Below are 57671 nucleotides of genomic sequence, written 5' to 3'. Positions count from 1 at the left end.
CGCCGCCGCTCCCGGGGAGGAAGATCTGCACCGGCTGTGGTCGGCCGCCTTCGGCCTCGGCCCGGCGCGCCACGCCCATCTCGCCCACGCCGACCCGGAACTGATCCCCGCGGTGCTGCCGTGGTCCCAGGCACCGCCGGTCGAGGTGTCGGCGCTGCTGCGCACCAGTGGACGGACCGAGCGGTTCACCCGTACGGCCAAGGTGCGCGATATCGCCGCGGTCAAGGCGGCGCGGGCCGAGCGGGCCCGCGCCGAGCGCGCGGAACTCGCCCTGGCCTGGCGGGGTCTGGCGACGGACGGGCCCGTGCGGCTGTCCTCCTTCGGCGAGCTGGACCCGGTGGTCTTCGAGCGGCTGCTCGACCTGCTGGGCCGCGCCCTGTCCGCCGGTCCGGACACCACCGGGCTGCGGCGCGCGACCACCGGGGACGGCCGGGTGGAGATCACGCTCGCCCCGCCGCCCGACCACCGCACCGCCGTGCTGCGCACCGCGCAGGGCGCGCTGGCCGGGCCGGACTACCTCGTCTCCATCACCGCGCCGGACGGGGTCGGCGCGTTCCCGGCCGTACCGGACCCCACGCGAGGGGAGGCGGCGGGATGAGCACACTCGCCAACCAACTGGCGGCCGCCGAACGAGCGGAAGTGGCCCGGGGCATCCGGCTGCTGCTCGCCCGTCCGCTGCTCACCGAGGCGGCCGACCCGGCGGGCTTCGAGCTGGTGCGGCGCCGCCGTGAACCGCTGGCCAAATGGTTCGACTACACCTGCGGCTGGAGCCTGGTGGTCGAGCCCCGGCGCGGATACGCACGCCTCGCCAAGACCCGCGCCCACGCCGATGCCTCCCGTCCCGCCCGCAGGGCGCGTGCCGGCCGGGCCCCGTTCGACCGCCGGCGGTACGTCCTGCTGTGTGTGACGGCGGCCGAGCTGCTGTCCATGCCGATGACGACCATCGGCCTGCTCGCCGACCGCGTCGTCCAGGCGACGGCCGCCGATCAGGCACTGCCCGCCTTCGACCCGGTGCACCGGCCGGAGCGGATGGCGTTCGTGGACGTCCTGAAGCTGCTGGAGTCGTACGGTGTGCTCCGCGCGGTGGACGGTGCCACGGAGACATACGTCGAGTCGGCGGAGGCCAAGGTCCTCTACGGCGTGGACACCACCCTGCTGATGCGGCTGCCCGCCGCCCCCGTCGGTGCCTCCGGGCTGGCCGTACCCCCGGACGAGGTGCCCGCCCGCTTCGAGGACCTCCTCACCGGGATCGTGCGGGAGCGGCGCTACGGCGGCGCGGCCGGTGACGGGACGGCGGACGAGGCGCCGGGCACGGGCGCCGCCACGGAACCCCAGCGCAATCTGTGGCTGCGCCACTCGGTGCTGCGCCGCCTCTTCGACGATCCCGTCGTGTACCGGGCGGAGCTCACCGAGGAGGAGCTGGCCTATGTCACGTCCCTGACCGGCCGTCAGATCCTGCGCCGATCGGTCGAGCAGGCCGGCCTCCTCCTGGAGGAACGCGCCGAAGGATTCCTGCTCGTGGACCCGGACGCGATCGCCACCGACGTCCGCTTCCCCGACGACACGTCCACCGCCCGGGTCGCCGCACTGCTCCTTCTCGAACCGGTCCGTGCCGCGCCCGCCGGACTGCTCCCCGAACAGCTCGCCGAGGCCGGCGCGGATCTCCTGCGCCGCTTCCCCCGCTGGGCGAAGGCGTACCAGTCCCAGGACGGCGCGGCACGACTGGCCGACGACGCCGTGCGCGTGCTGCGGGACACCGGGCTGGTCCACCGGGTCGGGGGCCGCGTCGTCGCGCGCCCGGCCGCACACCGCTACCGCGTCGCGGAGACCACGAGCACGGACGCGGACACCGGAGCAGGACAGCGCAGGACCGGGAAAAGGCGCGACGGGACGGGCACCGCCGCCTCGGCCGGCGGCCCCGACGAAGGAGATGAGCAGTGAGCGTGACAGAGCTTCCCGGGCCGCGACGCCACGAGTCCGCCGAACCGACCGCACCGGCGCGGCGGAGCCGCTGGCAGCCGCACCGCGCCGGCATCCTCAACGTCTGGCGCTACTACGACGAGACCTTCACCTTCCACCAGGGCCGTCTGCTGCTGCGCGGCCGGAACGGCTCGGGCAAGTCCAAGGCCCTGGAACTCCTGCTGCCCTTCCTCTTCGACGCCAGCCTCCGCCCCCACCGGCTCTCGACCTTCGGCGGCTCGGAACGCACCATGCACTGGAACCTGCTGGGCGAGGGCGCTTCCGGCAAGACCCGGGTCGGATACGTATGGCTGGAGTTCCACCGCCCCGGCGACGACGGCGAGGAACGCTGGTTCGGCTGCGGAGCGCGGCTGCAAGCGAGCGTGCACACCACCGGAGTACACACCGACTACTTCACCACCCGGGCCCGGATCGCCCACCCGGGCGGTCTCTCGCTCGTCACCGGGACCGGACAGCCCCTGACCCGCACCGCCCTCGCGGAGGCCCTGCGCGACCGCGGCGACGTCCACGCCTCGGCCGCCGACTACCGCACAGCGGTACGCCGCGAACTCTTCCCCGGCATGGGGGAGCAACGCTACGAATCCCTCCTGTCCGCCCTGCTCCAGCTGCGCCAGCCCAAACTGTCCGAACGGCTCGACCCCGCCCTGCTCTCCACCCTCCTCTCCCGCGCCCTGCCCCCACTGGGCGAAGCCGAGATCGCCGAACTCGCCGAGGGCTTCGAGCGGCTGGACCGCCAGCGCGAACACCTCAAGCGGCTCGACGCGGAGGTGACGGCCGCCGACACCGTCGCCTCCCGGCAACGCGGTTACGCACGGCGGGTCCTGCGCGCCGCCTCGGCCGCGCTGATCTCCGCCACCACGGACATGGACAACCTCACCCGGGTCGCCCGTCTCAGCGCCGAGGAACACGCCGGGGCCCGGGAAGAGCGGGGGGCGGCCGAGGCCCGGCGGACGGAACAGACCAGGCGCGCGCACGCCCTGGAGGAGACCATCGAGGGCCTGCGCGACAGTGACGCGTACCGGCAGGGCGAGGAACTCGACCGGCTCCGCCGCCGCGCCGAGGAAGCGTCGGCCACCGCCCGGGGGCAGCGCGCCACAGCCCGCACCGGGCAGCACCGGGCGGCGGCGGACCGGCAGCAGGCCGACGAGGCCGCGGGCCATGCCCGGACACTCGACGAGCATGCCCGCGAGGCCGCCGAGGAGGCTCGCCGGTCGGCACGGGCAGCGGGCCTGGAGTCCGTCCACCACGAGGCGAACGCGCTGCTCGACGTCGTACGCCCGCCTTCCGGCACGGCGGTTCCCCCGCGGAGCACCGGCCCGTCCGGGGCCCCGCCCGCCCCCGGCGAGAGCGGCGACAAGCGGGCCCGGCAGGCACGTCGACTGCTGCGGGGCGCGGTCGCCGCCCGGCGGCAGCAGGTCGATCTCGTCGTCGAGGCGATGGACGGGCACGACCGGGCGGTCCGGGACCGGGGAACCGCCGAGGACGCGCTGGAACGGACCCGCACCCGGCTCGCGGAGGCGTTCGCCGATCGCGATGCGGCGGTCCACGCCTGGGACGACGCCCGCTCCGCGCAGGAGGAGCGGTTGCGCGCCTGGGCCGGGGGATGCACGGAACTCCGGATCGCCGACCCTGACGAACTGGCGGCCCGCGCGGCGTCCGAGACCGAGGTGGCGGCCCTGGTGGACGCCGCCGCCCGCCCGGTGGAGCAGGAGATCGCGGAAGACGAGGCCACCGGCCGAGCCGCCCGGCGGAGCCTGCTCGACGAGCGGGACGGGCTGGTACGGGAGGTGAACCGGCTGCGTACGGAGACCGACCTGCCGCCCTCGCCACCGGCCACCCGCACCACGGACCGCGCCGCGATGGCGGGCGCGCCGCTGTGGCGGCTGATCGCCTTCCGCGAGGACGTGCCGACCGCCGTACAGGCCGGCGTGGAAGCGGCACTGGAGGCGTCCGGCCTGCTGGACGCCTGGGCCGGTCCGGACGACGGGGTCACACCGCCCGGCCACGACACCCGCGTCGAGGCCGCCCTGGCCCTGCCCGCCCCGGGCCCCAGTCTGCTGGAGGTGCTGCGGCCCGAAGAGGACATCCCGGTCCCGGCGGAGACCGTCACGCGCCTGCTCGCCGGTGTCGCCTACGGCACGCGGCTTCCCGGGGGACACCCGGCCGCCGTGTCCGCCGACGGCGCCTGGCGCCTCACGCTCGCCACGGGCACCTGGAGCAAGCCGGAGCCCGCCCATATCGGCGCCCTCGCCCGGCAGCGCGCCCGGCACCGCCGGATCGGTGAACTGACCGACCTGATCGGCGAGGCGAACGCCTCCCTCGCCGCACTCGACGACCGGCTGCGCGCGCTCGCCGCCCGACGCACCCGGCTCGACGGTGAGCGGGCGGCCCGCCCCGACCACCGCGAGCTCGGTCAACGGCGCCGTGCCTGGGACCGCGCCGAGGACCAGGTGGCGGCCCGGGACGACGCCGTACGCGACGCGGCCGAGCGGGTGGAGCGTACCGAGACCGAGGTCGCGGCCGCCCTGCGCGGGCTCAGCCGCCGGGCGGCGGAGCACGGCCTGCCCACCGACAGCGGCCGGCTGCGCGAACTGTCCCGGGCCATCGACACGTTCCGGGACACCGCCGACCTCTGGGTGGACGCTCGCATCAACGCGACGGCGGTCGCCGACCGGGCCCGTCAGCTCGTGGCGCAGGCCGACCGCTCGCACCACGACGCCGAGGAGCGGAACGCGGCCGCGACCACCGCCGAGACCGAGGCCGACGGATTGCGAGCACGCCTGGAGGCGGTGGAGTCCACCGTCGGCGAGGACTACCGCCAGGTGGTCGCGCGCGTCGCCGAGGCACGTGCCGAACTGCGCCGGTGCCGGGACGAGACCGAGCGGACCGGCGATCTCCTGCGCCGCCTGGAGGGCCGCATCGGAGAACTGCGGGCCGTCAGCGAACGGGACGCCGAGGGGCGGGAAGAGGCGGTCACGGCCCGGGACGGCGCGGCGCGCCGGTTCCGGCACCTGTGCGCGACCGGACTGGCCGAAGACGCCGGCACCGTCCTGGAACTCGGTGCCGAGGACGGTGCGAAGGCGACCCTGGAGGCCGCCCGCACCACCGCGGCGCAGTGGTCCGGCGTCCCGCACGCCCCGCGCAACCTGGGCGACGCCGCGACCCGCCTCTCCGAAGCGGTGCACGAAGCCCGCCGGCACCTCGGCGCCCGTGCCGACCTCGACCTGGCACCCGACGAGGACATCCAGCTGTTCACCGCCACCCTGGACGGCGTACGCGTCGGGGCGACGGGCCTGCTCACCGCGCTCACGCAGGAGCGCGACCGCAGCCGGGACGACATCACCGGCGCCGAACGCCGTCTGTTCGACCAGATCCTCACCGGCGACATCCGCCGCCACCTCGCCACCCGCATCCGCCAGGCCGGTGAACTCGTCGACCGGATGAACGGCCACCTGGAACGCGTCCGCACCGCCTCCCGGGTCGCCGTCCAGCTCGTCTGGCAGATCCGCCCGGATCTCCCCGAGGGCACCCGCACCGCCCGCGAACTGCTGCTCAAGGACCCCGGCCGGATCACCGACACCGACCGGGACGCCCTGCACTCCTTCTTCCGCGCGCGGATCGAGGAGGCCAAGAGCAGCGACACCGCCGCGAGCTGGGAGGAACAACTCGGCGAGGTCCTCGACTACACGGCCTGGCACCAGTTCACCGTCCGCCTCGACCGTACGAACGGGACCGGCTGGCAGCCGCTGACCAAGAAACTGCACGGCGCGCTGTCCGGCGGGGAGAAGGCCATCGCCCTGCACCTGCCGCTGTTCGCCGCGGTCGCCGCCCACTACGAAGCCGTGCCCCTCGCGCCCCGGCCGATCCTGCTGGACGAGGTCTTCGTCGGCGTCGACACCGTCAACCGCGGCCAGGTGTTCGCGCTGCTCACCGCCCTCGACCTGGACCTCATGCTCACCTCCGACCACGAGTGGTGCACCTACGGAGAGCTGCCCGGCATCGCCGTCCACCAGCTCCTCACCGGCCCGGACGACGATGCGGTCACGAGCGCCCGCTTCGTATGGAACGGCACCGACCTGGCGGCGGAATGACGCCCACGGGACCCGCCCCGGGGGAAAGCTCCCTGCGCCGCCCCGAGCTGCGCCCCCTCTGGCAGACGGTCCACGACCGCCTCTCCTCCGGCCGGCCCGTCACCCGCGTACGCCTCGGCCCGCTCGACGACCCCCAGCGCGAAGCCCTCGCGGACCTCCTCGGCCTGGACCGCCTGCCGGACGTCCGGCCCTCCGTCGCCCTGGCCCGCCTGGAGGAGGCGGTCACGGAGCTCTGCGGCCGCACGGTCCGCGAAGCGGTCACCGAACTGGTGGGCCCGCTGGGCGACCGCGCGGCCGAGCGGCGCCGGCAGGGTGACGAACGGGCCGAATTGTGGGCCTGGCTGGCCGGCCACGACACCGTACGGGCCCAGCCCGCGCTCGCCGACTGGGCCGCCTCCTGCCGGGCCGCCGGCCTGGTCGGCGGCGCACCGGGGCGCACCCGCGCCCTGCTCACCGACGCGCTCGCGGTGCTGGCGGCACTGCCCGCGCACGCCGAGCCGTTGCCCGTCTTCGCCGCCCGGGTGGTGAGCGGCGACTCCCACGCACTCGACGACGGCACCCGCCTGTCCTCCCTCGTCCTGCGCGCCCTGGCGACCCTTCACGACACCGCCCCGCCGCAGTCCGCGGCGGACCGGCGCGCGCTGTGGGCCCGCGCGGGCGTCGCCGACGACGAACTGTCCGCCACCGTCCTCACCGCCGGACTGCGACCGGGCGGCGGCGGACCGCTCGCCCGCGTGGCCCGCGCGTGCGCCGATGCCGGGCAGGCCGCCAGCCTGACGCTGGCCCAGGTACGAGCTCCGGGCGGACTCACGCTCGCCACCCGCTCCGCTCCCGTCGTCCACGCCGTGGAGAACCCCAGCGTCATGGCCCTCGCGCTACGCCGGTTCGGCCCCGCCTGCCCGCCCCTCGTCTGTACGTCCGGCTGGCCCAACAGCGCGGCCGTCCACTTCCTCCGCCTGCTCGCGGACCACGGTGCGGTCCTCCGCTACCACGGCGACTTCGACGGTGAGGGCATCCGTATCGCCGCCTATCTGCTCGACAAGACACCGGCCCGCCCGTGGCGCATGACGGCGGCGGACTACCGCGCCGCCGTCGCCCGCACCCCCGACGGCCCGCCACCCGGACGCCTGACCGAGGCACCCTGGGACCCGGAGCTGACCACGACCATGGCCGCCCACGGCACCGCCGTCGTCGAGGAACTGGTCGCGGACATCCTCCTGGACGACCTGGCCGACGCCGGTCGGGCGGGCGCGGCCTGAGGGGACCGGTCGTGAGTCACCCGGCCAGGTACCGGACAGTCCACCACTGTCTCTGACGGCGGAGGGACGTCGATGTCGTCGCGGCCCCCGCCGGCGGACCTGACCGTGGAGGCCGCGAGGCGGGTGAGGCGGATCTGTCCCCGGCCGGCGAACGGCCCGGTATCGCCGCTTCGAGCGAGTTGTTGGATACAGTGAGCCGCTGAATTCCGTGATCGAAAGCGGTCGAGCATGGTGGTAGTGCGGAGGCCCGGCACTCAGGTGACGGCGGCAGACATTGACGCACCGAGTGGGCTATGGGCTATGCGTGATATCGGCGTCATCGGTCATGACTGACAACGCTGCGGAACCCCTCGTTTCGCCGGTCAATTCGCACAATGAGTGGGACCCGCTGGAGGAGATCATCGTCGGGCGTCTCGACGGCGCGACGATTCCCTCCAGCCATCCGGTCGTGGCCTGTAACGTCCCGCCATGGGTGGCGCGGTTGCAGGGGCTTGCCGCCGGGTTCAAGTATCCGCGCATGATGATCGAGACGGCGCAGCAGGAGCTCGATCAGTTCATTGCTCTCCTGAAGTCCCTCGGTATCACGGTGACGCGTCCGGACGCGGTCGACCACAGGAAACGCTTCGCCACCCCCGACTGGTCGTCGCGTGGTTTCTGCAATGCCTGTCCGCGTGACAGCCTGCTCGTGATCGGCGACGAGATCATCGAGACCCCGATGGCATGGCCGTGCCGGTATTTCGAGAACCATTCCTATCGCGCGATCCTCAAGGACTACTTCCGGCGCGGTGCGCGCTGGACGGCGGCGCCGAAGCCGCAGCTCACGGACGCACTGTTCGAGGCGGATTTCCGTGTCCCCGACGCCGGCGAGCCCATGCGCTATATCCTCACCGAGTTCGAGCCGGTTTTCGACGCGGCGGATTTCGTGCGCGCGGGACGCGACCTCTTCGTCACGCGAAGCAATGTCACCAACCTCATGGGGATCGACTGGTTGCGCCGTCATCTCGGATCCGGTTATCGCATCCACGAGATCGAGAGCCGCTGCCGCACGCCCATGCACATCGACACGACGTTCCTTGTGCTCGCGCCCGGCAAGGTGCTGGTCAATCCCGAATACATCGACGTCGACCGCCTGCCCGACATCCTCAGCTCGTGGGACATCCTGGTCGCCCCCGAGCCCAATCCGATCGACGAGCGCCTGCTCAAGATCACCTCGATGTGCGGTAAGTGGCTCAGCATGAACATTCTCATGATCGACGACAAGCGGGTGATCGCGGAGCGGCACCACACCGAGATGCTGCGCGCGCTCGAACAATGGGGGTTCGAGCCGATCCCGTGCGACCTGCTGCACTACGCGCCGTTCGGCGGCTCATTCCACTGCGCGACACTCGATATCCGGCGTCGCGGCACGCTCGAATCGTATTTCCCTTGACCGGTCCGCCGGTCGTCCGTACTGAAGGCCGCGGTCTCCGGCCCAGCACCGGTCCCGGCCGGGGTGCCCGAATGCCGATCCCCGCCATACCGACAAGCCGGTCTTCCGGAAGACGACCGGGCACGTTCTGCCGGGGACTCCCGGGTGAGCGCAGGGCCCCGCCGGCGGACGGGCCCCGCTGACCTTGCCGCCGCTCTCCGGCGAAGGGGACCGGCGGACCGGTGCGGTCACCTGCCCACGCTGTCCAGCAGGTCCGTGATCGCGCGGCGTACGGCGTCCGGGCGTTCCACGTGCATCCAGGTGTGCCCGGCGTCGTCGAGCACCCGGTGCTCACCCCGTGGAGCCGCGGCGGCCAACTCCGCGTGCAGGGCGTACTTGACGTCGCGGAACTCGCGCTCCAGCTGTTCGGACAGCTGCCCCGCCTGGAACGTGTCGCGCCCCATGGCGGTGAGCACGATCACGGGTATGTCGGGCGTGTCCCCGCCGTGGCGGACTTCTTCGCCGAGCCGGTCGAGGTTGGCCGCCTCCCGCGCACCGGTCCGCCAGTGGGCGAGGTGGTGTGCGACGAGCGCCTCGCGCACGGCCTCCGGCCACTGCGTCAGCCGCTCTGCGAACAGGCCGCGGAAGTGCCGCAGTTCCTCCTCCGTCGGCTCCGGCAGCGGCTGGTCCCTCAGGCGCTCCTGCATCTCCAGCAGCTGCTTCGGCATGCGGGTCACGCTGTCCTCGTGGGTGGGGTCCAGCAGGAGCAGACCGGCCACCTCGGCGGGGAAACGCTGTGCGTAGCGGCGTACGTAGCTCCCGCCCATGGAGTGGCCGACGAGCAGGTAGGGGGCGGGCACACCGGCGCTGTGCAGCAGCTCCCGTAGCTCGTCGGTGACCTCGGCGCCGGTGCGGGGGAGGGGCACCGGGTCGCTCCAGCCGGTTCCGGCGCGGTCGTAGAGCACGCTCGTGGTGTGCTCGGACGCCTGGTCGTGGAGGTTCAGGTAGTCGAGGCCGACCATCCCCGCCCCGGGGAGGAACACCACGGACGGGCCTCCGCTGCCCGTGCGGTGGAGCAGCAGCCGGCGGCCTCCGATGTCGTGGCGGCGCCCGATCGGCGGGGCCCCGTCGTTCACCGGTCCGTCGTTCGGCGCCTCGGGGCGGCTGGTGGACTGCGGGTGTGACATCGCTGCTCCTTCGCTTTCGCTGTGCTGCGACCATTCTCAAGTTTGAGGACGGTATCAAATGTGAGATCTTGCGGCCATGGACACGGTCGATCTGCTTCTGCACCCGGTGCGGCTGCGCATCGTGCACGCCATGTTCGGCGGGCGGGCCCGCACGATCTCCGAGCTGTGCGCCCGGCTGCCCGACGTCTCGAAGGCCACCGTGTACCGGCACGTCGGCCTGCTCGCCGACGGGGGACTCCTTGAGGTGAGCGGCGAGCAGCGGGTGCGCGGCGCCGTCGAGCGCCAGTACCGGCTGCGCCGGGCACGCGTGGCGATCGATACCGACGCGGCCGCGTCGATGTCCCTGGACGACCACCGTCGCGGGTTCACCGCGGCCATGGCCGCCCTGCTCGCCGAGTTCCACGCCTACCTCGACCGGGACGGCAGCGATCCGGTCGCCGACTCCGTGTCCTACCGGCAGGCCACACTCTGGCTGAGCGAGGACGAACTCGCCGAAATGACCGGCGAGATGAGCGAGGTGATCAGGTCCCGGATGGATAACGAACCCTCGCCCGGCCGCACACCGCACCTGCTCGGCACGATCCTGTTCCCGACGGAGCAGGCGCCTCCGGAACCGGCGGACACCTAGGCCGGTCACGGCGACCGCCTCTCGCACCACGGCACGTCGCCGCACCCCGGCCCGCCCCGACCCCGCCCCGACTCGCCCCGGCCCCCTCGCAGGTCGCCGCGTATCGCTGCACCAGCACCAGCACCCGAGCCCTTACGGAGAACGGGCCCGTCCGGAGAACGGGCCCGTCCTGCCGAACGAGTCCGCCGTACCGAACGATCCCGTCATACGGAACGAGTCCGTACCCGACGAATTGAGGAGCCGCTCGTGTTCACCACCCGCCCGACCCTGCAAGGCACCTTCGGGATGGCCGCCACGACGCACTGGCTGGCGTCCCAGTCCGCGATGGCCGTCCTGGAGGACGGCGGCAACGCGTATGACGCGGCCGTCGCCGCGGGGTTCGTGCTGCACGTGGTGGAACCGCATCTGAACGGTCCCGCGGGCGAGGTGCCGATCATCCTGGCGCCGGCGGGCGGCGCGGTGCGGGTGCTGTGCGGTCAGGGCCCGGCGCCGGCCGGTGCGAGCGTGGCGCACTACACCGCGCTCGGCCTCGACCTGGTGCCGGGGACCGGACCGCTGGCCGCTGCCGTGCCCGGTGCGTTCGACGCCTGGCTGCTGCTGCTGCGCGATTACGGCACCAAGTCCCTCGCCGAGGTGCTGCGGTACGCCATCGGGTACGCCGAACACGGACACCCGGCCGTCGAGCGGATCGGCGAGACCGTCGAGACGGTCCGGGAACTCTTCGAGACGGAGTGGACCTCCTCCGCCGAGATCTACCTCCCCGGCGGCGAATCCGTCGCCCCCGGCGGTCTGCTCAAGAACGGGCCGCTGGCGGCCACCTGGCGGCGGCTGATCGGGGAGGCGGAGGCCGCCGCGACCGGCCGCGAGGCGCGGATCGACGCCGCGCGCCGGATCTGGCGCGAGGGATTCATAGGCGAGGCGCTCGCCGACTTCGCCGCCCGTCCGGCCATGGACACCTCGGGCGAACGCCACGCGGGCACCCTCACCGGTGACGACCTCGCCGCCTTCACCGCGGCCTACGAGGCTCCGGTCACCTACGACTGGCGCGGCTGGACCGTCGCCAAGGCCGGCGGCTGGTCCCAGGGCCCCACCCTCCTCCAGCAACTCGCCCTGCTGCCGCAGGAGCTGCCCGAGTACGGCAGCCCCGCATACGCGCACCTGCTCATCGAGGGCTGCAAGCTCGCGATGGCCGACCGCGAGGCGTGGTACGGCGACGCCGCCGAGGTTCCGCTGGAGACCCTGCTCAGCGACGACTACAACGCCGCCCGCCGCGCGCTGATCACCGGCACCGCCTCGTACGAGCTGCGGCCCGGCAGCCCGGACGGCCGCACCCCGCGGCTGAGCCGGCACGCGCTGGCGGTCGCGGCCGGCGAGGGCGCCTTCGACCCGCTGGGTGTCTCCGGCACCGGGGCGGGCGAGCCCACGATGGCGCCGGAGGTAGACCGGAACGGTGCCACTCGCGGCGACACCTGCCACATCGACATCGTCGACCGCTGGGGCAACCTGGTCTCCGCCACCCCCTCCGGCGGCTGGTTGCAGTCCAACCCCGTCATCCCGGCCCTGGGCTTCCCGCTCGGCTCCCGGTTGCAGATGGCCTGGCTGGAGGAGGGGCTGCCCAACTCGCTCACCCCCGGGCGCCGCCCCCGCACCACCCTCACCCCGTCGCTGGCGCTCCGTGACGGGGTGCCCGTCATGGCCTTCGGCACGCCGGGCGGCGACCAGCAGGACCAGTGGCAGCTGCACTTCTTCCTGGCCGTCGCGCTGCGCGCCACGGTCCGCGGCGGTCTCGACCTCCAGGGGGCCATCGACGCCCCGAACTGGCACAACGATTCCTTCCCCGGCTCCTTCTTCCCGCGCACCATGCGGCCGGGGAGCGTCACCGTCGAGTCCCGGATCGGTGCGGAGACCATCGCCGAGCTGCGCCGGCGCGGCCATCACGTCACGGTCGGCGGCGCCTGGTCGGAGGGGCGGCTGTGCGCGGTGGCGCGCGATCCGGAGACCGGGGTGCTGTCGGCGGCGGCCAATCCGCGCGGGATGCAGGGGTACGCGGTCGGACGCTGAGGGCGGGGCGGGGCGGGGCCGGGCAGGGGGCAGGGCCGGGAGGGTATATCCCACCTTGTCCCGCCCCGCCCCGTATCCCCCGCGGCATCGCGAGTTCACCTGAAGTCCAGGTCCGGTGTCAGTGGGGCGTGGTTCGATGGATGCATGATCGAAGCACTTCGTACTCATGTTTCGGGAGATACCGCGAACACCACCGATACGGCCATGGCTGCTCCCAGCGCCCCCGTCGGCGCCATGGCCCCCACGGCCGCCGTCGTCATCCCGCCCGCCGGACATGCCCTGGCCGCCGCCCTCGACCTGTCGGTGCTGGATCTGGCCGCCGTCGAGGCCGCCGTCCGCCGGGCCGCGGCCGACGAGATCATGCCGCGCTTCCGGCAGCTCGCGGCCGAGGACATCGTCGAGAAGAACGGCCCGCACGACCTCGTCACGGTCGCCGACCGGCTCGCCGAGGAGCAGCTCACCGCCGCGCTCTCGGCCCTGCTGCCCGGCTCCCGGGTGGTCGGCGAGGAAGCGGTGCACGCCGATCCCACGGTGCTCGGCGCACTGAGCGGCGACGACCCGGTATGGATAGTCGACCCGGTCGACGGCACCCGCCAGTTCGTGCACGGCGACCCCGGTTTCGCGACGCTCGTCGCCCTCGCCCACCGCGGCGAGGTGCTGGCCTCCTGGACGTACGCCCCCGCGCTCGACCTGATGGCCGTGGCCCGCCGGGGCGCCGGTGCCGAGCTGAACGGCGTCCCGCTGCACACCGGCACCCCGGCCCCCGGCGCGGTCCTCGACGTCGCCATATCCCACTTCGACTTCACCACCGACGACCAGAAGCGGGTGCTCGCCGCGCTGGACACCGACGGCATCGCCCCGCGTCCCTGCGGTTCGGCCGGGCTGGAGTATCTGTACGTCGCCCGCGGCGAGATCGACGCCACCGCCTTCAGCTGGGAGAACTCCTGGGACCACGCCGCCGGGCTGCTGCTGGTGCACGAGGCGGGCGGCGCCAGCGGCACGGTCGCCGGCCGCCCGTTCCGTATCGAGGGCGGCAACGCGCTGCCCTTCACCGCGGCGCGGGATGCCGAAACCGCGCGGCGTATCCTCGGACTGCTGGCGGCCGCCAACTGATCCTCGACGACGAGGGTCGGACGTGAGGGGAGTGGCGCAGGTGCCGAGGATGCTCGATGCGGTGGTGGTCGGAGCGGGACCGAACGGCCTGACGGCCGCCGTGGAGCTGGCCCGTCGCGGGATGTCCGTCGAGGTCTTCGAGGCCCGCGGCACCATCGGTGGCGGGGCGCGCACCGAGGAGTTGACCCTCCCCGGCTTCCGCCACGACCCCTGCTCCGCGGTGCACCCCTTCGGCGTGGGCTCGCCCGCCTTCGCCACCATGCCGCTGGAGCGCTACGGCCTGGACTGGCTGCACCCCGACATCCCGATGGCGCACCCCTTCCCGGACGGTACGGCCGCCGTGCTGGCCCACTCCGTCGGCGAGACCGCGATGTCCTTCGGCCCGCGCGACGCCGGCACGTACCGCAGGCTGGTGGCGCCGTTCCTCGGGAAGTGGGACACCATGGCCCGCGATTTCCTGCGCACCCAGTGGCTCGGCCTGCCCAGCGATCCGCTGACCTACGCCCGCTTCGGCCTGGTCGCGATGCAGCCGGTCACCCTCCTCAACCGCCGCTTCCAGGACGAGAAGGCCCGCGCCCTGCTGGCGGGCCTCGCCGCGCACGCCATCGCGCCGCTCGGCGGCTTCGGCACCACCGGCCTCGCCCTGATGTTCGCGCTCGCCGCGCACGCCAAGGGCTGGCCGGTGCCGCGTGGCGGCTCGCAGGCCATCTCCGACGCGCTGGCCGGGCTGCTGCGTGCCCATGGCGGCGCGCTGCACACCGACTTCGAGGTCAAGCGACTCGACGACCTGCCACCGGCCCGCGCCTATGTCTTCGACACCTCGCCGACCGCGCTGGCCCGGATCGCGGGCCTGGGCAACGCCTACCGTGGGGTGAAGTACGGCCCCAGCGTCTTCAAGATCGATTACGCGATGTCGGGCCCGGTGCCGTGGACGGCGCCGGAGGCGCACCGGGCCGGTACCGTCCACCTCGGCCCCACCAGCGGCGAGATCGCCGCCGCGCTGGACGCCGCCACGCACGGCCAGGACCCGACCGTGCCCTTCCTCATCACCGCCCAGCCCAGCCTCTTCGACACCACCCGCGCCCCCGAGGGCAAGCACACCTTCTGGGCGTACGGCCATGTCCCCAACGGCTGGGAAGGCGACGCCACCGAGGTCGTCGAGCGGCAGATCGAGCGGTTCGCCCCCGGCTTCCGCGACCTCGTGCTGGCCCGCGCGGTCGCCGGCCCGCCCCAGATCGCCGCCCGTAACGCCAATTACGTCGGCGGCGACACCGCCACCGGGTCCGCGGCCGGCCTGCGGCTGCTCATCCGCCCCAAGCTCGCCCGAGTCCCCTACGAAACCGCCCACCCGGCGGTCTTCCTCTGCTCCCAGGCCGCCCCGCCGGGCCCCGGCGTGCACGGCATGTCCGGCCATTACGCCGCCAAGGCGGTCTGGCACCGGCTGCGCAGCGGCCGACGCTGACCGGCGGGGCGCGCGGGACCGGCGGGGCGGCTGACCGGCGGCTCAGGATGTGCTGCCGGGAGCGCCGGCCCCGGGGCACCGGCCTGCCGGTGCCGGCCCCGGGGCGCCGGCATGTCCCGCCCGGTACGGAATCACTTAGGCTCCGGACCCATGAGCGCTACCGGCCCCGGCCTCGACATCCCCGCGGCCCTCACCCTCCACCGCGGTGACATCACGGAACAGGCCGTGGACGCCGTGGTCAACGCCGCCAATTCCTCGCTCCTGGGCGGCGGGGGAGTGGACGGTGCGATCCACCGCCGCGGCGGTCCGGAGATTCTCGCCGAGTGCCGCGCCCTGCGCGCCTCCCGGTACGGACGCGGCCTGCCCACCGGCGCGGCCGTCGCGACCGGCGCCGGCCGACTGCCCGCCCGCTGGGTGATCCATACCGTCGGCCCCGTCTGGTCCGCCGACGAGGACCGCACCCCGCTGCTGGCCTCCTGCTACGAGCGGTCGCTCCGGGTCGCCGCCGAACTGGGCGCCCGCACGGTCGCCTTCCCCGCCATCTCCACCGGAATCTACGGCTGGCCGATCGGCGACGGCGCCCGCACCGCCGTCGCCACGGTCCGCGCGGTGACCGCGGCGGCGCCCGGCACCTTCGACGAGATCCGCTTCGTCGTCTTCGATGACCGTGCCCGCGAGGCGTACGAGGTCGCCCTTGCCGACGACGCCCGCTGACGGTCCGTAAAAGCAGGAGGGGGGCCTCCGGGACGGGCGGCCGACCGGCGGTTCCCGGGTGGGAGCGGTGCGGGCGCCGTGCTCGCCGGGGCCGTGGCCGGCCCGGCGAGTGTGCCGCGGCGTGTGGTCGTGTCCCACGTCGTGGTGTAGGGGATCAAGTGCTACACATTCCGGTACGAGGTCCATGGCGATCTCCGTGGAGGCGGCAGCCCGGGAAGCGTCCTGGTAAGGCGGGTTGGACACCGGATCGGCCGGAGCCACGGTCCCTGGCCTGCGGATTCCGGCACTTGATCCCCTACACCACCTGGCGGGACGCCATCCGGCGTGTCACCAGTCCCGAGCGGCTATCAGCTCCTCCACATCCGCCTCCGGGAACCCGTACGCCGCGGCCACGAACCCGAAGTCCTCGGCTATCTCCTCCCGGGCGACGGTCTCGATCTCGCTGCCGGCCGCCTCGAACTCCGCCTCCAGGGCGTTGAATTCCTCCGTCGCCGCCTCCGTCAGCACGTACAGCGCCGGCAGGTCCGAGGGCGGCTCGGCCTCGATCCGCTCGCAGAGCCGCAGCAGGATCGCGCTGCCTCGGTCGACGACGTGATCGGGGAAGTACCCGTCCGCGTACAGCCCCCGGAGAAACGCGTGTTCTGCCACCTGCTGGTTGGTGATCGGCACCGCAACCCCGTCCTTTCGTTCCGTTCGGCCCGTCAGAAAGCCGACACCGCCACTCTGCACCACGCCACTGACAACGCCCCTCAGCGCACGGTGCCGTCCGTCGCACCGGCCGCCCCCGGCGCTGCGTGGTCCGCGAGCAGATCCGGCGCCACGTCGGCGATCCGCTGCCGCATCGGGCGCCGGTCCAGGGCGTCGAGCGCCTCCTCGACGAGGCGGCTGAGCGGAAACGACAGCTCCGCCTCGAACTCGGCGGCCGCGGCCGTGGTGGCCGCCGCTTCGGCGTCCAGTGTCGGCAGCAGCGACTCGGCCCGCGGGGTGAGGCGGACGATGCGCTGACGGGCGTCCCGGCCCGGGGCACTGGCCACCAGACCCGCGGTGACCATCTGGGCCACGGTCTGGCTCGCCGCGGAATGGGTCACGCCGACGGCCCGTGCCAGCTCGCGGATGGTGGCGGGCCCCGAGGCGGCCAGCGCCCGTACGACCGGGGTGAACCGCGGCCGGAATCCCGGGAGCCCGAGATCCGCGTAGACGGCCGCGACATCACCGTCCAGGAGGTCCAGCAGCAGGCGGAGCCTGGTGCCGAGCAGTTCCGGGCCGGGACCGGAGCGGGGGAGGGACATGAGACGTAATGTAACAGCGCTGTTGTATGGGATGGCTGAGCGAGGAGGCAGGGAGATGGCTGAGCGTTATCCGCCGATCGAGCCGTACGACAAGGGGATGCTCGATGTCGGCGACGGCAACCAGGTGTACTGGGAGGTCTGCGGCAACCCGGACGGCAAACCCGCGCTGGTCGTCCACGGCGGTCCGGGCTCCGGCTGCACCACCGGGACGCGTCGGTACTTCGACCCCGAGCGCTATCGGGTCGTCCTGTTCGACCAGCGCGGCTGCGGCCGGAGCACCCCGCACGCGAGCGACCCGGCCACCGAGATGCGCTACAACACGACGGATCATCTGCTCGCCGATATGGAGCGGTTGCGGGAGCACCTCGGCATCGACCGCTGGCTGCTGTTCGGCGGATCGTGGGGCTCCACCCTGCTCCTGGCGTACGCGGAACGCCATCCGCACCGGGTGTCGGAGATCGTCATCCCCAGCGTCACCACGACCCGGCGTTCGGAGACCGACTGGCTCTACCGGGGCGTCGGCCGGTTCTTCCCCGAGGCATGGGAACGCTTCCTGGCCGGCGTCCCCGGGGTACCGCGGGACGGCGACATAATCGGGGCGTACGCGCGGCTGACGGAGGACCCCGACCCGGCGGTACGGGAGAAGGCCACCGCCGACTGGTGCGCCTGGGAGGACGCGGTGCTCTCCCTGGAGGCGTACGGCGCACCGGACCCGTACGGTGGCCGGCCCTCCGCGGCCCGGCTGGCCCTGGTCCGGATCTGTGCGCACTACTTCTCCCACGGAGCGTGGCTGGCGGAGGGCGCGCTGCTCCGCGACGCCGACCGGCTCGCGGGCATCCCGGGGGTGCTCATCCACGGCCGTCAGGACATGAGCGGGCCGCTGCACACCGCATGGGACCTGGCCCGCGCCTGGCCCGACGCCCGGCTGATCGTCATCGAAGACGCCGGACACAAGGGCAGCGATGCGACGCGGGACCAGGTGATCGGCGCGCTCGACCGGTTCGCCACCATGCGTGAGGGTCGGTGACCGGTGACCGGTGACCGGTGACCGGCGTCCGGCAACGGATGACGAACGGATGACGGATGACGGATGACGGACGCCGGATGGCGATGCGACCGGGCTCGGAAGTGAGACGGGAGGCGTCCGGGCCCGGCCCGGCCCCGAGCCGTCCCCGCCCGGCCCCGGCCCGCCGCCGCCCCACCTACATGTCGGATTCTCGCCAGCCGTCGCCCGCGAGCTGAGTGATCCTGAGGGCATGCACACCGACACCGAGCGCTGTCTGCGCGCCGTGCAGTCCAAGGACGCCCGTTTCGACGGCTGGTTCTTCACGGCGGTGCTCACCACCCGTATCTACTGCCGGCCCAGCTGCCCCGTGGTGCCGCCCAAACCCGCGAACATGCGCTTCTACCCCAGTGCGGCCGCCGCCCAGCAGGCCGGATTCCGGGCCTGCAAGCGCTGCCGGCCGGATGCCAGCCCGGGATCCCCGCAGTGGGACGAGCGGGCCGACCTCGTCGCCCGTGCCATGCGGCTGATCGCCGACGGCGTCGTCGACCGTGAGGGTGTCCCCGGTCTCGCCGGGCGGCTCGGCTACAGCACCCGCCAGATCGAACGCCAGCTGCTGGCCGAACTCGGTGCGGGACCGCTCGCGTTGGCCCGCGCGCAGCGCGCCCAGACCGCCCGGCTGCTGGTGGAGACCAGCGGGCTGCCGATGGCCGAGGTCGCGTTCGCCGCCGGGTTCGCCAGTATCCGCACCTTCAACGAGACCGTACGGGAGGTCTTCGCGCTCTCCCCGACCGAACTGCGGCAGCGCGCCCGGCCCGGTCCGCGCGCGGCGGTGCCCGGCACGCTCGCGCTGCGGCTGCCCTTCCGGCAGCCGCTCAACCCCGACAACCTCTTCGGTCATCTCGCCGCCACCGCCGTCCCCGGCGTCGAGGAGTGGCGCGACGGCGCCTACCGCCGCACGCTGCGCCTCCCGTACGGGCACGGCATCGTCGCCCTCGGCCCGCGGCCCGACCACATCGACTGCCGGCTCGCCCTCACCGATCTGCGCGATCTCGCGGGCGCCATCGCCCGCTGCCGCCGGATGCTCGACCTGGACGCGGACCCGGAGGCCGTCGACGGGCTGCTGCGTGACGATCCGCAGCTGGCCCCGCTGGTCGACAAGGCGCCGGGCCGCCGGGTCCCGCGCACCGTCGACGCCGACGAGTTCGCGCTCCGCGCCGTCCTCGGCCAGCAGGTCTCCACCGCCGCGGCCCGCACCCACGCGGGCCGCCTGGTCCGCGCGCACGGCGACGAGATCGCCGATCCGGGCGGCGGCCTCAGCCACCTCTTCCCGTCCGTCGACGCGCTCGCGCACCTCGACCCGGAGTCGCTGGCGATGCCCCGCACCCGCCGCGCCACCCTCACCGGCGTCATCGCGGCGCTCGCCGCCGGCACGCTGCAACTCGGCATCGGCAGCGACCGGGAGGAGGCCCGCGCCCAGCTCGCGGCGCTGCCGGGCATCGGCCCCTGGACCGTCGAATGCGTCGCCATGCGCGCCCTCGGCGACCCGAACGCGTTCCTGCCGACCGATCTGGGGCTACGCCGGGCCGCCGCCGGACTGGGCCTGCCCGCCACCCCCGCGGCCCTCATCCGTCACTCCGCGCGCTGGCGCCCCTGGCGCGCGTACGCCGTCCAGTACCTCTGGGCGACCGACGACCACCCCATCAACCATCTCCCCACGAACTGAGCACCCGCCATGAACCGTCACCCGTCACCGGACTCCGCCGCCGGCGCCGTCCGCCCCACGCCCACCCTCACCCACACCGTCCTGGCCGACACCCCCGTGGGCCCGCTCACCCTCGTCGCGGCGGGGGAGGCACTCACCGGCCTCTACATGACCGATCAGCGCCACCGTCCACCGCAGGGGAGCTTCGGCCCTCCGGCGGACCCCGCCGAGCCCCCGTTCGCCGCGGCCATCGCCCAGCTCCGCGCCTACTTCCGCGGTGAGCTGACCACCTTCGAGCTGCCGTTGGCGCTCCGTGGCACGCCCTTCCAACGCCGGGTCTGGGCGGCCCTGTGCACGATCCCGTACGGCGAGACCGTCAGCTACGGCCGCCTCGCGGCACAGCTCGGCGTCCCGTCGGCGGCCCGTGCGGTGGGTCTGGCCAACGGGCGGAATCCGGTCGGCATCGTCGTCCCCTGTCACCGTGTCGTCGGCGCCGACGGCAGCCTCACCGGCTACGGCGGCGGCCTCGACCGCAAGCGCCGGCTGCTCGCCTTCGAGCGCTCGGACGAGGCGCTCTTCCCGGTGGAGGAGTGCGGCTGACCGCCAGGGGGACGGCACCGGCCACGGCGTACGGCGGCGACCGGGGGCAGCCGGTGGTGGCGGTACGGCCGCGATCGGGGCTCCGTGCCCGCGGTCGTACGGCTACGGATACGGCTGCGACGGCGGCGCGAGGCCGCCGAGCGGCGTCCGGACCGTCTCCCGGCGTTCGGACCGTCTCCCGGCGTTCGGACCGTCTCCCGGCGTTCGGACCGTCTCCCGGCGTTCGGACCGTCTCCCGGCGTCCGGACCGTCTCCCGGCGTCCGCCGCGCACGCTGCCGCGAACCTTCTCGGCGCCCTCCGGCCGCCGTGTACGGATCGTACGGTTCGACGCCGGACGAGATCCGGCCCCCGCTCCAGCCCCGCTCCGGCCCCGCTCCACGTCCGGATGCGGGGCCGGTTGCCGGGCGGCGGTCGCCGGATGGTGTGCTCCGGGCCGTCGGTGCCCGGTCGGGCCGGTTCGTGCCGGTGTGGCGTGCGCGGTTCCGGGCCGGCGAGCAGTGGCGCCGTCACCGGGAAGGACCGGCGGGAGGGACGGGACGGCAGCCCGGACGAGCTCCGTGTGGTGCCCGGCCGGGGTGCGCGTCGCCTGCCCGGCGGCGTACGGCCATGCGGTCGGCGGAAGTTGCTGACGGGCGTGTGCGGCGGGTGCCGGGGGCGGCATCGCGCGCCCGTCCGTCAGCCCTCGACCGCCTCCCGCACTTCGGCCACCAACTGCTCCGCCCGGGTCAGGGAGCGGTGGTGCCCGGCCGGGGTGCGCGTCGCCTGCCCGGCGGCGTACGGCCATGCGGTCGGCGGCAGTCGCTGACGGGCGCGTGCGGCGGGCGCCGGGGGCGGCACCGCGCGCCCGTCCGTCAGCCCTCGACCGCCTCCCGCACCTCGGCCACCAACTGCTCCGCCCGGGTCAGGGAGCGCGCCAACTCCACGTCCGTACAGCCGAGTTCACTGAGGAGCGTGGTCGCGTGCCCGCCGAAGCCGGGCGGGGTCCGCGGCAGCGCGGCGGCCACGGCGAGCGCGCCCTTTTCGTTGACGCACCACACCCCGTGGTGCGCGTGCAGAGCCTGGACGAGGTAACCGACCGCCCGGGACAGGCACAGCGCCGCGTACAGCACGTCCTGCGCCGCGTACGACTTGGTGGCCATCGTCACCGAGAAACCGGCGTCCCAGACCGCGTCGCGCGTCAGGGCCGTCCGCAGCGCCTCCGGGTAGTCCCGGGTCTCCTCCTGGAGGCGGCCCAACTCCCCACCGGGGTCGGCGAGTACCTGTCCCAGGGCCGCTTCGCCCGGGTACGCGGGGGACCAGAAGCCCAGCGGGTGGCCGGCCTGGACGCCGATCTCGAAGTGGCCGCCGCGGCACTCCTCCCACACCCGCCGCACCCGGTCGACGTCCCGCAGAATCCAGTCCACCCGGCTGCCGTCGGGCAGCGTGAGCCAGGCCCCGCCGTTGACCCACGGACCCCAGGCCCCCGGTTCGTACACCTCGACCGGACCGCCGGTCACCTCCGCGGCCAGCGCCGCCAGCGCCCGCAGATCCGGCTCGCCCCGGTAGTAGACCCCCAGATCCCAGTCGGAGTCCGGGCGGTGTGTCCCGCGCGCCCTGCTCCCGCCGAGCATCACCCCGACAACTCCCGGAACCTGCACGATCTTTGCGGCGATGTCATCCATACCGGCCAGCCTAAGGCCGGTCCGGCGGAGCACGCTCGGGCAGGGGCCGGTAGCTTGGCCGCATGTCTTCTGCACTTGTTGTCGGTTATGACCCGCAAGCGATACCCGGCGTCGACGGGGAGGCTCTGCGTGCGGCCTTCGATGCGGAGCTGGTCCGGTTCGGTGAGCATGGCATCGACGCGGCCATGACGCTGGTCGTGTTCGACGAATCGGCCGAGTCCGTCCTCGTCGCGTCGCTGACCGAGCGTCCGTGGGATGTCGTGGTCGTCGGCGGCGGGATCCGCAAGACCGAGCAGTTGCTTCCGCTCTTCGAGCAGATCGTGAACCTGATCCGCCGCCATGCGCCCCAGGCCGCCATGGCGTTCAACACGAGTGGCGGGGACAGCGTCGAGGCGGCACAGCGGTGGCTCTGACCGCTGTCCGTCCGACGCCTGCGTGATCCGCCGGGCAGGCCCTGGAGCACCGGGCCGACGACGGGCCGGGAGCCGGTTGTCGGTCCGGGCGCCGCGGCCCCCGGATCGCACGGCTCCCGGGCCCGTCCGCCGAACAGGTCAGCCGGGGGTGCCGCCGGCCCCCCTCGGCGGGCGGCCGTCCTCCAGTTCCGCCGGGCCGCGGCCGTCCGCCAGGGCGTCCAGCGCCGCGCGGATACGCAGCGTCGTCTGGTCGTCCAGCAGCGCCTTGGCCTCGTCACGGCTCACCAGCCGCCAGGAGAGCAACTCGTCCTCCTGGAGCCGGATCGCCGCGAGCTGCGCCGCGTCCAGCACCCCGCCGTCGTACACGTACGACACCAGCGGCGGCCGTCCCTCCCCGCGCGTCCAGTCGACGACGAGCAGCGGGCCCGGTTCGATGTCCAGGCCGATCTCCTCGGCGGTCTCGCGCCGGGCGGCCTGCCGCGGCGACTCGCCCGCGTCCGACTCGATGGTGCCGCCGGGCAGGGTCCAGGCTTCGCGGTAGTTGGGTTCGACGAGCAGGATGCGGCCGTCCGCGTCGCGGAAGAGGGTGCCCGCGCCCGCGAGTACGCGGGGCAGACCGGCGATGTATGTGGCGTAGTCCATGGTGGTCACGCCGTGAGCCTAAAGGGCACCCGGCCCCGGGCGGAGCGGCCCCGGACGCGAGGGCGCGGCGCCCTCGCATCCCCGGCCCGCCACCCGGGGCCCGTCCCGCTCCGTACCACTCCCGCGCCTCGCCCTTCCCGCGCTTCACTCCTCCCGCCCCTCGCCCGTCCCGCCGCTCATCCCTCCGGCGTGCCCGAATCGTCGCCCGACCGCCGGGAGTCGGCGGCGCGGCGCAGGCGGGCGTGGCGGGTCGGGGGGCCCGCTTCGGTGATCGCGTCGCCGACCATCGCCCGTACCGCGTCCCGCAGTCCGTGCAGGGCGTGGTGCCGGGCCGGGCCCGCGCCGGGGTCCACCCGGAGTTCCGTCAGCAGCGCCCAGCACAGCGCGAGCATGACGAGGACGAAGGGCAGCGCGACCAGGATCGTCGCGGTCTGGAGGGAGCTGAGGCCGCCGGCCAGCAGCAGTACGGCGGCGACCGCGGCCATCAGGATGCCCCAGGTCACCACCAGCCAGGTCCGCGGATGCAGCGCGCCCCCGCTGGTCAGTGAGCCCATCACCAGGGACGCGGAGTCGGCGCTGGTGACGAAGTACGTCATCACCAGGACCATCGCCACCCAGGAGGAGACGGCGCCGGCCGGCAGGGCGTCCAGCATCCCGAAGAGCGACGCCTCGGCGTCCTTGGCGGTGCTCGTCAGCCGGGCGGCCCCGGTCGCGTCCAGCCGGATCGCGGTGCCGCCCAGCACGCAGAACCAGATCGTGGTCGCGCCGCTGGGCACCAGCAGGACGCCGATGAGGAACTCGCGGATGGTGCGGCCGTGCGAGATGCGCGCGATGAAGGTGCCGACGAACGGGGCCCAGGACAGCCACCACGCCCAGTAGAAGATCGTCCAGGTGCCCAGCCAGGCCCGGTCGGTGAAGGCGCCGGTGCGCGAGGCCATCGACAGCAGATCGTTGAGGTAGCCGCCGATGCTCGCCGGGATGCTGTCCAGGATGTAGACCGTGGGGCCGACGACGAAGACGAACAGCATCAGCAGCGCGGCGAGCAGGATGTTGAGCGTGGACAGCCATTTGACGCCCCGGTGCAGCCCGGAGAACGCCGAGGCGACGAACGCGGCGGACAGCGCGAAGATGATCACGAGCTGGACGCCCCTGCTGTCCACCGACCCGGTGGTGAGGTGCAGCCCCTTGGCCACCTGGAGCGTGCCCAGGCCGAGGCTGGTGGCGGTGCCGAAGACCGTCGCGAAGACGGCGAGCAGATCGATGGCCCGGCCCGGCCAGCCGTTCGCCCGCCGCTCGCCGATCAGCGGGACGAAGACGGAGCTGAGGCGGTTGCCGCGGCCCTTGCGGAACACCGAGTACGCCAGCGCGAGCCCGGCCATGCCGTAGATGGCCCACGGGGTCAGGGTCCAGTGGAAGAACGAGTACTCCAGAGCCGTCCGGGCCGCGGCACCGGTCTGCGGTGGGACACCGGTTCCCGGCGGCGGCGAGACATAGTGCTGGAGCGGTTCGCCGACCCCGTAGAACATCAATCCGATGCCCATTCCCGCGCTGAACATCATCGCGATCCAGGTGAGATTCCCGAACTCGGGATCCGCGTCGTCCGCGCCCAGCCGGATTCTGCCGAACCGGCTGAAGGCGATCACCAGACACAGCACGAGGAAAATATTGGCGGCGACCACGAAAAGCCAGGCGAAATTTCCGAGTACCCAGCTCAGTGCGGTACCGGTCACCGATTCGAAATTCTTCCTGCCGAATGCCGCCCAGGCGACCACCGCGAGGACCGCGACGACTCCGATACCGACCACTGCCGGATCGGGCGGGGGATCCTTACGGGATTCTCCGGGCGTGTAATGCGGGGCCGGTTCCCCGGTCGAGTGCACGCTCATGGCGTCCCACTATGGACGCCCATAACGGGGCATGCCGGATGGGCGCGCCGTCGGTCCCGCCACAGAAGTGCCTGCCCTGTTCGCCGGGCCGTGCGCCGGATAAGGTCACTGCGGCGCGACTGCCAGTTCGAAAAAAGGGGACATACGGTGGCGGACGCAGCAAGGACGGACCCCGCGCGGGGCGGGGCGCGCACCGCGCGGGTACTGATCGCCGCGGACAAATTCAAGGGCTCGCTCACGGCCGTCGAGGTCGCGGAGCACGTCACGGCCGGTCTGCGGCGCGTGGTCCCGGACGTCGGGGTGACGGCCGTGCCGGTCGCGGACGGCGGCGACGGCACGGTCGAGGCGGCGCTGGCGGCCGGATTCACCCGCCACGAGGCGCGGGTCACCGGGCCCACCGGCGCGCCGGTCACGGCCGCCTTCGCGCTGCGCGGTGACGGTACGGCGGTGGTGGAGATGGCGGAGGCGTCCGGCCTCCAGCACCTCCCGGCGGGTGTGTTCGCGCCCCTGACGGCCGGTACGTACGGCACCGGTGAGCTGCTGCTCGCGGCGCTGGACGCGGGGGCGGCCTCGATCGTCCTCGGGGTCGGCGGCAGCGCGACGACCGACGGCGGCGCCGGGATGCTCACGGCCCTGGGCGCGCGCTTCCTGGACGCCGGGGGCGAGCCGCTCGCCCCCGGCGGCGGGCCGCTGCGGGAGCTGGCCACGGCCGACCTGTCGGGCCTCGATCCCCGCCTGGCCCGTACTCATGTCGTCCTCGCCAGCGACGTCGACAATCCGCTCACCGGTCCCACGGGTGCCTCTGCGGTCTATGGCCCGCAGAAGGGCGCGAGCGCGGCCGACGTCGCGGCACTGGACGCCGCCCTGGCGCATTTCGCCGCGGTGCTGGCGAGCGCCGTCGGAGCGCGGGCCGCCACGTACGCGGCGGCTCCGGGCGCGGGCGCCGCGGGCGGTGTCGGGTACGGCGCGCTGGTCGGCCTCGGCGCGGAGTTCCGGCCCGGTATCGAGGTGCTGCTCGACGCCCTGGGCTTCGCCCCGGCGCTGGCGCGGGCCACCCTCGTCATCACCGGCGAGGGCTCGCTCGACCGGCAGACGCTGCACGGCAAGGCACCGGCCGGGGTCGCCGCCGCGGCTCGTGCGGCAGGTGTCGACGTGATCGCGGTCTGCGGCCGGCTCACGCTGCCGCCGGAGGCGCTCGCCGCGGCCGGCATCCGGCGCGCGTACGCCCTGACGGACCTGGAGCCCGATCCGGCCCGCTGCATGGCCGAGGCGGGCCCGCTGCTGGAGCGCGCGGCGGAGCGCCTGGCGCGCGACTTCCTGGTCTGAGCCCGGTGCGGGCGGCCTGCACCGGGGAATGCCGAGAGCCCCGGGCGAAGGAAGTCCTTCGCCCGGGGCTCTCGGCGTGTCGTGTGCGGTCGCGCTACGGAAGCTGGGTGGCGCGCGCCTCGCGGCGGTTGTCCCGGAAGGTGTTGACCCGCCGGGCCGTCGCGAACAGCGGGATCATGGCGCCCAGCACCACCTGGAGCGCACAGCCGGTCTGGAGCAGCAGCATGCCACCGGGGGCATCCAGCGCCCAGGCGGCCAGCAGGCCCATGCTGAGCACGATCCAGCTGAGCATCGCCACCGCGAGCCGGCCCCGCGGCTTGGGGTACTCGACCCGGCTCACCATCAGCCAGGCCACTCCGATGATCGCCAGCAGCGTCGGGACGAACGGCAGCTCCAGGAGGACGATGGCGACGACGGTCAGGGCGCCGAACGGACTCGGCATGCCCTGGAAGATGCCGTCGCGCAGCGTGACACAGGAGAACCGCGCGAGCCGCAGCACCACCGCCAGCAGCACCACCACCGCGGCGACCACGGACACCTTCTGGTGCGCGTCCTGGGCGACCATGCCCCAGGTCACGACGAAGTACGCCGGTGCCAGTCCGAAGCTGATCAGGTCGGAGAGGTTGTCGAGTTCGGCACCCATCGCGGAGCTGCGCAGCTTGCGCGCCACGAGTCCGTCGAAGAGGTCGAAGATCGACGCGAGCAGCATCAGGATCACGGCCATCGCCGCGCTGTGCCGGGCCATCCCGCCGTCGTCGGTGCCCGTCAGATGCGGGATGAGGACGCCGGTGGTGGTGAAGTACACGGCCATGAAGCCGCAGATCGCGTTACCGAGAGTGAGGGTGTCCGCTATTGACAGCCGCGTGGACAGCGGCATGTCGTCGTCGGCCTCCTCGGTCTCGGGCGCCCAGCCGGCCTGCGTCTCGGGATCAATCACGGTCAAGGCGAGTCACCCCCGCGGTGGTGGCCTGGCCGACCTCGACCGCCGCCTCGACGCCCTCCGGGAGGTAGACGTCCACGCGCGAACCGAACCGGATCAGACCGATGCGCTCACCCTGCTCGACCTTGGTGTCCGCGGGCACGTAGGGGACGATACGGCGGGCCACCGCCCCGGCGATCTGCACCATCTCGATGTCGCCGAGCTCGGTGTCGAAGTGCCAGACGACCCGCTCGTTGTTCTCGCTCTCCTTGTTGAACGCCGGAACGAATCCACCCGGGATGTGCTCCACGGACGTCACCGTGCCGGCCAGCGGCGCGCGGTTGACGTGGACATTCAGCGGGCTCATGAAGATCGCGACGCGGGTGCGTCCGTCCTTCCACGGCATGATGCTCTGCACCACACCGTCGGCCGGGGAGATGACACGGCCCTGCGCGATCTCCCGCTCGGGGTCGCGGAAGAACCACAGCATGCCCGCCGCCAGAGCGGTGGCGGGCACGGCAACGGCGGCCCAGCGTCCTGACCGGCGGGACCGGGCGAGGCTGACCGCTGCCGTGGCAACGGTCGGCACGAGCCACGGCGACGCTCCGCGCGCGAGGCGGACACGGCCGCGTTGTGCAGAGGATTGGCTGTGGGGCATGGTTGACCTTCGTAGCGGAGGATGCCGCGTAGGGATACGGGGGACGGCGGCTTTCCGGGGATGCTATCGGTTTCGGGCGGCAACTGGCCAAGAGCCAACGCCAATCCATGGCCGAAGTGCGATGACGGGGTGTGATCTTCGTCTAGGCGAAATCGGTCTAAATGGGACGTTCACCCCTGGATTCGGTACTCCTCCAGTAGTCGGCGCCCGATGATCATTTTCTGGATCTCGGCGGTACCTTCACCGATCAGCAGCATCGGGGCCTCGCGGTAGAGGCGCTCGATCTCGTACTCCTTCGAGAAGCCGTAGCCGCCATGGATGCGGAACGCGTCCTCGACCACCTCCTTGCAGTACTCGGAGGCCAGGTACTTCGCCATCCCGGCCTCCAGGTCGTTTCGCTGACCGGAGTCCTTTTTGCGAGCGGCATTAACCATCATTGCATGCGCCGCTTCGACCTTTGTCGCCATTTCGGCCAGTTTGAACTGGATGGCCTGGTGCTGGGCAATGGGCTTTCCGAAGGTGTGCCGCTGCTGGGCGTACGCGATGCCCAGCTCGAAGGCGCGCCGGGCGACCCCGCAGCCGCGTGCGGCCACATTGACCCGGCCGACCTCGACGCCGTCCATCATGTGAGAGAAGCCACGTCCGCTCTCGCCGCCGAGGACCCGGCCGGCCGGGATCCGGAGGCCGTCCATGATCATTTCGGTGGTGTCGACACCCTTGTAGCCCATCTTGTCGATCTTGCCGGGAATGGTCAGGCCCGGCCGGACCTCGCCGAAACCCGGCTCCTTCTCCACCAGGAACGTCGTCATCGACCGGTGCGGCGCCGTCCCCTCCGGATGCCCCTCGTCCGTGCGGCACAGCACCGCCACCAGCGAGGCCGAACCGCCGTTGGTGAGCCACATCTTCTGGCCGGTCAGGACGTAATCGTCGCCGTCCCGCACCCCCTTGGACGAGATGGCCGCCACATCGGAACCCAGCCCCGGCTCCGACATCGAGAACGCGGCGCGGATTTCCCCGGTCGCCATCTTCGGCAGGAAGTGGTCCTTCTGCTCCTGCGTGCCGTGCTGTTTGAGCATGTACGCCACGATGAAGTGGGTGTTGACGATGCCCGACACACTCATCCAGCCGCGGGCGATCTCCTCGACGGTCAGCGCATACGTGAGCAGTGACTCACCGAGACCGCCGTACTCCTCGGGAATCATCAGGCCGAACAGGCCGAGTTCTTTGAGGCCCTCGACGATCTCCGTCGGATAGGCGTCGCGGTGTTCCAGCTCCGTGGCGACCGGCAGGATCTCTTTGTCGACGAAGTCACGAACGGTGGCGAGGATTTCCCGCTGGACGTCCGTCAGACCCTCGGTCCGCGCAAGACGGCTCATGTCACTTCTCCTTCTCGGCGGACGGGGCGGACGGGGCGGACGGTTCGGGGCGGCCCGGCTGCTCCCCGCCGCGCGCCTCGGTGTACGCGGCCGTCGGCACCAGCACCTTGCGCCGGAAGACGCAGACCAGCGTGCCGTTCTGGTTGTGGCCCCGGGTCTCGACGTGCACGACTCCGCGGTCCGGCTTGGACCGGGACGGCGTCTTGCCGAGCACCGTCGTCTCGCCGTAAAGGGTGTCGCCGTGAAAGGTCGGTGCCACGTGTTTCAGTGATTCGACCTCCAGATTGGCGATGGCCTTTCCGGAGACATCCGGCACCGACATACCCAGCAGCAAGGAGTAGATGTAGTTTCCGACGACGACGTTCTTTTTGAAGTCGGTGGCCCGCTCCGCATAGTTGCTGTCCATGTGCAGCGGATGATGATTCATCGTCAGCAGACAGAAGAGGTGGTCGTCGTATTCCGTGACGGTTTTTCCCGGCCAGTGCTTGTACACGTCGCCGACGGTGAACTCTTCATAGGTGCGGCCGAACTGCATGGCGGTTACGCCTCCGGTGCCTCGAACGTGGATGTACGGGTCATGCCGGCGGCCCGGCCCTTTCCGGAGACGACCAGCGCCATCTTGCGGCTCGCCTCGTCGATCATCTCGTCGCCGAGCATCGCGGAACCCTTCGCGCCGCCCGCCTCAGAGGTGTGCCACGCATAGGCGTCGAGGATCAGCTCGGCGTGGTCGTAGTCCTCCTGGGAGGGCGAGAAGACCTCGTTCGCGGCCGCCACCTGGCCCGGGTGCAGCACCCACTTGCCGTCGAAACCGAGCGCGGCGGCGCGGCCGGCGACCTCGCGGAAGCCGTCCACGTTCCGGATCTGGAGGTAGGGGCCGTCGATGGCCTGGAGATCGTGGGTGCGGGCTGCCATCAGGATGCGCATCAGGATGTAGTGGTACGCGTCCGCGCCGTAGCCGGGCGGCTGCTCGCCGACGACCAGGGACTTCATGTTGATGGAGGCCATGAAGTCGGCCGGGCCGAAGACGATCGTCTCCAGGCGCGGCGAGGCACCGGCGATCTCGTCGACGTTCACCAGGCCCTTGGCGTTCTCGATCTGCGCCTCGATGCCGATCCGGCCGGGCTCGAAGCCCATCGTCTTCTCGATCTGGGTCAGCAGCAGATCCAGCGCGACGACCTGCTGGGCGTCCTGGACCTTGGGCAGCATGATGCAGTCCAGGTTCGGCCCGGCCCCCTCGACGACGGTGATGACGTCCCGGTACGTCCACTGCGTGGTCCAGTCGTTGACCCGCACCACGCGCGTCTTGCCGGTCCAGTCGCCGTTGTTCAGCGCGTCCACGATGGTGTGCCGGGCGCCCTCCTTGGCGAGCGGCGCGCAGGCGTCCTCCAGGTCCAGGAAGACCTGGTCGGCCGGCAGTCCCTGCGCCTTCTCCAGGAAGCGCGGGTTGCTGCCGGGCACCGCGAGGCAGGAGCGGCGCGGGCGAAGGCGGTTGACAGCGGTCATGCGGGGACCTCCAGGGGGTCGAGCTTGTTCGCTTTCCGGATCTCGTCGACGATACGGCCGATGATCTCGGTGATGCCGAAGTCCTTGGGTGTGAAGACGGCCGCGACCCCGGCCGCCCGGAGCGCGGTCGCGTCGGCGGGCGGGATGATGCCGCCGACGATGACGGGGATGGGGGTGTCCGCCGGGCCACCGGACCCGGCGGGGGCGGCGGCACCGCTCCGGCGCAGCCGGTCCAGCACGTCCGGCACCAGTTCGGCGTGCGAACCGGACAGGATCGACAGCCCCACGCAGTGCACGTCCTCGGCTACGGCCGCCGCGACGATCTGCTCCGGGGTGAGCCGGATGCCCTGGTAGACCACCTCGAAGCCCGCGTCCCTGGCCCGTACGGCGATCTGCTCGGCGCCGTTGCTGTGCCCGTCCAGACCGGGTTTGCCGACCAGCAGGCGCAGCGCGCCGCAGCCCAGTTCGGCGGCGGTCCGCGCGGCCTTCGCGCGGACCGCCGCCAGCGGGGTGCCCGCCTCGGCGGTGACCGCCAGCGGCGCGCCGGAGACGCCGGTGGGGGCCCGGAACTCGCCGAAGACATCGCGCAGCGCCCAGCACCATTCGCCGGTCGTCACCCCGGCCCGGACGCAGTCGAGAGTGGCCGGGAAGAGGTTGGCGTCGCCCGCCGCGGCCTTCTTCAGAGCCGACAGCGCGTCCTGCGCACGCCCCTCGTCGCGGTCGTCGCGCCAGGCGTGCAGCGCCCGGACCACGCGCGCCTCGTTGGCCGGGTCGACGGTCAGCACGGCGGTGTCGAGATCCGTGGTGAGCGGGCTGGGCTCGGTGGACTCGTAGCAGTTGACGCCGACGATCCGCTCCGTACCCTCCTCGATCCTGGCCCGCCGCTCGGCGTGCGCCGAGACCAGCTGCGACTTGAGGTAGCCGGACTCCACGGCGGCCAGCGCCCCGCCCATCTCCTCGATCCGCGTGATCTCCGCCAGCGCGTCGGTGACCAGGGCGTCCACCTTCGCCTCGACGACCCGCGAGCCGGCGAAGATGTCCTCGTACTCCAGCAGATCGCTCTCGTGCGCCAGCACCTGCTGGATACGCAGCGACCACTGCTGGTCCCAGGGCCGGGGCAGTCCCAACGCCTCGTTCCAGGCGGGGAGCTGGACGGCGCGGGCGCGGGCGTCCTTGGAGAGCGTGACGGCCAGCATCTCCAGCACGATCCGCTGGACGTTGTTCTCCGGCTGCGCCTCGGTCAGGCCGAGCGAGTTGACCTGGACGCCGTAGCGGAAGCGCCGCTGCTTGGCGTCCTCGATGCCGTACCGCTCCTGGGTGATCCGGTCCCAGATGCGGCCGAAGGCGCGCATCTTGCACATCTCCTCGATGAACCGGACACCGGCGTTCACGAAGAAGGAGATACGGGCGACCACCTCGCCCCTGCGCTCCTCGGGGACCTGGCCGGACGCGAACACCGCGTCGAGCACGGCGATCGCGGTGGACATCGCGTAGGCGATCTCCTGGACCGGGGTGGCGCCCGCCTCCTGGAGGTGGTAGCTGCAGATGTTGATCGGGTTCCACCGGGGGAGGTGGTTCACGGTGTACGTGATCATGTCCGTCGTCAGGCGGAGGCTGGGCCCCGGCGGGAAGACGTGCGTACCGCGCGAGAGGTACTCCTTGACGATGTCGTTCTGCGTCGTTCCCGCCAGCCGGGTGATGTCGGCGCCCTGTTCCTCGGCCACCACCTGGTACATCGCCAGCAGCCACATGGCCGTGGCGTTGATGGTCATCGAGGTGTTCATCCGGTCCAGCGGGATGTCCCGGAACAGCCGCCGCATGTCACCGAGGTGCGAGACCGGCACCCCGACCCGGCCGACCTCGCCGCGGGCGAGCAGGTGGTCGGGGTCGTAACCGGTCTGGGTCGGCAGGTCGAACGCCACCGACAGGCCGGTCTGGCCCTTGGCGAGGTTGCGCCGGTACAGCTCGTTGGACGCCTCGGCGGTGGAGTGCCCGGCGTACGTCCGCATCAGCCACGGACGATCTTTCTGACGCTCAGTCATGTATGGCCCGTATCCTCGTGGTCCGGCGCTGTCAGTGGGTCCGGCCGGGCCGGTGGGCCCGTTCCGCCGCGGTGTCCCGGAAGCGGTTGATGGCGTCGAGGTGCCGGGCGCGCATCTCCTCGTCGCGTACGCCCATGCCCTCCTCGGGGGCGAGCGCGAGCACGCCGACCTTGCCCTGGTGGAGGTTGCGGTGCACGTCGTAGGCCGCCTGGCCGGTTTCCACCAGGGGGTACGTCCGCGAGAGGGTCGGGTGGATCTTTCCCTTGGCGACCAGACGGTTGGCCTCCCAGGCTTCGCGGTAGTTGGCGAAGTGCGAGCCGACGATCTTCTTCAGCGACATCCACAGGTAGCGGTTGTCGTACTCGTGGCGGTAGCCCGAGGTGGACGCACAGGTGACGACGGTGCCGCCCTTGCGGGTGACGTACACGGAGGCGCCGAAGGTCTCCCGGCCCGGGTGCTCGAAGACGATGTCCACGTCCTCGCCGCCGGTCAGCTCGCGGATGCGCTTGCCGAACCGCTTCCACTCGCGCGGGTCCTGGTGCTCCTCGTCCCGCCAGAACGTGAAGCCCTCGGCGCTGCGGTCGATGATCGCCTCGGCGCCCATCCGCCGGCAGATCTCCGCCTTCTGGTCGCTGGAGACCACGCAGATCGGGTTGGCGCCGCCGGCCAGCGCGAACTGGGTGGCGTACGAACCGAGTCCGCCGCTCGCGCCCCAGATCAGGACGTTGTCGCCCTGTTTCATCCCGGCGCCGTTGCGGGACACCAGCTGGCGGTACGCGGTCGAGTTGACCAGGCCCGGGGCTGCCGCCTCCTCCCAGCTCAGGTGCCGGGGCTTGGGCATCAGCTGGTTGGACTTGACGAGCGCGATCTCGGCGAGGCCGCCGAAGTTGGTCTCGAAGCCCCAGATCCGCTGCTCGGGGTCGAGCATGGTGTCGTTGTGGCCGTCGGAGGACTCCAGCTCGACGGAGAGGCAGTGCGCGACGACCTCGTCCCCGGGCGCCCAGGCGTTGACGCCGGGGCCGGTGCGCAGCACGACGCCCGCGAGATCGGAACCGATGACGTGGTACGGGAGATCGTGCCGCTTGCCGAGCGGTGAGAGGCGCCCGTAGCGCTCCAGGAACCCGAACGTCGGCAGCGGCTCGAAGATCGAGGTCCACACGGAGTTGTAGTTCACGGAGGAGGCCATCACGGCCACCAGCGCCTCGCCGGGGCCGAGTTCGGGCACCGGCACGTCCTCGACGTGCAGCGACTTGCGGGGGTCCTTCTCCTTGCTGCTGAGGCCGGCGAACATCTCGGCCTCGTCCTTGTGCACGGTCACGGCGCGGTAGGACTCGGGGAGGGGCAGCGCGGCGAAGTCGTCGCGGGTGCTGTCGGGCGCGAGGATCGCGTCCAGGATGTCGTTCACGGAGTGCCTCCGGCGGATGGGGTCTCCCCCTGCTTGAGCGGAGCCGAGAGCTCGGGGAAGCGTCGAGGGAACGGCTTGGGAGAACGTCGGGGTGGTGCGGAGGTGGTGCCGTCGGTTCGGCCGGGGCGGCGCCGCTCCCGCCGTCGCCGCGCGTATCGCGGCGGTGTCGGTCACGGTGCCTGGCAGCGCCGGTGGGCGCGGGTGGAGATACCCCCGGCGGTGGCCGGGGAGCCTGTGACGCAGGCGTCCGGGCGGGCGGCCACAAGTGGCTTGCTGGGACAGCCGGCGCACGGAAGTTCGCTGCGCGCCGGCCGCCCGGACACCCTCAAGGTATGACACCGGGTGCCACTCGACAAGACACTGAGTGCCAAGAATTTCTCTCAGATGACATTTGGGTGGCACGTATGAGCAGAGTCCGGGCCGCTTTCCGCGCCGCCGAAGCGGGTCAATTCCGGCCCTTCGGTCGTTCTCGGAACCGTGGCCACAGCTGGGCGACGCCGTGCAGTACGAGCAGCGCCGCCGCCACCAGGCTGTCGCGCGGTGCCCCCGCCGAGGCCCCCGCGGCGAGCAGCCCGGTACCGGCCGCCGGGCCGAGCAGGGCCCCGATCCGGGCCCCCGCGGTCTGCACCCAGTCACCGGCGGCCGCCGGGCGGATCACCCGTACGTAGAGCGCGCGCCTCACCGGTCAGCGGGCTGCGGCCGGGCAGCCACCGCTGGCGGGCGTCCACCGCCGCCGCGGCGGCCAGCAGCAACTGCCCCAGCCACGACATCACCGGACCGCCCTGGACCAGTGCCCACAGCAGGCAGCCCAGTGCCCACAGTGCGCCGCACACCGGGAACGCGAAGAGCCGCAGCAGCACCGGCCACACATGTCGGGCCGTGAGCCGCACCGGCGGCTCGGGCACCTCGGCGGCGTCGGCGTCGGCAGCCGCTCCACCCAGGCCCGTAGGGCCGCTGCCTCGGCCTCTATCGCCTCCAGTTGGCGCAGCTCCAGCTCGACCCTCAGCAGTCGGTTCAGCAGCAGCGGCAGCCGGTGCGTCGCGGCCAGGCCGATCGCCTCCTCCAGCAGTGGCGCGGCGGCGGGCGTCTGCCCCGCCTGGATCTCCGCCACGGCCAGCAGCTCCAGCGCCTCGATCGTCGCCCGTAGGTCGCCCGCTTCGCGCGCCACCTCCAGCACCTGGCGCAACTGCACCACGTCGAAGTCGCGTTGGTGGCCGTGGGCGGCGCAGCTCGCCAGCCGCAGGTACGCGTACGCCGCGGCCACGAGATCGCCCGCCGCCTCGGCCCTCGCCGCCGCCCCGGTGTATGCCCTGGTCGCCTCCGCGAAGTGCCCCAGCGCCTCCAGGGCCTGGCCCAGCGCGCTGAACGAGGCGGCCGACCGGGGCGCGTCACGGCGCCGCCGCCACGCCAGCGCGGCCCGTTGGAGGTGGTACCGGGCGGCCTCGTGGTCGCCGCGCTCGGCGGCCTGCTTGCCGAACTCGTCGTCCACCTCGGGGGAGCGCACCCCGAGCGGGATACGGGCCAGATGCCCCGCCTCGGCGCATTCCTGGGCCTCGCGCCGGCGCCCCAGAGCCCAGTACTGGCGCCGCATCGGCAGCAGCAGCTCCGCCTCGCGGCGGTGGTCGCCGCGGTGCTGGGCCGCGAGGACCGACTGTCGCAGGACGGTCAGTGTGTCCACGGTGTGGGTGCGCCGGATGAGATATGCCCGCAGCGGCGCGGCCACCGGCTCCACCGGACCGTACAGACCGCCCGCCACCGCCAGTGCGCACTTGCCGACACCGCCCTCGCCGGTGACGGCGACGGCCGGGGGCGCGGCGCCGTCGCGGTCCGGGGCCAGCAGGCCGCGCAGCCGGGCCTGCGGAGCCGCCCGGTCGAGGAGCGCGGGCGGGGCGCGGCGGGAGTCCGCCCAACGACCGCGGGGCGGCGTTGTGGAAGCCGAGGTGGACGACGTTCGCCTGGATGAGGTTCTCGGCCGCCCCGCCGCTGAAGACGTTGTGTGTGGCGGGAGTTCGGCCCACCGGGCTCGCGCCGTCCGTGTCGTCATCCACAGTCACGTGGGTAACACGTGCGAGCCGGTGTGTCAGTTCCGCTCGGTGATCGCCTTGCGGATCGTGCGCATGATGTCGTCCAGCGGGGCGTCCGTCCGCGCCACCGCGACCAGCACCTGGCCCTCCCGGGAGACGGCCGCCGGGGGGTGCTCCCCGGCGGCGGCGCGGCCCACGCCGATACCGGCGCCGAAGGTGTCCCGGACGATCCCGAAGGCGTGATCGAGCTGGGACTCGACATCGCCCTCGGCGCCGGCCCGCAGCCAGCGGCGCAGTACGTGGTTGTGCGCGGTGACCACGGCCGACGCCGCGACCTCGGCGAGCAGCGGATCGTCGTCGCCCTCGTGGTGCGCGCCCTCGTCGAAGTGGCCCAGCAGATAACGGGTGAACAGCCGCTCGTAGCGGGCCACCGAGGCGATCTCGGCCTCGCGCAGGGTGGGTACCTCGCGGGTGAGGCGGTAGCGGGCCACGGACACGGCGGGGGAGGCCGCGTACATCCGCATGACTTCCTTGATGCCGCGGCAGACCGTGTCGAGGGGGTTCTCGTGCGGCGGGGCGGCGTCCAGGACGGCCTCGGCGCGGACGAGGGTGTCGTCGTGGTCGGGGAAGATCGCCTCTTCCTTGGAGCGGAAGTGGCGGAAGAAGGTCCGCCGGGCCACGCCCGCGGCGGCGGCGATCTCGTCGACCGTGGTCGCCTCGTAGCCCTTGGTCGCGAACAGTTCCATGGCTGCCGCCGACAGTTCGCGGCGCATTTTGAGCCGCTGGGCGGCGGCCCGGCGGGCGCCGGGGGTGCTGGTGCCGGGGGAGTCGGACGACTGCGGGCGAGCGGGCTGGGACATGTGGGGACGGTACTGCATATTCGCACGGCACGCGGCATTCTGCGCCCTCGGCACCCCTGTGACCAGGGACGGACCGTCGGCGGGTGCCGGCAGTCCGCCCCCTGCGTCCGCCGTCCCGGGCCGGGGGCGCCGCCACGCGTCAGCGCCGGGCGTGCTCACGGAAGCCGCGGCCGGTCTTGCGGCCCAGGCAGCCCGCGGCGACGAGGTGTTCGAGCAGCGGCGCCGGGGCCAGCCCCGGGTCGCGGAACTCGGCGTGCAGCACCCTCTCGATCGCCAGCGACACATCGAGACCGACCGCGTCCAGCAGCTCGAACGGACCCATCGGATAGCCGCCGCCGAGCTTCATCGCGGCGTCGATGTCGTCCGGGGAGGCGTAGTGCTCCTGGACCATCTTGACCGCGTTGTTCAGGTACGGGAACAGCAGCGCGTTCACGATGAAGCCGGCCCGGTCGCCGCAGTCCACCGGGTGCTTGCGGAGCGTCGCGCAGACCGCCCGCACGGTGGCGTGCACCGCGTCGGCCGTCAGGACCGTACGCACCACCTCCACCAGTTTCATCGCGGGCGCCGGGTTGAAGAAGTGCATCCCGATGACGTCCTGCGGCCGTGCGGTGGCGCGGGCGAGGGCGACGACCGGCAGCGAGGAGGTGGTGGTGGCCAGGACGGCGCCCGGCTTGCAGACCTCGTCCAGCGTCCCGAACAGCCGTTGTTTGACGGCCAGCTCCTCGGCCACCGCCTCGACCGCCAGATCGACGTCCGCGAAGGCGTCGAGCGAACCGGCCGGGGTGATCGCGGCGAGTGCGGCGTCCCGGGCCTCCGGGGTGAGCCGGCCCTTGGCCACGGAACGTTCCAGCGACCGGGCGATCCGGTCCTTGGCCCGCGCCGCCTTCTCCGCCCCGCGGGCGGCCAGCACGACCGGGAAGCCCGCTGTGGCGAAGACCTCGGCGATCCCGCTCGCCATCGTCCCGGACCCGGCGACCCCGACGCCGCGCACCGGCCGGCCCGCGGCGCCGGGGCCGACTTCCCCGGCCGGGCTCGCCGCGTCCGGTACGACGGCGGCGGTGCCCGGCGCCCGGTAGGTGTAGAAGCCGCGGCCCGACTTGCGGCCGGTCAGCCCGGCCTCGGCCAGCTGCCCCAGGATCGGCGCGGGCGCGTGCAGCCGGTCGCGGGACTCCGCGTACATCGCCTCCAGGACCGTACGGGCGGTGTCCACACCGATCAGGTCGAGCAGCGCCAGCGGGCCCATCGGCAGTCCGCAGCCGAGCCGCATCGCGGCGTCGATGTCCTCACGGCTCGCGTACCTGGACTCGTACATCGCGGCGGCCTGATTGAGATAGCCGAACAGCAGGCCGTCGGCGACGAATCCGGGCCGGTCGCCGACCGCGATCGGGTCCTTGCCCAGGGCGCGGGCCAGCTCCGTGACGGCGGCGACCGCGGCCGGCGCGGTGAGCACCGAGGAGACCACCTCGACCAGCTTCATGGCCGGCGCGGGGTTGAAGAAGTGCACCCCGAGCACCCGCTCTGGGCGCTGCGAGTCGGCGGCCAGCCGGGTCACCGACAGCGCGTTGGTGCCGGTCGCCAGGATCGTGTCCGGCCGCACGACGGCGTCCAGCGCCGCGATGACCTGCCGCTTGAGCGCGTACTCCTCCGGCACCACCTCGATGACGAGATCGGCGTCGGCCGCCGCCCCCACCTCACCCGAGGTACGGAACCGGGCCAGCACGTCCTGCCGCTCCTGTTCGGTGATCCGCTCGCGTCGCACGGCGCGGGCGGTGGCCTCCGCCAGGGCGGCGACGGCCCGGCGGGCCGCGGCCGGATCGGTGTCGATGCCGATGACCTGGCGGCCCGCACGGGTGAGGACTTCGGTGATACCGGTACCCATGGTGCCGAGACCGACGACGGCTACGGTCTCAAGTGGCAGGGGGGAGGCGCCGGTTGAGAGTTCAGGGGCGGACTGAGGGCCCATCGCGAGACTCCAGGAGGTGTTCCCCTGCGGGCAGGGGAGAGGTGACGACTGAGGAGGGGCCGCGCGGCGGGGGACCGGCAGCGGACACGGCGCGGGCGGCGGTAAGCCGCGGAACGCCGCCGGACTGCGGGCGTCGCCGGCGGTGCGGGAGACGCGGCGGGCCCTGTCCCGGGGCCGTGCCGTGCGCTCCGTACGGAGGTCGAACGATGCGGTGCCGAACCGACTGCACCGTGTGGCGGCTGCGTCACCAGGCCGCCCGAGCGGGGGTACCGCTCGTTCCAGCAGGCTAACCGGTGGGTAACCCGAGCACCAGGGGTAGGCCGGGTCATTAGGCTGTGGCGCAGGCCACGTCGCAGGAACCGGGGTGTCCCGGCGGGAGGGAAGCGGCAAATGGAAGAGGAATTCCACGAGTTGACGGACCGGGTGCGGGCCGAACTCCGCTCCCCACAGGACCTGGTCGCCTACGAGCGGCTGCTCGGACTGGCCCGGAAGAACACCCCGGCCGGCCGCGAGGAACTGGCCCAGATGCTGGTCGCCGTCGAACGCCCCCTGTGGGCCCGGGAGATCGCCGCCTTCATCCTCGGCTGCGCCGGGGACAAACGGGCCTTCGAGACGCTCGTCCTGCTGCTGAACTACCGCGACCCGGTGCGCTGCGCCACCGCCGCGCACGCCCTGGGCCGGCTCGGCGATCCGCGCACCGCCCGTGCCGCGGCCGCGCTCGCCACCAACCCGCTGCGCACCGCCTATGCGCTGCACCCCGTCCGGCTGCTCGCCGAACTCCGCGCGCCGCAGTCCGTACCGGCGCTGATCGCCACCCTGGAGCGGCTGCTGACCCCGCACACTCCGTACTGGCGGGTGGCGCTGGCCTGCGTCGAGGGCCTGGGCGCGCTGGGCGACCGGCGCGCCGTCCCCACCCTCGCCGCGGCCGTCGGGCATCCGCGGCTGGCCGCCGCCGCGGCCGCGTCACTGGCGCGGCTCGGGGTTCACGAGGACGTGCGCGCGGAGGCCGGGGGCGATGGCGGTGACGGTGGCGCGGACGGCGTCGGGGGACGGCGGGAGGGCCCGGCCCCGGGCGCCACCGGCCGCCGGTAGCGCACCTCGGGGACGCTCACCCCCGCCACCTCGTACGCCTCTTCCGCCCCGTCCGGTACGAAGCCGGCCCGCTCGTAGAACCGCCGGGCGCGGGTGTTGCCGCGCACCACCCACAGGCGCAGCGTCTCCCAGCCGGCGGCCCGCGCCCGGTCCAGCCCGGCGGTCAGCAGGGCGCGGCCGATGCCGGTACCGATCAGGCCGGGGGTGACGTAGAGGGCGAACAGCTCACCGGCGGTGGGCCGGTCCGCGGGCGGCGGGGCGGCACCGGGCGTACCGGAGATGACGGGCGTGACGGGTGTACCGGGGGTGCCGGAGACGTCGGGGTCGCGGGCGGGCCCGAGCGCCGCCCAGCCGGCCACCGTGCCGTCCCGTACCGCCACCAGGTCGCAGGCCTGCGGCAGACGGCGTCCGAACCGCGACCGCCGCTCCGCGGCGTCCCGCGCGACGCTCATGGCGTCCAGATACGCCTGCGGCATCAGCCCCGTGTACGCCGCCTGCCAGCCCTGGACCCGCACCGCCGAGACCGCGTCGATATCAGCCTCGGTCATCTCCCGTATCCGCAACGGTGGTTGCGTCTGTACCCCGGTCATGTGCCTGTCCCTGTCCCCGTCCCCGTCCCTGCCGCTGTCTCGGTCCGCGCCGCTGTCCGCGGGTCCCGGGCTCTGGCCCCGGCCCCGGCCCCGGCTCTGGCCCCGGTCTCGGTCTTGTCCGAAACGCTAGGTCGTGGGTCAACCGGTTTTCAGCGGTCGTGGCCCCGGCGGCCGCCCCGGTGCCGTGCGCGGTGCCGGTCAGAGCAAGGTCAGCTGGGTGGGCTCCGGGGGGACGGCGCGTGGTGCCGCCCCGTCCGCGGCGGGGGGCCGGATGCGGCGGGCGTCGCCGGGGCGGGCCGGGCCGATGCCGTACTCCGTGGCGAGTTCGTGGACCTGGCGGGTGATGGTGCGCTGGTACCACGTGGGGGCGTACGCGCCGTCCCCGTACATCCGCTCGTAGCGCCGTACCAACTGCGGGTGGTGGTGGCCCAGCCAGGCCATGAACCACTCGCGGGCGCCCGGCCGCAGATGCAGGACGAGCGGGGTGACCGAGTCGGCGCCCGCCCGCGCGATGGCCCGCACCGTGGCGCGCAGCTGCTCCGGTGCGTCCCCGAGGAAGGGGATCACCGGCGCCATCAGCACACCGCACGGGATGCCGTGCGCGGTGAGGGTGCGCACCACGTCCAGCCGGCGTTCCGGGGCGGGGGTGCCGGGCTCGACGGTGCGCCACAGCTCGCCGTCCAGGAAGCCGACGGAGACCGAGACGCCGACCTCGGTGACCGCGGCGGCCTGCCGCAGCAGCTCCAGATCGCGCAGGATCAAGGTGCCCTTGGTCAGGATCGAGAACGGATTGGCGTGGTCGCGCAGCGCCGCGATGATGCCGGGAAGCAAGCGGTACCGTCCCTCCGCACGCTGGTAGCAGTCGACGTTGGTGCCCATCGCTATGTGCTCACCGCGCCAGCGCGGCGCGGCCAGCTCGCGGCGGAGCAGCTCGGCGGCGTTGACCTTCACCACGATCTGGGAGTCGAAGCCGAGACCGGTGTCCAGGTCGAGATAGCTGTGCGTCTTGCGTGCGAAGCAGTACACACAGGCGTGGCTGCATCCGCGGTAGGGGTTGACGGTCCATTCGAACGGCATCCGGGAGGCGCCCGGCACGCGGTTCACGATCGAGCGGGCGCGCACCTCGTGGAAGGTGATCCCCCGGAATTCCGGGGTGTCGACCGTCCGGCTGACGACGTCCGTGCCGAACAGCGCGGCGCGGCTTTCGCCAAGATTGTCCCAGCGCATCGGGCCTCCTCCTGAGTACTGCCGAGTCCCCTTGGCCGATAATAGAACAGATGTTCGCTTAGTGCTTGTCGGCCCGATTTTGGCGCGCCGCCCAGTGGTGGTTGGCTTGGCGGCACACCGCAGGACCGGCAGCCGAGTACTGGAGGAAGACGCACATGGGTCAGGTCGAGGCCACCACACAGCGCGAGATCGCGGCGGACCCGGAGGACGTGTTCGACGCGCTCGCCGACTACAGCGGCACGCGCCGGCAGCTGCTGCCCGAGCACTTCAGCGAGTACGAGGTCAGGGAGGGCGGCGACGGCAAGGGCACCCTCGTCCACTGGAAGCTCCAGGCCACCAGCAAGCGGATCCGCGACTGTCTGCTGGAGGTGGACGAGCCGACCGACGGCCAGCTCGTGGAGAAGGACCGTAACTCCTCCATGGTGACCACCTGGGTGGTCACCCCGGCGGGTGAGCAGCGCGCCCACGTCACCGTCACCACCACCTGGAACGGTGCGGGCGGCATCGGCGGCTTCTTCGAGAAGACCTTCGCCCCCAAGGGCCTCGGCCGCATCTACGACGCGATTCTCGCCAACCTCGCGGCCCATATGGAGAAGTGAGCGCCGCGCCGGTGCACCGGCCATCCCGCCCCGGGCGTGGCCATCGCCGCCTCCGGGGCGCGTGGGCGGCCGGGCCAATGCGCCCGCGCACGACCTCTTCGGCCAATGCCGCCCACACCACCGCTCCGTGGCCCTACGGTGGGGGCGGTGGTGCCGGACCGGTGCACGAAGGAGCAACCGCCCATGGAGCGTGGCCCGTCGCACGGTGACGACACGGCCGGCGCGGCACCCACGGTGCCCGCGCCCAGACAGGCCGTGCCCGGACGGCTGCCGCTCGCCGTCGTGGTGGTGGACGCGGCCGGCCGGATCTCCCACTGGAGCAGCGGCGCGCGCAGGCTCTTCGGGCCCACCCGCCAGGAAGCGGTGGGTGCGGCCGCCGTCGATCTGATGCCGGTCACCGGCGCCCTCGGCGACCGGGAGTGGGACGAGCCGGCCGATGGCGCTGCCGTTGCTGCTGACGCCGCCGACGCCGCCGCCGACGACGACGTGCCGGACGCCGGCCCGGGGGCTCTGCCCGGTGGCGGCACGGCCTACCCGACCGCGGGCCGGGCCCGGATGACCGGCGCCGGGTCCGCCCCGGTGGACCTGCTGTGGTGGGCGTATCCCCTGATCGGACCGGGCACGGAACGGACGCTCGTACTCGCCGCGGACGCCGCGCAGCTGCACGGACCGGGCGGCGCGGGGAGCGGCCGGCCGGGCGCGGCGAGCGAGCGGTTCGCCCCCGCCTTCGCCCGGCACACCGACTTACCCGACGCCGCGGAGCTGGCCCGCCGGCTGCCGGAGATCCTGCCGAGCATGAACCCGCGGGAGAGCGGCCGGATCGTCTCCCAGGTGCTGGAACTGGGCTATCCGGTACTGGAGATCAGCCGGCACGAGCGGTTCCCGGTGACCCCGGACTGGGGCGTGCCGCGCCGCGTCGAGCGGCGTACGCGGCTGCTGCGCGCGGCGAGCGCGGTGGCCGACGATCCGCGGGCCGCCGCCGCGGCCGCCGCCGAGCTGGCCTCGGACCTCGAATACGCCGCCGTCCGCGAGCGGCTGGAGTTCCTCAACGAGGTCAGCGGGCGGATCGGCACCTCGCTCGATCTGGCCCGCACGATCCAGGAGGTCAGCGCCGCCGTCGTACCGCGCTTCACCGACGTCGCCGGCACCTATCTGCGCGAACAGGTCGTCGCCGGCGAGGGATTCCCCGACGGGCCGCCGGACGCCACGACCCTGTGGCACCGGGTCGCCGTCGAGCACAACGACGAACCGGGGCGCTGGGACGACGTCGTCCCGGTCGGCGAGTCGATGCCCTTCCCCGTCCAGACCCCGTTCTTCCAGTGCATGACCACCGGGCAGCCGGTCCTCGTCCCGCGGATCAGCGACGACATGGGCAACGCCATCGCCGCGCAGTTCGAGAAGCGGGACATCAGCCCGCTGATCAACCGGCGGTCGCTGCTGGTCGTCCCGCTCAAGGCGCGCAACGTGGTGCTCGGCTTCATGATCCTGCTGCGCCATCCGGAGCGTACGGAATTCAACGACATGGACCGGGTGACCGGCGCCGAACTCGCCGCCCGCGCCGGGCTCGTGCTGGACAACGCCCGGATGTACACCTTCCAGGAGAACGTCGCCGAGACGCTCCAGGACAGCATGCTGCCGCATATCGCACCGCGGATGGCCGGCTGCGACACCGCGACCCGCTATCTGCCGGGCACCCGCCTGGGCCGGGTCGGCGGCGACTGGTTCGACACCATCAAGCTGCCCGGCTCGCGCACCGCGCTGGTCGTCGGCGACGTCATGGGCCACGGCCTCAACTCGGCCGCGATGATGGGCCAGCTGCGCACCGCCGTCCAGACCATGGCGGCCATCGACATGCACCCCGCGCAGCTGCTGCGCAGCCTGGACGATCTCGCCCAGCGGCTCGGCGACAGCTACCTCGCGACCTGTCTGTACGCGGTCTACGACCCGATCGGACAGCGGCTGACGATCGCCAACGCCGGGCACATCCCGCCGGTACTGGTCCGCGCCGTGGACGGCCGCAGCGAGCTCCTGGAACTCCCCACGGGCGCGCCGATCGGCGTCGGCGGGGTGCCGTTCGAGGCCGTGACGGTGCCGGTCGCGGCCGGCGACCGCCTGGTGCTGTGCACGGACGGCCTGGTGGAGGTGCGCGGTGAGGACATCGGCGTGGGCCTCGCGGCGCTCGCCGAATCCGCCGCGCACCCCGCCGCCTCCATGGACGACGCCTGCGACGCCATCATCCGGGCGCTGAACGTCCAGGACGACCGGAAGGACGATGTGGCGCTGCTGATGGCGCGGCTCAACGGCATCGCGCCGGACGCCGTCGCCGAATGGCGCCTGGCGATCGACCCCCGGGAGGTCGGCCGGGCCAGACGGCTGGTGGGCCGCCGGCTCGCCGACTGGGGGCTGGCCGCCGCGGCCGAGCCCGCCGCGCTGATGGTCAGCGAGGTCGTCACCAACGCGGTACGGCACGCCCACACCCGGCAGGTGGTGCTGCGCCTGGTCCGTACGGACGCCCTGCTGTGTGAGGTCTCGGACGACGACCACGCCCTGCCGCAACTGCTGAACGCGGGCGCCGACGACGAGTTCGGGCGCGGGCTGCGGGTGGTGAGCCGGCTGGCGCGGGAGTGGGGCACGAGCCGGACGGACACCGGCAAGACGGTCTGGTTCGAGCTGTCCCTGCCGAGCACCCGGCGTACCCGGGGCCCGCACGCCGGGTGAGGGATCCGGCGCCCCTCTTGCGGGCCGCGCACCGGCGGGCGTAGCAAGGGGCCATGAGCGCTGCGAATCCCTTCACGAGCCCCTCCGCGCAGGCGTGGGAGGGCTTCTGGCGCGCCGCACCGACCGGTGCGGGCGAGGTCTTCTGGGACGCCGACCCCGCCCTGGCCGCGCAACTTCATCTGCCGTTCTTCGAAGCGCACTTCGACCCCGGGCTGCCGGTGGTCGACCTGGGGTGCGGCAACGGCACCCAGACGCGCCACCTCGCCGGCCGCTACGCGCGCGTCGTCGGCATCGACCTCGCCGACGCGGCGATCGGCCGGGCACGGGCCGAGGACATCCACGGCGCGGCCGAATTCCGCTGCCTGGACGCCACCGACCGGGACGCGATGCGCGCCCTGCACGCCGAACTGGGCGACGCCGACCTCTATCTGCGGGGTGTCCTGCACCAGTGCGCGCCCGACGACCGGGCGCGCATCGTGGCGAACATCGCCGTACTGCTGGGCACCCGCGGGCGGGTCTTCGCGGTCGAACCGGCCGCGTCGGCCAGGGACGTCCTGCGGTCCCTCGTGCAGAGCCCCACCGGACCGCCCGCGAAGCTGCGCGCGGTCCTCTCGCACGGCATCTCACCCGGCGACATGGCCGATACGGCCGTCCCGGGACTGCTCGCCGCCCAGGGGCTGCGCGTCGTCGCGAGCGGCCGGCTGCCGCTGGCGACCACCGAGTACCGCCCCGATGGATCGCGCATCGAGATCCCCACGAACTGGCTGGTGGCAGCGGTGGCCGGCGGACCGGCCCGCCGCCCCGGCCCCGGGGCCGGCCGCCTCCCCTCCAGGTAGCCGGTCGCGGGGTGCCCGCGGTGGCCCGCGGCGCCGCCGGGGCTTCGGCGCTCCGGGCGCCGGGCGGGGCGGCGCCCGGGGCGGCGGGTCAGCGGGACACCTGGCGGGGGATGCGGTTGCCCGCCCAGCCGCTGACCCGCGGTTCGTCCAGTGAACGCACCCACAGGTCGACGAGGGCGGTGATCTGCTCGCCCGGCCAGGGGCCGACTCCGATGACGCGCAGACCGGCGCGTGCCGCGGACTGGATGCCGCAGTGCGAGTCCTCGACGGCGAGGGTGTCGGCGGGTGCGGTGCCGCACTGCCGGGCGGCGGTGAGGTAGACGTCCGGGTGGGGTTTGGGGCGGATGACGTCGTCGGGTACCACGATGTGGTCGAAGTGGCTGAGGAGGCCGGCGGTGGCGAGGCTGGCCTCGACGACCTCTTTGGGGCAGTTGCTGGCGACGGCGAGCGGCGCGAACTTGCTGACGGCTACGACGAGTTCCCGGGCACCGGGCATGGTGACGGGGTGGCCGGCGGCCAGCGTACGGAAATGTCTGAGCAGCCGGGTGGTGAGGTCGTCGCCGAGTTCCGGGTGTCCGGCTTCCCGGGCCATCAGGTGTCCGCATTCGGTGTAGTGCAGGCCCTTGGCCCGGTCCGCGAATCCGGGGTCGGGGGTGAACCCGAACTCTTCCAGGGTGATTTCCCGTGCGTCCTGCCAGTGGCGTTCGGTGTCCATCAGGGTGCCGTCGCAGTCGAAGACGACGGCGGCCGGGGTCCAGGAAAGGATGCGATGAGAGGTCATCTTTTTTCTTTCCGTTCTGGAGTGCCCGGAAAGCGGCAGATCTTGACGTCGCGACGGTGCGGAGCGCGGTCGGCGTGCTGGTTCATCCGCTGTCGGGCAGGTGCGATTCCCGGCGGGCGCAGCCTTGTAGGAAGAGGCTTTCTCGGGCGACCGCCGAAGAACATAACGATCGCTACGTTAGAAACGGGGAGTTGGTGTAGTCAAGAGAATCTATTTAGTTGCTATCGTGTGTTTAGAGGTCTTATCGGTATTGGAGGGTTCCGAAGGCTTTCTGTTCGCCCCCCTGAAATACGCGGAAAACGCAGGTCCCATGATGTGGCACGCACAGGACGCGGGCGGGCGGACTGAATTCGGTGAACCGCACCGCTCTCAGCCGTCCGGCCGTGGGGCGCAGCAAGGTGCCGTGACTCTCCAGGGCCGCGGCCTGCCGGGCCGCTTCCAGCAGCACCATGCCCGGCACATGATCCGTGGTGTGGTCGAAGAAGAACGGATGCTTCGGATCGACCGGTTCCACCAGGAGGGTGCCGCCGTCGAGTCCGATCACGATGTCGCGCGGATCGGCCACCGCCGGTCCGGTGGCCTCCGGGCGCACCCGGACAGATGTTCGCGAGGTGCGCCGGACGGTGGTCACGGCCCCGCGCAGCACGGTGTACCGGCGCGCGTCGAGAAAGCACGCGCCGCCCCCGGCGCGGGCGAAGGCCGTACCGCCGGCCAGGAAGGTCACCTCCAGCCGGAGCCCGGTGACGGCACCGTCGGCCCTGGTGCGCAGGTCGCTCACCCCGGTCAGGCAGGTGACATCGGTGGCGGCGGAAGCGGCGCGCGGTTCCGCCGCCGGGGTGATGGCGAAGAACAGATCGGTGATGAGCAGATGCGCCGTCGCGGGCACGCCGAAATACCGCAGCGGGAGATAGATGCCGAGTTGGCGCAGGGTTTCCACGACGATCAGCGGACTGTGCAGGTCCGCACCGTCCCGGGGGAAAGTGGGATGGGACCGGGGCCAGGACGCCGCGGCCTCGAAGCTGGCGTCACCGGTCCGTCGTACGTCGGTGAGGAGTACCTCCGCCAGGGAGGTGCGGTGCACCATTTCGCGTGCCACGGTGCGTGACCAGCTCAGCGGCCGGAGTTCCCCGGTGGTCTCGCCGACCGAAGTGTTCATGTAATAAGAAGAACCCAGTTCCGGTGCCCGCGCACGCCCGACCCGTCGCGGGCGTGGGGGCGAGCCACTACATTGCCTGCTGTCGGCGACCGAGCGGTATCCGGGGTGGATGTGCAGGTACGGGCGAGGACCACGCGAAGGTCTCTGCTGGAGACGGCGGCGCGACTGTTCGACGAGCGGGGGTATGCCGGCACCAGTATCAGCGATATCAGCGCCCGGTCCGGCCGTACCAGCGGGGCCATCTATTTCCATTACGCCAGCAAGGAGAATCTGGCGCTCGCCATTGTCGAGGAGCATTTCGCGACCTGGCCGGAGCTGATCGCCCGCCACCGGGCGGCCCGGCTGCCCGCGCTGGACACGCTGGTCGCGCTGAGCTTCGATGTGGCCCGCGCCTTCCGCGACGATGTCGTCATCCGGGCCGGCTCCCGCCTCTGGATGGAGCGCAAGGCCATCGACGCCGCACTGCCGACGCCGTTCGTCGGCTGGACCGCGACCGTCACCGAACTCCTCGAAGCGGCCCGCGAGGAGGGCACGCTCGCCGCCGCGGTCGATCCCGGAACGGCCGCGCACGGCGTCGTCTGCGCCTTCTTCGGCCTGCACACCGTGGCCGACGCGCTGGACGGCCGCAGCTGCATCGAGGAGCGGCTGCACGGTTTGTGGCTGCTGCTCCTGGCCGCGCTCCAGGCCGACCCCGCACCGGCCGCGCTGCTCAGCCGCGTCCACGACCGGGCGGGCGCCGCCGCACCTCGTCCGCCGGCCCGCCCGGCCGGCACCGGAACGGCCCGGACCGGGCTCGCGGCCGTCGGCATCGCGCGGGTGAAGTAGCCGCGGCCATCGCTACGGGGTGAAGCAGCCCCTCCGTCGCGACGGAGGGGCGGGGGAGCGGAGCCCGCCGGGAACGTTCCGGTATTTCTCCGCCACGAGCCCCGGGCGGGGAAGCGGCCGGCCGGGGGAACCCCGGGGAAGGGCCGGTGTTCACCCGCCATTTCCCTTACGGATATCGAGATTTCGGCACTCCGGCACTCCGGCATTCCGGCACTCCGGGATTTCGGGATTTCGGGTATGCGGCGTTTCGCGGCTCTCCGGGGTTCGGAGCGCCGGCGATCCGAGGAGCCGAAGGCAGGAGAATGACGGGCCGCCGCCGCACGGCTCATTCACGGGTGCGGGGTTCACCCGTACGGCCGACCGGGAGTGCGGCGGCCGCGTCGGACCGCGTCCGGCCGGGCGACCTGCGGTGCCCGTCGCGGGGCTGCGTATGATCGCGAACGCGGGGCGCTGTGGGGACGACTGATGGGGTGTGGACGTGCGGAACCGCCAACTGCCGTTGCAGCGTGGGGTCACGGTGGCGATCGGCGCTCTCGGGTGCACGGTACTGCTGGCCGGGGGGACGGCCGGGGCCCGGCCGGCCGCGGCGGCGGGTGCGCCGGTGGCCCGGGTCGCGGCGGCGGGGGGCGGGACGGTGCTGCCGCAGATCCCGGACGGGCCGGTCGCGGAGGGCAAGTGCACCAAGGAGTCGGCGCGCACGATCGCCCAGACCCCCTGGTCCCAGAAGGCGCTCGGCCTGTCGGAGGTACGGCCGCTGAGCCAGGGCAGCGGGGTGACCGTCGGCGTCGTGGACACCGGTCTCGACGCGGGCGTCGCGGCGCTCAAGGGGCGCGCGTCCGGCGGCGGGGGCAAGGACTGCGCGGGGCACGGCACGTTCGTCGCGGGGATCGTGGCGGGGGCCGCGCAGGACGGTGTCGGGTTCGCCGGCGTCGCGCCGCGGGCCCGGGTGCTGGGGGAGAGCGTGAGCGGTGCGGACGCCGGGGCGCTGGCCGGCGGTATCGAGGACGCGGTGGCGGGCGGCGCCAGGATCGTGCTGGTCTCGGCGAGCGCGACGGCGTCCGACGCACGGTTGCAGGCGGCGGTCGACAAGGCCGCGGCCAAGGACGTGCTCGTGATCGCCGGAGCCACGGCCGGGAGCAAGGGTGCGCAGGCGTACCCGGGGGGACTGCCCGGGGTGCTCAGCGTGGCGGCCGTGGGCGTCGACGGGAAACCGTATCCGGGCCGTACGGGCGGGCAGTCCACCGGTGCGTCGCTGCCGCGGGTGGACCTGACGGCTCCGGGGGACCGGGTGGTCAGCGTGGGTCCCGGCGGCGGCCACTTCACCGGCGGCGGGGACTCGGTGGCGGCGGCCTTCGTCGCGGGCACCGCCGCGCTGGTGCGCGCGCACGACCCCGGGCTGTCCGCGGCCCAGGTCGCCGACCGGCTGCGGGCGACGGCGGCCCGCGGGCCCGGGGCGGTCCCGGACGCCCGGTTGGGGTACGGACTGGTGGACCCGCCCGGCGCGGTGGGCGCGGTGTCCGCCGCGGCCGGCACGGGCGCGCGGACCCGTACGGAGGGCGACCCCGCGTCGGCGGGGACCTACCGGGTGCCGGACCGGCCGCGTACCACCTCGCCGGCCGTGGCCTGGGCGGTCGTGGGCGGTGCCGCCCTCGTATCGCTGCTGGTGGGCGGCGCGGCTTTGGTGATCCCGCGCGGCCGGGCACGCGGTTGGCGCCCCGGCCGCCTCGGCTGAGGGCTGCCCCTGGCGGGCGCGCGACGACAGCTACGGCGCCTCGCCGTGTTGTCGGAACGTCCACATACACCCAGTATGCGGACGCTCCTCCGCCGTGCGATGCACCGCATCTGACGCCGCGCGCTGATCCACCAGGTATGACGGGACAGCCCTCAGGCCGCGTGCCACCCCTCAGTCGTCCTCGGCCAGCTGCGCCGTCTGGACCTGGATCTGGCGCCTGCGGGCGACCCACAGGGCGCGGCCCGGCGGGTACTCGCGGGGCTTGACGTTGCCGAGGAGCAGGCCCTCGGAGGGCGGGCAGGAGAACACGACGCTGGGGGTGTTCGCCTCCACCAGGCGGCGCAGCAGCGGATCGCCCAGGGCGCGGCCGACGCCGGAGGACGACCGGGAGACGATCAGGTGCAGGCCCAGCTCGGCGCCCTGGCTGAGGAGTTCGAGCACCGGGCCGAAGGGGCTCTCGGCTCCGTAGCCGCCGCCGGAGACCAGGTCGTAGTCGTCGACCAGGAGGAAGACCTGGGGGCCGTCCCACCAGTCGCGCTTGCGCAGGCGTTCCGGGGTGATCTCGGGGCCCGGTATCCGCGGCTCCATCGCCCCGGCGGCGGCCAGCATCATCTCGCGGGTGGCGTCCGCGGAGACCGCGTAGCCCAGGCGGTACTCCTCGGGGACCGCGTCGTACAGCTCGCGGCGGACGTCGACCATGGCGATCAGCGCCTCCTCGCTGGTGTGCGTACCGACGATCGAGCGGGCGATGTGCCGCAGCAGGTTGGTCTTGCCGCTCTCCGTGTCGCCGATGACCAGCAGGTGCGGTGACGCGTCGAAGTCGTGCCAGAAGGGGGCGAGTTCGTTCTCCTCGACACCGAGCGGGACCCGGCGCCCCTCGGCGGCGGGCAGCTCCGCGGCGGGGAAGGAGACGGGGAGCATCCGCACGGCCGGGGCGCCCGGCCCGTCCCACGCCTCGCGGACGGCGGCGACCAGGGCCTTGGTGGCGTCGGACAGGTCGGCGACCGCGCCGCTCCCGTCCATGCGGGGGAGCGCGGTCAGGAAGTGGTAGGAGTCCTCGGACAGACCGCGGCCCGCGACGCGCGGCACTTCCTGTGCCTTGCGCATGCCGATGAGGGAGTCGACCGGGTCGCCCAGGCGCAGTTCGAACTTGGTGCCGATCTGGTCGCGCAGTGCCGGCTGCATCTCGGCCCAGCGCGGGGACGCCACGATGAGGTGGATGCCGTAGTTGAGGCCGCGGGCGGCCAGCTGGACGACGGTCTGGGCGAGGTCGTAGAAGTCCTCGCGCAGCGTGGACCAGCCGTCGATGACGAGGAAGGCGTCCCCGAAGGGCTCATCGGCGAACTCGCCCGCCGCGCGCCGGGTGCGGTAGTCGGCCATGGAGTCCACGCCCTGCTCGGCGAAGGCCAGTTCCCGGCGGGCGAGCAGTGAGGTGATCTCGCCGATGGTACGGGCCAGCCGCTCGGGGTGCAGCCGTCCGGTGACCGAGCCGACGTGCGGCAGGTCGGTCAGCGAGGTCAGCGTGCCGCCGCCGAAGTCCAGGCAGTAGAACTGCACTTCGCGTGGGGTGTGGGTGAGGGCCAGGGCGGTGATCAGGCTGCGCAGCAGGGTGCTCTTGCCGCTCTGCGGACCGCCCGCGATGCCCACATGGCCGCCGGCGCCGGCGAGGTCGGCCAGCAGCGGGTCGCGACGCTGGTCGAAGGGGCGGTCGATGACGCCGACGGGCACCTTCAGGCCGCCGCGGGCGGTGCCGTACCCGTCGAGCCGGGCGGTGCCGGGCGGGAGGAGTTCGTCCAGCGACGGCGGGGTGCCCAGCGGGGGCAGCCAGATGCGGTGGGCCTCGGGGCCCGCCTCGTGCAGCCGCTCGATGGCGACCTGGAGCAGGCTCGCCGACTCGGTCTCCTCCTCCGCGGGCTGCGGGAGATCGGGCACGACGGGGTGGGCGGGCGGTACGTAACCGGAGCGGTAGGGCACCACGGCGCCGGTGCCGGTCGCCGCCTGGGGGGTGCGGCGTTTGGCCCGGTAGGCGCCGGAGACGTACGCGGCCTTGAAGCGGGTGAGCGTGGCCTGGTCGCTCTTGAGGTAGCCGTTGCCGGGGGCGGACGGCAGCTGGTGGGCGTCGGGGACACCGAGTACGCCGCGGCTCTCCATCGCGGAGAACGTCCGCAGGCCGATGCGGTAGGACAGATGCGATTCCAGCTGGTGCACCCGGCCCTCGTCCAGGCGCTGGGAGGCCAGCAGCAGATGGACGCCCAGGCTGCGGCCCAGCCGCCCGATCATCACGAACAGGTCCATGAAGTCGCGGTGCGCGGCGAGCAGTTCGCTGAACTCGTCGACGACGACGAACAGGGACGGCAGCGGTGCCAGCGCGGCGCCGGCCGTCCGGGCCTTCTCGTAGTCGAGTACGGAGCTGAAGTTGCCGGCGCTGCGCAGCAGTTCCTGACGGCGGATCAGTTCGCCGTGCAGAGCGTCCTGCATACGGGTCACCAGCGCGGCCTCGTCGGCGAGGTTGGTGATGACGGCGGAGGTGTGCGGCAGCTGCTCCATGCCCAGGAAGGTGGCGCCGCCCTTGAAGTCGACCAGGACGAGGTTGAGCACCTCGGAGGAGTGGGTGAGCGCCAGCGCGGCCACCAGGGTGCGCAGCAGCTCGCTCTTGCCGGAGCCGGTGGCGCCGATGAGCATGCCGTGCGGGCCCATACCGTTCTGCGCGGACTCCTTGATGTCCAGTTCCACGGGCGAACCGTCGGCGGCGATACCGATCGGCACCCGCAGCCGGTCGCGCTCGCCGGGGCCGCGGTGCTCCCACAGGCGGGGCAGCTCGTGGGCGCGCAGGTCGGTGACGCCCAGCAGGGTGGTGAGTTCGAAGTCGGTGGTCAGCGGCTCGGTGATCTCACTGGTCACGCTCATCCGGTACGGGGCGATCAGCCGGGCCAGCGGACCGGCGCGCAGCACGCTCAGCCCGTCCGGGCGGCCCAGCTCGGTGAGCTGCTCACGGCCGTTGCGGTCCTGGCCGACGACCTGGAGCAGACCGGGTGCGACATCGAGGCCCAGGGCGTGCGGGCCCGGCTCCCAGGGGAGCGCGCCGCTGACGTCGATGACGACGCAGTTGCGGAAACCGCCGCCGCCCAGCCGCGAATTGGCGTGAATGTCCGGTCCGTCCAGCACGATGACGGTGAACGGTTCGTCCTTGGAGGGGGCCGCCTGCGGGTCGAAGCGGGTGCGCTCGCCGAACTCCTCGCCCAGCAGCTCCTCCAGCTCCGTCGCGCTGTCCGCGATCAGCCGCCGCTGGCCCGCGCCGTCCTGCTGGGTGGGGTGCTGCGCGTGCGGCAGCCACTTGGTCCACTCCCACAGCGGCCGCTGCGGATCGCCGACGCACAGCGCGACGTGCAGTTCCTCGGCGGCGTGGAAGACGGCGAGCTGGCCCAGCAGGGCGCGCACCATGGCCCGCCCGGCGTCGGCGTCGCCGCGCAGCTGGACCAGCGCGTAGCCCCGCAGGTGGATGGCGATGGGCTGGTCGGCGACGGAGGTGTAGGCGCGGATGAAGCGGCGCAGGGCGTGCGCGGAGAGCGGTTCGAGGTCCTCGACCGGCTTGGTCTGTACGGGGGCCAGCCGCATCGCCAGCCGCTGTTCGCCGACCGCCAGGCGTACCTCGGCGAAGTCGCCGTGCGCGGCCCGCCGCTCCCACAGCCGGGAGGTGCGGACCACCGACCACAGGGCGGCCGGATCGGGGTTGCGCCAGGCGTGCGCGTCCCGTTGGCGGACCACCACCTCCCGCACGCGCCGCCGGTTCTGGCTGAGGTAGCGCAGATAGTCGCGGCGGTCACCGCTGAGGCGGGCCTTGCGTTCGCCGGCGCCGCGCACCAGCTGGCCGACGAGCATCGCGGCCGAACTCAGCAGCATCATGCCGCCGACGAGGTACATGAAGACGTTGCTGCCGCCACCGGGGCGCAGGACCATCAGCACCATGCCGCTGGAGGCGATGGCCATGGGCAGGTACGTCAGGAGCGCGGCGGCGCTGCCGGTGCGTTCCGGGAGCGTCGGCGGCTCTTGCAGTTCGAGCTCGCCGCCCGCCGGCTCCGGGCCCGGACGGCGGGGTGGGCGGCGGAACAGAAGCAGGCTCAACGCGCCAGTCCTCTCGGTCGGTGGCCGGACCGCGGCGGCGCCGGGGCAGGCCGATAGGGGCGGGCCGACAGCCGTCGCACCGGATGATGTCATGCCTGGTCAAGTGCCGTGAGCTTACGCAGTTTTGCGATTGTGATCGCATGCGCCCATTGCTCGACAAGATTGGTAAACAAACATAACCAACTCTGATACTTTCTCTCCAGCCCCACCCGTTTCATGGTCCGCGCATCGCGGATCACCCGGAGTGTGACCACCGCGTGAGCAACACCATCACTGCCGAACTGAGCAGGCTCGTCGTCAAGGCGCCAGAACGCACCTTTGAGATAGCCGTACCGGCCGATGTGCCGCTCGCCGAACTGATGCCCTCGCTCGTGCACTACGCGGCTCCCGAGGGAGCCGATCTCGACGAGAGCGGTCTGGAACACGGCGGCTGGGTCGTGCAGCGGCTCGGCGCCGATGCCCTCGACGAGGACGCGACCCCGGCGGAACTGGGCCTGCGCGACGGCGAGACGCTCTATCTGCGGCCGCGCCGCGAACAACTGCCACCCGTGCACTTCGACGATCTGGTCGACGGTGTGGCCGTCGGCATGCGCGAGCGCGCCGACCTGTGGCGCCCCGAACTGACCCGCCGTCTCCTGCTCGGCGTCGCCGGCGCCGTACTCGCCGCGGGCTTCGCCGCCCTCGCCTCCGCACACGCCCCGCTCCTCCAGACGGCGGCCGCCGCGGGCACCGCCGTCCTGCTGCTCCTCGGCGCCGCCGCGGCCTCCCGTGCCGTCGGCGACAGCGCGGCGGGCACGGTCCTGGGCGTCGCCGTCATCCCCTACCTGGCTCTGGCGGGCTGGCTGTTGCCGACCGGGCCGGAGGGGCCCGAACTGATCGGCGCCCGGCTGCTGGCCGCCTCGGCCGCGGCGGCCGGCGGCGCCGTGCTCGCCGTCGCCACCGTCGCCGCGGCGGCCCCGCTGTTCTGCGCCCTCCTCCTGGTGAGCCTGCTGGGCGCGCTGACCGGGGTGCTCGGCCTGACCGCGGGGCTCACCCTGGCCGCGGCGGCCGGCCCGGTGGCCGTCCTCGCCGTACTCCTCGGCGCGTTCGTCCCCATGCTCTCCTTCCGGCTCGCGGGCCTGCGGCTGCCGCCGCTGCCCACCAACGCCGAACAGCTCCAGGAGGGCATCGAACCGCTCTCCTCCCGCGACGTGCTGGACCGCACCGCCATCGCGGACCGCTACATGACCGGGCTCTACGCCGGGACCGGCGCGGTGTGCGCCGCCAGTCTGACGGCCCTGTCGACCGGCAGCGGCTGGCCGCCCTTCACCCTCGGCGGCGTCCTGAGCCTGCTGCTCGTCCTGCACGGCCGGGCGATGAACGGCGCCTGGCAGCGGCTCTCCGCGGTCCTGCCGGGCGTGTACGGCGGGGTACTGCTGATGCTGGCGGGGATCTGGGAGGGCGGTACCGCCGCCCGCTGCACGGTCCTCGCGGTCTCCCTGGTCGCCGGGGCCGCCCTCGTCGGCGCCGCCTGGAGCATCCCCGGACGCCGCCTGATCCCGTACTGGGGCCGCGCCGCCGACCTGCTGCACTCGCTCGCCGCCGCGGCGCTGCTCCCCCTGGTCCTCGTCGACCTCGGAGTGCTGTCGGCACTGCGCGGGCTGTGGAGCTGAGACGGCGATGCCGCACCCGCCGCCGTAACCGGCCCCGGAACCGGGACGGGGACCGAACGGCGCGCGGGAGGGCCGCACCACCACGACACGGCCGGGCGAGCACGGCACACGGCCGAACCACGAAGACACACAACCCGTCGGAATACGCACAATCCGTCAGCTGACGGGCAGGGGTGGGGAGAGGGATGCAGTCCAGGCGGGACCAGGTCCAGGCTTATACGTTCGTGGTCGGGCGGCTGACCACGGGCATGCTGGCGGCCGACCCGGACGCCCTGGACCCGCCCATGAGCCGCACCCGGCGCGGCGCGACGACGGGCCTGATCATCGGCGTGCTGCTCTGCGTGGGCTTCCTGCTCTTCGGGCTGATCTCCCCGGGGGAGTCCACCGCCTGGCGCAAACCCGGCACCCTCATCATGGAGAAGGAGACCGGGGCCCGTTACGTCTTCGGCGACGGGGTGCTGCGCCCGGTCGTCAACTACGCCTCCGGCAAACTGGTGACCGGCGGCCAGGGCGAGATGCTGAGCGTGGGCCGCGCGTCCCTGGCCGATGTGCCGCGCGGCGCGCCCATCGGCATTCCCGGCGCCCCCGACTCCCTGCCCGACGCGGCCCAGTTCTCCGACCACGCCTGGCAGGTGTGCGCCACCTCCCGTACGGCCGCCGACGGTTCCACCGAATCCACCACCACCGTCGGGGTGGCCGCCGCCGCCAGCACCGCCCCGGCGCTCCGGAGCGACCAGGCGCTGCCGGCGACCGGCCCGGACGGCGTCACCTATCTGCTGTGGCAGGGCAAGCGGCTGCGGCTGGACTCCGCCCACGGCGCGTTGCAGTCCCTCGGCTACGGCACCGCCGACCCCGTACGGGTGGGCAGCGCGTTCCTCGCCGCCGTCCCCGCCGGGCCCGATCTCGCACCGCAGGAGGTCGAGGGGCGCGGCGAGACGGGCCCGCAACTCGCCGGCGAGAAGCGCCGGGTGGGCCAGCTCTTCGACGTCCGCACCCCCGGCAGCCCCGACCAGCACTACCTGCTGGGCCGCGACGGGCTCCACCCGCTCACCGTCACCGGCGCCCAGCTGCTGCACGGCGACCCGCGTACCGCCAAGGACGCCTACGGCGGCAAGGAAGCGGTCGCCACCGTGCTGGGCCCCGACGAGGCCAGGGCGCACCT

General features: G+C 73.1%; 47 protein-coding genes (2 of these 47 running past the window's edge). 23 read left to right on the top strand and 24 right to left on the bottom strand.

Annotated elements, in window-relative coordinates; translation table 11 throughout:
• From ACLJWH_RS14700 to ACLJWH_RS14680, 5 genes are all read left to right on the top strand, one after another.
• Positions 1-598: the end of a TIGR02677 family protein gene (locus ACLJWH_RS14700; RefSeq protein ID WP_411142114.1), read on the top strand. It extends 959 nt beyond the left edge of the window; the window shows 598 of its 1557 coding nt (coding positions 960-1557); the start codon falls outside the window, past its left edge; the stop codon is at positions 596-598.
• Positions 595-1941 (top strand): TIGR02678 family protein, encoded by a 1347-nt coding sequence (locus tag ACLJWH_RS14695; protein WP_411142113.1) that lies wholly within the window; start codon positions 595-597, stop codon positions 1939-1941. Before ACLJWH_RS14700 ends, ACLJWH_RS14695 begins: the two co-directional genes overlap by 4 nt.
• On the top strand, positions 1938-6071 hold the full coding sequence (locus tag ACLJWH_RS14690; RefSeq protein WP_411142112.1) for a TIGR02680 family protein: 4134 nt from the start codon (positions 1938-1940) through the stop codon (positions 6069-6071). Before ACLJWH_RS14695 ends, ACLJWH_RS14690 begins: the two co-directional genes overlap by 4 nt.
• Complete coding sequence (locus ACLJWH_RS14685; RefSeq protein WP_411142111.1) at positions 6068-7330, top strand: TIGR02679 family protein; 1263 nt, start codon at positions 6068-6070, stop codon at positions 7328-7330. The genes ACLJWH_RS14690 and ACLJWH_RS14685 overlap by 4 nt, the downstream gene beginning before the upstream one ends.
• A gap of 325 nt (positions 7331-7655) precedes the next feature.
• The gene (locus ACLJWH_RS14680) at positions 7656-8759 is read left to right on the top strand and encodes an amidinotransferase (RefSeq protein ID WP_411142110.1); all 1104 of its coding nucleotides are present in this window, start codon (positions 7656-7658) and stop codon (positions 8757-8759) included.
• A 227-nt stretch (positions 8760-8986) separates the two neighbouring features.
• Here ACLJWH_RS14680 and ACLJWH_RS14675 read toward each other — a convergent pair whose 3' ends face one another.
• Positions 8987-9925: an alpha/beta fold hydrolase gene (locus ACLJWH_RS14675; RefSeq protein ID WP_411142109.1), complete on the bottom strand. Its 939-nt coding sequence runs from the start codon at positions 9923-9925 to the stop codon at positions 8987-8989.
• Between the two features lie 76 nt (positions 9926-10001).
• Here ACLJWH_RS14675 and ACLJWH_RS14670 point away from each other — a divergent pair, with 76 nt between their 5' ends.
• From ACLJWH_RS14670 to ACLJWH_RS14650, 5 genes are all read left to right on the top strand, one after another.
• Positions 10002-10553, top strand: coding sequence for a helix-turn-helix domain-containing protein (locus ACLJWH_RS14670; RefSeq protein ID WP_411142108.1), 552 nt, complete (start codon positions 10002-10004; stop codon positions 10551-10553).
• A 246-nt stretch (positions 10554-10799) separates the two neighbouring features.
• Positions 10800-12614, top strand: a complete 1815-nt coding sequence (locus tag ACLJWH_RS14665; protein ID WP_411142107.1) for a gamma-glutamyltransferase family protein — start codon at positions 10800-10802, stop codon at positions 12612-12614.
• Between the two features lie 144 nt (positions 12615-12758).
• Positions 12759-13727, top strand: a complete 969-nt coding sequence (locus ACLJWH_RS14660; protein ID WP_411142106.1) for an inositol monophosphatase family protein — start codon at positions 12759-12761, stop codon at positions 13725-13727.
• 40 nt (positions 13728-13767) lie between these two features.
• Positions 13768-15189 carry a phytoene desaturase family protein gene (locus ACLJWH_RS14655; protein WP_411142105.1) on the top strand — a complete coding sequence of 474 codons (1422 nt, stop codon included), beginning with the start codon at positions 13768-13770 and terminating at the stop codon, positions 15187-15189.
• Between the two features lie 150 nt (positions 15190-15339).
• On the top strand, positions 15340-15903 hold the full coding sequence (locus ACLJWH_RS14650; protein WP_411142104.1) for an O-acetyl-ADP-ribose deacetylase: 564 nt from the start codon (positions 15340-15342) through the stop codon (positions 15901-15903).
• 327 nt (positions 15904-16230) lie between these two features.
• Here ACLJWH_RS14650 and ACLJWH_RS14645 read toward each other — a convergent pair whose 3' ends face one another.
• Entirely contained in the window at positions 16231-16572 is a 342-nt protein-coding gene (locus ACLJWH_RS14645; protein ID WP_411142103.1) for a DUF5713 family protein, read from the bottom strand.
• 80 nt (positions 16573-16652) lie between these two features.
• Positions 16653-17192: a MarR family transcriptional regulator gene (locus ACLJWH_RS14640; protein WP_411142102.1), complete on the bottom strand. Its 540-nt coding sequence runs from the start codon at positions 17190-17192 to the stop codon at positions 16653-16655.
• Between the two features lie 55 nt (positions 17193-17247).
• Here ACLJWH_RS14640 and pip point away from each other — a divergent pair, with 55 nt between their 5' ends.
• From pip to ACLJWH_RS14625, 3 genes are all read left to right on the top strand, one after another.
• A complete protein-coding gene (pip, locus tag ACLJWH_RS14635) occupies positions 17248-18219 on the top strand; it encodes a prolyl aminopeptidase (RefSeq protein ID WP_411142101.1) in 972 nt (323 codons plus the stop codon).
• Between the two features lie 229 nt (positions 18220-18448).
• Positions 18449-19921, top strand: a complete 1473-nt coding sequence (locus tag ACLJWH_RS14630) for an AlkA N-terminal domain-containing protein (RefSeq protein WP_411142100.1) — start codon at positions 18449-18451, stop codon at positions 19919-19921.
• 9 nt (positions 19922-19930) lie between these two features.
• Positions 19931-20500, top strand: coding sequence for a methylated-DNA--[protein]-cysteine S-methyltransferase (locus tag ACLJWH_RS14625; RefSeq protein WP_411142099.1), 570 nt, complete (start codon positions 19931-19933; stop codon positions 20498-20500).
• A gap of 676 nt (positions 20501-21176) precedes the next feature.
• Here the strand turns inward: ACLJWH_RS14625 and ACLJWH_RS14620 are convergent.
• A complete protein-coding gene (locus ACLJWH_RS14620) occupies positions 21177-21338 on the bottom strand; it encodes a hypothetical protein (protein WP_411142098.1) in 162 nt (53 codons plus the stop codon).
• Positions 21339-21352: 14 nt separating this feature from the next.
• Positions 21353-22162 carry a nucleotidyltransferase domain-containing protein gene (locus ACLJWH_RS14615; protein ID WP_411142097.1) on the bottom strand — a complete coding sequence of 270 codons (810 nt, stop codon included), beginning with the start codon at positions 22160-22162 and terminating at the stop codon, positions 21353-21355.
• A gap of 62 nt (positions 22163-22224) precedes the next feature.
• Between ACLJWH_RS14615 and ACLJWH_RS14610 the strand changes: the two genes are divergently transcribed.
• Positions 22225-22575: a hypothetical protein gene (locus ACLJWH_RS14610; protein ID WP_411142096.1), complete on the top strand. Its 351-nt coding sequence runs from the start codon at positions 22225-22227 to the stop codon at positions 22573-22575.
• A gap of 138 nt (positions 22576-22713) precedes the next feature.
• On the opposite strand, the gene ACLJWH_RS14605 is transcribed toward ACLJWH_RS14610, so the two are convergent.
• Together ACLJWH_RS14605 and ACLJWH_RS14600 are read right to left on the bottom strand one after the other, a co-directional pair.
• Complete coding sequence (locus tag ACLJWH_RS14605) at positions 22714-23217, bottom strand: NUDIX domain-containing protein (protein WP_411142219.1); 504 nt, start codon at positions 23215-23217, stop codon at positions 22714-22716.
• Between the two features lie 176 nt (positions 23218-23393).
• Positions 23394-25103, bottom strand: a complete 1710-nt coding sequence (locus ACLJWH_RS14600) for a BCCT family transporter (RefSeq protein ID WP_411142095.1) — start codon at positions 25101-25103, stop codon at positions 23394-23396.
• A gap of 147 nt (positions 25104-25250) precedes the next feature.
• Here ACLJWH_RS14600 and ACLJWH_RS14595 point away from each other — a divergent pair, with 147 nt between their 5' ends.
• Entirely contained in the window at positions 25251-26429 is a 1179-nt protein-coding gene (locus tag ACLJWH_RS14595; RefSeq protein ID WP_411142094.1) for a glycerate kinase, read from the top strand.
• Between the two features lie 94 nt (positions 26430-26523).
• On the opposite strand, the gene pssA is transcribed toward ACLJWH_RS14595, so the two are convergent.
• The 12 genes from pssA to ACLJWH_RS14535 form a co-directional block, all read right to left on the bottom strand.
• The gene (gene pssA / locus ACLJWH_RS14590) at positions 26524-27372 is read right to left on the bottom strand and encodes a CDP-diacylglycerol--serine O-phosphatidyltransferase (RefSeq protein ID WP_411142093.1); all 849 of its coding nucleotides are present in this window, start codon (positions 27370-27372) and stop codon (positions 26524-26526) included.
• Entirely contained in the window at positions 27359-28006 is a 648-nt protein-coding gene (locus ACLJWH_RS14585; RefSeq protein WP_052858196.1) for a phosphatidylserine decarboxylase, read from the bottom strand. Before ACLJWH_RS14585 ends, pssA begins: the two co-directional genes overlap by 14 nt.
• Positions 28007-28176: 170 nt before the next feature.
• Positions 28177-29382 carry an acyl-CoA dehydrogenase family protein gene (locus ACLJWH_RS14580; RefSeq protein WP_411142092.1) on the bottom strand — a complete coding sequence of 402 codons (1206 nt, stop codon included), beginning with the start codon at positions 29380-29382 and terminating at the stop codon, positions 28177-28179.
• A gap of 1 nt (position 29383) precedes the next feature.
• Entirely contained in the window at positions 29384-29917 is a 534-nt protein-coding gene (locus tag ACLJWH_RS14575) for a MaoC family dehydratase (protein ID WP_411142091.1), read from the bottom strand.
• 5 nt (positions 29918-29922) lie between these two features.
• Positions 29923-30885 carry an HpcH/HpaI aldolase/citrate lyase family protein gene (locus tag ACLJWH_RS14570; RefSeq protein WP_411142090.1) on the bottom strand — a complete coding sequence of 321 codons (963 nt, stop codon included), beginning with the start codon at positions 30883-30885 and terminating at the stop codon, positions 29923-29925.
• Entirely contained in the window at positions 30882-32927 is a 2046-nt protein-coding gene (locus tag ACLJWH_RS14565) for a protein meaA (protein WP_411142089.1), read from the bottom strand. Before ACLJWH_RS14565 ends, ACLJWH_RS14570 begins: the two co-directional genes overlap by 4 nt.
• Positions 32928-32958: 31 nt before the next feature.
• Positions 32959-34332, bottom strand: coding sequence for a crotonyl-CoA carboxylase/reductase (gene ccrA, locus ACLJWH_RS14560; RefSeq protein WP_411142088.1), 1374 nt, complete (start codon positions 34330-34332; stop codon positions 32959-32961).
• 445 nt (positions 34333-34777) lie between these two features.
• Positions 34778-34960 carry a hypothetical protein gene (locus tag ACLJWH_RS14555; protein ID WP_411142087.1) on the bottom strand — a complete coding sequence of 61 codons (183 nt, stop codon included), beginning with the start codon at positions 34958-34960 and terminating at the stop codon, positions 34778-34780.
• A 4-nt stretch (positions 34961-34964) separates the two neighbouring features.
• Positions 34965-35102 carry a hypothetical protein gene (locus ACLJWH_RS14550; protein ID WP_411142086.1) on the bottom strand — a complete coding sequence of 46 codons (138 nt, stop codon included), beginning with the start codon at positions 35100-35102 and terminating at the stop codon, positions 34965-34967.
• The gene (locus ACLJWH_RS14545; RefSeq protein ID WP_411142085.1) at positions 35102-36376 is read right to left on the bottom strand and encodes a hypothetical protein; all 1275 of its coding nucleotides are present in this window, start codon (positions 36374-36376) and stop codon (positions 35102-35104) included. Before ACLJWH_RS14545 ends, ACLJWH_RS14550 begins: the two co-directional genes overlap by 1 nt.
• Before the next feature lie 36 nt (positions 36377-36412).
• Entirely contained in the window at positions 36413-37216 is an 804-nt protein-coding gene (locus ACLJWH_RS14540; RefSeq protein ID WP_411142084.1) for a TetR family transcriptional regulator, read from the bottom strand.
• 139 nt (positions 37217-37355) lie between these two features.
• Positions 37356-39179: a 3-hydroxyacyl-CoA dehydrogenase family protein gene (locus ACLJWH_RS14535; protein ID WP_411142083.1), complete on the bottom strand. Its 1824-nt coding sequence runs from the start codon at positions 39177-39179 to the stop codon at positions 37356-37358.
• Between the two features lie 390 nt (positions 39180-39569).
• Here ACLJWH_RS14535 and ACLJWH_RS14530 point away from each other — a divergent pair, with 390 nt between their 5' ends.
• Positions 39570-40271 (top strand): HEAT repeat domain-containing protein, encoded by a 702-nt coding sequence (locus tag ACLJWH_RS14530; RefSeq protein ID WP_411142082.1) that lies wholly within the window; start codon positions 39570-39572, stop codon positions 40269-40271.
• Here the strand turns inward: ACLJWH_RS14530 and ACLJWH_RS14525 are convergent.
• Together ACLJWH_RS14525 and ACLJWH_RS14520 are read right to left on the bottom strand one after the other, a co-directional pair.
• Positions 40163-40819 carry a GNAT family N-acetyltransferase gene (locus tag ACLJWH_RS14525; RefSeq protein ID WP_411142081.1) on the bottom strand — a complete coding sequence of 219 codons (657 nt, stop codon included), beginning with the start codon at positions 40817-40819 and terminating at the stop codon, positions 40163-40165. The genes ACLJWH_RS14530 and ACLJWH_RS14525 overlap by 109 nt on opposite strands.
• A gap of 240 nt (positions 40820-41059) precedes the next feature.
• On the bottom strand, positions 41060-42088 hold the full coding sequence (locus tag ACLJWH_RS14520; RefSeq protein ID WP_411142080.1) for an Rv2578c family radical SAM protein: 1029 nt from the start codon (positions 42086-42088) through the stop codon (positions 41060-41062).
• 155 nt (positions 42089-42243) lie between these two features.
• Between ACLJWH_RS14520 and ACLJWH_RS14515 the strand changes: the two genes are divergently transcribed.
• The 3 genes from ACLJWH_RS14515 to ACLJWH_RS14505 all read left to right on the top strand — a co-directional run bounded on the left by ACLJWH_RS14515 (position 42244) and on the right by ACLJWH_RS14505 (position 46241).
• Positions 42244-42687 carry an SRPBCC family protein gene (locus ACLJWH_RS14515; protein ID WP_411142079.1) on the top strand — a complete coding sequence of 148 codons (444 nt, stop codon included), beginning with the start codon at positions 42244-42246 and terminating at the stop codon, positions 42685-42687.
• Positions 42688-42870: 183 nt separating this feature from the next.
• Entirely contained in the window at positions 42871-45405 is a 2535-nt protein-coding gene (locus ACLJWH_RS14510) for a SpoIIE family protein phosphatase (protein ID WP_411142078.1), read from the top strand.
• 53 nt (positions 45406-45458) lie between these two features.
• Positions 45459-46241 carry a class I SAM-dependent methyltransferase gene (locus ACLJWH_RS14505; RefSeq protein WP_411142077.1) on the top strand — a complete coding sequence of 261 codons (783 nt, stop codon included), beginning with the start codon at positions 45459-45461 and terminating at the stop codon, positions 46239-46241.
• Positions 46242-46329: 88 nt separating this feature from the next.
• Here ACLJWH_RS14505 and ACLJWH_RS14500 read toward each other — a convergent pair whose 3' ends face one another.
• Both ACLJWH_RS14500 and ACLJWH_RS14495 read right to left on the bottom strand, forming a co-directional pair.
• Positions 46330-47022, bottom strand: a complete 693-nt coding sequence (locus ACLJWH_RS14500) for an HAD family hydrolase (RefSeq protein ID WP_411142076.1) — start codon at positions 47020-47022, stop codon at positions 46330-46332.
• A gap of 241 nt (positions 47023-47263) precedes the next feature.
• A complete protein-coding gene (locus tag ACLJWH_RS14495; protein ID WP_411142075.1) occupies positions 47264-48178 on the bottom strand; it encodes a ScbA/BarX family gamma-butyrolactone biosynthesis protein in 915 nt (304 codons plus the stop codon).
• Between the two features lie 111 nt (positions 48179-48289).
• Between ACLJWH_RS14495 and ACLJWH_RS14490 the strand changes: the two genes are divergently transcribed.
• Both ACLJWH_RS14490 and ACLJWH_RS14485 read left to right on the top strand, forming a co-directional pair.
• Entirely contained in the window at positions 48290-49003 is a 714-nt protein-coding gene (locus ACLJWH_RS14490; protein ID WP_411142218.1) for a ScbR family autoregulator-binding transcription factor, read from the top strand.
• Between the two features lie 478 nt (positions 49004-49481).
• The gene (locus tag ACLJWH_RS14485; RefSeq protein ID WP_411142074.1) at positions 49482-50735 is read left to right on the top strand and encodes a S8 family serine peptidase; all 1254 of its coding nucleotides are present in this window, start codon (positions 49482-49484) and stop codon (positions 50733-50735) included.
• A 171-nt stretch (positions 50736-50906) separates the two neighbouring features.
• Here ACLJWH_RS14485 and eccCa read toward each other — a convergent pair whose 3' ends face one another.
• A complete protein-coding gene (gene eccCa / locus ACLJWH_RS14480) occupies positions 50907-54857 on the bottom strand; it encodes a type VII secretion protein EccCa (RefSeq protein ID WP_411142073.1) in 3951 nt (1316 codons plus the stop codon).
• Positions 54858-55114: 257 nt separating this feature from the next.
• Between eccCa and eccD the strand changes: the two genes are divergently transcribed.
• The gene (gene eccD, locus ACLJWH_RS14475) at positions 55115-56509 is read left to right on the top strand and encodes a type VII secretion integral membrane protein EccD (protein WP_411142072.1); all 1395 of its coding nucleotides are present in this window, start codon (positions 55115-55117) and stop codon (positions 56507-56509) included.
• A gap of 185 nt (positions 56510-56694) precedes the next feature.
• Positions 56695-57671, top strand: the 5' portion of a protein-coding gene (gene eccB, locus ACLJWH_RS14470; protein WP_411142071.1) for a type VII secretion protein EccB. 535 nt of this gene lie beyond the right edge of the window; 977 of the gene's 1512 nt are visible here — the first part of the coding sequence; it begins with the start codon at positions 56695-56697; its stop codon lies off the right edge, out of view.

Origin of the sequence: Streptomyces sp. x-80 (genome assembly GCF_046549095.1) — a bacterium.
GTDB classification, from domain to species: Bacteria; Actinomycetota; Actinomycetes; order Streptomycetales; family Streptomycetaceae; genus Streptomyces; species Streptomyces celluloflavus.
The sequence above is the reverse complement of the archived record's forward strand: the minus strand, read 5'-3'. Positions and strand labels throughout refer to the sequence as shown.

Coding starts and splice junctions, on each gene's coding strand:
- ACLJWH_RS14575 (WP_411142091.1), bottom strand. CDS start 29,917: ATGCAGTTCGGCCGCACCTATGAAGAGTTCACCGTCGGCGACGTGTAC.
- ACLJWH_RS14500 (WP_411142076.1), bottom strand. CDS start 47,022: ATGACCTCTCATCGCATCCTTTCCTGGACCCCGGCCGCCGTCGTCTTC.
- ACLJWH_RS14580 (WP_411142092.1), bottom strand. CDS start 29,382: ATGAGCCGTCTTGCGCGGACCGAGGGTCTGACGGACGTCCAGCGGGAA.
- ACLJWH_RS14605 (WP_411142219.1), bottom strand. CDS start 23,217: ATGGACTACGCCACATACATCGCCGGTCTGCCCCGCGTACTCGCGGGC.
- ACLJWH_RS14525 (WP_411142081.1), bottom strand. CDS start 40,819: ATGACCGAGGCTGATATCGACGCGGTCTCGGCGGTGCGGGTCCAGGGC.
- ACLJWH_RS14660 (WP_411142106.1), top strand. CDS start 12,759: ATGATCGAAGCACTTCGTACTCATGTTTCGGGAGATACCGCGAACACC.
- ACLJWH_RS14495 (WP_411142075.1), bottom strand. CDS start 48,178: ATGAACACTTCGGTCGGCGAGACCACCGGGGAACTCCGGCCGCTGAGC.
- ACLJWH_RS14695 (WP_411142113.1), top strand. CDS start 595: ATGAGCACACTCGCCAACCAACTGGCGGCCGCCGAACGAGCGGAAGTG.
- ACLJWH_RS14535 (WP_411142083.1), bottom strand. CDS start 39,179: ATGGGCCCTCAGTCCGCCCCTGAACTCTCAACCGGCGCCTCCCCCCTG.
- ACLJWH_RS14670 (WP_411142108.1), top strand. CDS start 10,002: ATGGACACGGTCGATCTGCTTCTGCACCCGGTGCGGCTGCGCATCGTG.
- ACLJWH_RS14685 (WP_411142111.1), top strand. CDS start 6,068: ATGACGCCCACGGGACCCGCCCCGGGGGAAAGCTCCCTGCGCCGCCCC.
- ACLJWH_RS14545 (WP_411142085.1), bottom strand. CDS start 36,376: ATGACGACACGGACGGCGCGAGCCCGGTGGGCCGAACTCCCGCCACAC.
- ACLJWH_RS14505 (WP_411142077.1), top strand. CDS start 45,459: ATGAGCGCTGCGAATCCCTTCACGAGCCCCTCCGCGCAGGCGTGGGAG.
- ACLJWH_RS14550 (WP_411142086.1), bottom strand. CDS start 35,102: ATGTCGTGGCTGGGGCAGTTGCTGCTGGCCGCCGCGGCGGCGGTGGAC.
- pip (WP_411142101.1), top strand. CDS start 17,248: ATGGCTGAGCGTTATCCGCCGATCGAGCCGTACGACAAGGGGATGCTC.
- ACLJWH_RS14610 (WP_411142096.1), top strand. CDS start 22,225: ATGTCTTCTGCACTTGTTGTCGGTTATGACCCGCAAGCGATACCCGGC.
- ACLJWH_RS14565 (WP_411142089.1), bottom strand. CDS start 32,927: ATGACTGAGCGTCAGAAAGATCGTCCGTGGCTGATGCGGACGTACGCC.
- ACLJWH_RS14570 (WP_411142090.1), bottom strand. CDS start 30,885: ATGACCGCTGTCAACCGCCTTCGCCCGCGCCGCTCCTGCCTCGCGGTG.
- ACLJWH_RS14625 (WP_411142099.1), top strand. CDS start 19,931: ATGAACCGTCACCCGTCACCGGACTCCGCCGCCGGCGCCGTCCGCCCC.
- ACLJWH_RS14600 (WP_411142095.1), bottom strand. CDS start 25,103: ATGAGCGTGCACTCGACCGGGGAACCGGCCCCGCATTACACGCCCGGA.
- ACLJWH_RS14520 (WP_411142080.1), bottom strand. CDS start 42,088: ATGCGCTGGGACAATCTTGGCGAAAGCCGCGCCGCGCTGTTCGGCACG.
- ACLJWH_RS14540 (WP_411142084.1), bottom strand. CDS start 37,216: ATGTCCCAGCCCGCTCGCCCGCAGTCGTCCGACTCCCCCGGCACCAGC.
- ACLJWH_RS14640 (WP_411142102.1), bottom strand. CDS start 17,192: ATGTCCCTCCCCCGCTCCGGTCCCGGCCCGGAACTGCTCGGCACCAGG.
- ACLJWH_RS14675 (WP_411142109.1), bottom strand. CDS start 9,925: ATGTCACACCCGCAGTCCACCAGCCGCCCCGAGGCGCCGAACGACGGA.
- ACLJWH_RS14585 (WP_052858196.1), bottom strand. CDS start 28,006: ATGCCCCACAGCCAATCCTCTGCACAACGCGGCCGTGTCCGCCTCGCG.
- ACLJWH_RS14650 (WP_411142104.1), top strand. CDS start 15,340: ATGAGCGCTACCGGCCCCGGCCTCGACATCCCCGCGGCCCTCACCCTC.
- ACLJWH_RS14680 (WP_411142110.1), top strand. CDS start 7,656: ATGACTGACAACGCTGCGGAACCCCTCGTTTCGCCGGTCAATTCGCAC.
- ACLJWH_RS14510 (WP_411142078.1), top strand. CDS start 42,871: ATGGAGCGTGGCCCGTCGCACGGTGACGACACGGCCGGCGCGGCACCC.
- ACLJWH_RS14615 (WP_411142097.1), bottom strand. CDS start 22,162: ATGGATGACATCGCCGCAAAGATCGTGCAGGTTCCGGGAGTTGTCGGG.
- ACLJWH_RS14630 (WP_411142100.1), top strand. CDS start 18,449: ATGCACACCGACACCGAGCGCTGTCTGCGCGCCGTGCAGTCCAAGGAC.
- ACLJWH_RS14515 (WP_411142079.1), top strand. CDS start 42,244: ATGGGTCAGGTCGAGGCCACCACACAGCGCGAGATCGCGGCGGACCCG.
- ACLJWH_RS14530 (WP_411142082.1), top strand. CDS start 39,570: ATGGAAGAGGAATTCCACGAGTTGACGGACCGGGTGCGGGCCGAACTC.